At 62.6% G+C, this 57,671-nt stretch carries 44 protein-coding genes, 3 tRNA genes and 1 pseudogene (1 of these 48 running past the window's edge); 21 read left to right on the top strand and 27 right to left on the bottom strand.

Annotated features, from left to right (window positions below):
• Nucleotides 1–2,192 carry the 3' portion of an alpha-glucan family phosphorylase gene (glgP, locus tag JMA46_RS10555; protein WP_207345290.1) on the top strand. Its footprint begins 433 nt before the window's first position, so only the last 2,192 of its 2,625 coding nucleotides appear in the window; the start codon falls outside the window, past its left edge; its stop codon occupies nucleotides 2,190–2,192.
• A gap of 142 nt (nucleotides 2,193–2,334) precedes the next feature.
• Here the strand turns inward: glgP and glgX are convergent, their stop codons facing one another.
• The 6 genes from glgX to JMA46_RS10525 form a co-directional block, all read right to left on the bottom strand.
• On the bottom strand, nucleotides 2,335–4,740 hold the full coding sequence (gene glgX / locus JMA46_RS10550) for a glycogen debranching protein GlgX (protein WP_207345289.1): 2,406 nt from the start codon (nucleotides 4,738–4,740) through the stop codon (nucleotides 2,335–2,337).
• Nucleotides 4,741–4,742: 2 nt separating this feature from the next.
• Complete coding sequence (gene rlmB, locus JMA46_RS10545; protein ID WP_207345288.1) at nucleotides 4,743–5,741, bottom strand: 23S rRNA (guanosine(2251)-2'-O)-methyltransferase RlmB; 999 nt, start codon at nucleotides 5,739–5,741, stop codon at nucleotides 4,743–4,745.
• A gap of 295 nt (nucleotides 5,742–6,036) precedes the next feature.
• Nucleotides 6,037–7,461 carry a cysteine--tRNA ligase gene (cysS, locus tag JMA46_RS10540; RefSeq protein WP_207345287.1) on the bottom strand — a complete coding sequence of 475 codons (1,425 nt, stop codon included), beginning with the start codon at nucleotides 7,459–7,461 and terminating at the stop codon, nucleotides 6,037–6,039.
• On the bottom strand, nucleotides 7,458–7,994 hold the full coding sequence (gene ispF / locus JMA46_RS10535; protein ID WP_207345286.1) for a 2-C-methyl-D-erythritol 2,4-cyclodiphosphate synthase: 537 nt from the start codon (nucleotides 7,992–7,994) through the stop codon (nucleotides 7,458–7,460). Before ispF ends, cysS begins: the two co-directional genes overlap by 4 nt.
• A gap of 5 nt (nucleotides 7,995–7,999) precedes the next feature.
• Nucleotides 8,000–8,779, bottom strand: a complete 780-nt coding sequence (gene ispD / locus JMA46_RS10530) for a 2-C-methyl-D-erythritol 4-phosphate cytidylyltransferase (protein WP_207345285.1) — start codon at nucleotides 8,777–8,779, stop codon at nucleotides 8,000–8,002.
• A 110-nt stretch (nucleotides 8,780–8,889) separates the two neighbouring features.
• Nucleotides 8,890–9,372 (bottom strand): CarD family transcriptional regulator, encoded by a 483-nt coding sequence (locus JMA46_RS10525; RefSeq protein ID WP_207345284.1) that lies wholly within the window; start codon nucleotides 9,370–9,372, stop codon nucleotides 8,890–8,892.
• 285 nt (nucleotides 9,373–9,657) lie between these two features.
• Between JMA46_RS10525 and JMA46_RS10520 the strand changes: the two genes are divergently transcribed.
• Nucleotides 9,658–10,176 (top strand): hypothetical protein, encoded by a 519-nt coding sequence (locus tag JMA46_RS10520; RefSeq protein WP_207345283.1) that lies wholly within the window; start codon nucleotides 9,658–9,660, stop codon nucleotides 10,174–10,176.
• 215 nt (nucleotides 10,177–10,391) lie between these two features.
• On the opposite strand, the gene JMA46_RS10515 is transcribed toward JMA46_RS10520, so the two are convergent.
• The 3 genes from JMA46_RS10515 to JMA46_RS10505 all read right to left on the bottom strand — a co-directional run bounded on the left by JMA46_RS10515 (nucleotide 10,392) and on the right by JMA46_RS10505 (nucleotide 17,449).
• Nucleotides 10,392–15,356 carry a beta-galactosidase gene (locus JMA46_RS10515; RefSeq protein WP_207345282.1) on the bottom strand — a complete coding sequence of 1,655 codons (4,965 nt, stop codon included), beginning with the start codon at nucleotides 15,354–15,356 and terminating at the stop codon, nucleotides 10,392–10,394.
• Between the two features lie 158 nt (nucleotides 15,357–15,514).
• Nucleotides 15,515–16,195 carry a response regulator transcription factor gene (locus tag JMA46_RS10510; protein ID WP_207345281.1) on the bottom strand — a complete coding sequence of 227 codons (681 nt, stop codon included), beginning with the start codon at nucleotides 16,193–16,195 and terminating at the stop codon, nucleotides 15,515–15,517.
• Nucleotides 16,196–16,210: 15 nt separating this feature from the next.
• The gene (locus JMA46_RS10505; RefSeq protein WP_207345299.1) at nucleotides 16,211–17,449 is read right to left on the bottom strand and encodes an ATP-binding protein; all 1,239 of its coding nucleotides are present in this window, start codon (nucleotides 17,447–17,449) and stop codon (nucleotides 16,211–16,213) included.
• A gap of 169 nt (nucleotides 17,450–17,618) precedes the next feature.
• Between JMA46_RS10505 and phoU the strand changes: the two genes are divergently transcribed.
• The gene (gene phoU, locus JMA46_RS10500; RefSeq protein ID WP_207345280.1) at nucleotides 17,619–18,281 is read left to right on the top strand and encodes a phosphate signaling complex protein PhoU; all 663 of its coding nucleotides are present in this window, start codon (nucleotides 17,619–17,621) and stop codon (nucleotides 18,279–18,281) included.
• Between the two features lie 94 nt (nucleotides 18,282–18,375).
• On the opposite strand, the gene JMA46_RS10495 is transcribed toward phoU, so the two are convergent.
• Complete coding sequence (locus JMA46_RS10495; protein WP_207345279.1) at nucleotides 18,376–19,122, bottom strand: phosphoglyceromutase; 747 nt, start codon at nucleotides 19,120–19,122, stop codon at nucleotides 18,376–18,378.
• A gap of 217 nt (nucleotides 19,123–19,339) precedes the next feature.
• On the opposite strand from JMA46_RS10495, the gene JMA46_RS10490 reads away from it, so the two are divergent.
• Entirely contained in the window at nucleotides 19,340–20,191 is an 852-nt protein-coding gene (locus tag JMA46_RS10490) for a class I SAM-dependent methyltransferase (protein WP_207345298.1), read from the top strand.
• A gap of 28 nt (nucleotides 20,192–20,219) precedes the next feature.
• Here the strand turns inward: JMA46_RS10490 and JMA46_RS10485 are convergent, their stop codons facing one another.
• On the bottom strand, nucleotides 20,220–20,585 hold the full coding sequence (locus JMA46_RS10485; protein WP_348770122.1) for a DUF2516 family protein: 366 nt from the start codon (nucleotides 20,583–20,585) through the stop codon (nucleotides 20,220–20,222).
• A 92-nt stretch (nucleotides 20,586–20,677) separates the two neighbouring features.
• The gene (locus JMA46_RS10480; protein WP_207345278.1) at nucleotides 20,678–21,856 is read right to left on the bottom strand and encodes a PLP-dependent aspartate aminotransferase family protein; all 1,179 of its coding nucleotides are present in this window, start codon (nucleotides 21,854–21,856) and stop codon (nucleotides 20,678–20,680) included.
• A gap of 156 nt (nucleotides 21,857–22,012) precedes the next feature.
• Between JMA46_RS10480 and tmk the strand changes: the two genes are divergently transcribed.
• From tmk to JMA46_RS10445, 7 genes are all read left to right on the top strand, one after another.
• On the top strand, nucleotides 22,013–22,666 hold the full coding sequence (gene tmk / locus JMA46_RS10475; protein WP_207345277.1) for a dTMP kinase: 654 nt from the start codon (nucleotides 22,013–22,015) through the stop codon (nucleotides 22,664–22,666).
• Nucleotides 22,663–23,832, top strand: coding sequence for a DNA polymerase III subunit delta' (locus tag JMA46_RS10470; RefSeq protein WP_207345276.1), 1,170 nt, complete (start codon nucleotides 22,663–22,665; stop codon nucleotides 23,830–23,832). The genes tmk and JMA46_RS10470 overlap by 4 nt, the downstream gene beginning before the upstream one ends.
• Before the next feature lie 16 nt (nucleotides 23,833–23,848).
• Complete coding sequence (locus JMA46_RS10465; RefSeq protein ID WP_247647232.1) at nucleotides 23,849–25,396, top strand: alpha/beta hydrolase; 1,548 nt, start codon at nucleotides 23,849–23,851, stop codon at nucleotides 25,394–25,396.
• Nucleotides 25,397–25,517: 121 nt separating this feature from the next.
• Nucleotides 25,518–25,593: transfer RNA gene (locus tag JMA46_RS10460), tRNA-Thr, on the top strand.
• Between the two features lie 98 nt (nucleotides 25,594–25,691).
• Nucleotides 25,692–26,258, top strand: a complete 567-nt coding sequence (locus JMA46_RS10455) for a hypothetical protein (RefSeq protein WP_207345275.1) — start codon at nucleotides 25,692–25,694, stop codon at nucleotides 26,256–26,258.
• Nucleotides 26,259–26,268: 10 nt separating this feature from the next.
• A complete protein-coding gene (locus JMA46_RS10450; RefSeq protein ID WP_207345274.1) occupies nucleotides 26,269–27,012 on the top strand; it encodes a zinc-binding dehydrogenase in 744 nt (247 codons plus the stop codon).
• A gap of 55 nt (nucleotides 27,013–27,067) precedes the next feature.
• Entirely contained in the window at nucleotides 27,068–28,231 is a 1,164-nt protein-coding gene (locus tag JMA46_RS10445; protein WP_207345273.1) for a low temperature requirement protein A, read from the top strand.
• Here JMA46_RS10445 and JMA46_RS10440 read toward each other — a convergent pair.
• The 8 genes from JMA46_RS10440 to JMA46_RS10405 form a co-directional block, all read right to left on the bottom strand.
• Entirely contained in the window at nucleotides 28,228–29,412 is a 1,185-nt protein-coding gene (locus JMA46_RS10440; RefSeq protein ID WP_207345272.1) for an ABC transporter ATP-binding protein, read from the bottom strand. The two genes, JMA46_RS10445 and JMA46_RS10440, sit on opposite strands and share 4 nt — an antisense overlap.
• Nucleotides 29,409–31,007, bottom strand: a complete 1,599-nt coding sequence (locus JMA46_RS10435; RefSeq protein ID WP_207345271.1) for an iron ABC transporter permease — start codon at nucleotides 31,005–31,007, stop codon at nucleotides 29,409–29,411. The genes JMA46_RS10440 and JMA46_RS10435 overlap by 4 nt, the downstream gene beginning before the upstream one ends.
• Nucleotides 31,008–31,012: 5 nt before the next feature.
• Nucleotides 31,013–32,083 carry an iron ABC transporter substrate-binding protein gene (locus JMA46_RS10430; RefSeq protein ID WP_207345295.1) on the bottom strand — a complete coding sequence of 357 codons (1,071 nt, stop codon included), beginning with the start codon at nucleotides 32,081–32,083 and terminating at the stop codon, nucleotides 31,013–31,015.
• A 137-nt stretch (nucleotides 32,084–32,220) separates the two neighbouring features.
• Complete coding sequence (locus tag JMA46_RS10425) at nucleotides 32,221–32,721, bottom strand: hypothetical protein (protein WP_207345270.1); 501 nt, start codon at nucleotides 32,719–32,721, stop codon at nucleotides 32,221–32,223.
• Nucleotides 32,722–32,726: 5 nt separating this feature from the next.
• Nucleotides 32,727–33,365 (bottom strand): bacterial proteasome activator family protein, encoded by a 639-nt coding sequence (locus JMA46_RS10420; RefSeq protein WP_207345269.1) that lies wholly within the window; start codon nucleotides 33,363–33,365, stop codon nucleotides 32,727–32,729.
• A gap of 134 nt (nucleotides 33,366–33,499) precedes the next feature.
• On the bottom strand, nucleotides 33,500–33,700 hold the full coding sequence (locus tag JMA46_RS10415; protein ID WP_207345268.1) for a YbdD/YjiX family protein: 201 nt from the start codon (nucleotides 33,698–33,700) through the stop codon (nucleotides 33,500–33,502).
• 2 nt (nucleotides 33,701–33,702) lie between these two features.
• On the bottom strand, nucleotides 33,703–35,970 hold the full coding sequence (locus JMA46_RS10410) for a carbon starvation CstA family protein (RefSeq protein WP_207345267.1): 2,268 nt from the start codon (nucleotides 35,968–35,970) through the stop codon (nucleotides 33,703–33,705).
• A gap of 183 nt (nucleotides 35,971–36,153) precedes the next feature.
• Nucleotides 36,154–37,137: an NAD(P)H-quinone oxidoreductase gene (locus tag JMA46_RS10405; RefSeq protein ID WP_207345266.1), complete on the bottom strand. Its 984-nt coding sequence runs from the start codon at nucleotides 37,135–37,137 to the stop codon at nucleotides 36,154–36,156.
• Nucleotides 37,138–37,232: 95 nt separating this feature from the next.
• Here JMA46_RS10405 and JMA46_RS10400 point away from each other — a divergent pair.
• Nucleotides 37,233–37,320 (top strand) — tRNA-Ser (locus JMA46_RS10400).
• 537 nt (nucleotides 37,321–37,857) lie between these two features.
• On the opposite strand, the gene JMA46_RS10395 is transcribed toward JMA46_RS10400, so the two are convergent.
• Both JMA46_RS10395 and JMA46_RS10390 read right to left on the bottom strand, forming a co-directional pair.
• A complete protein-coding gene (locus JMA46_RS10395) occupies nucleotides 37,858–38,052 on the bottom strand; it encodes a hypothetical protein (RefSeq protein WP_207345265.1) in 195 nt (64 codons plus the stop codon).
• Between the two features lie 138 nt (nucleotides 38,053–38,190).
• Nucleotides 38,191–40,134, bottom strand: coding sequence for an FAD/NAD(P)-binding protein (locus tag JMA46_RS10390; protein ID WP_348770121.1), 1,944 nt, complete (start codon nucleotides 40,132–40,134; stop codon nucleotides 38,191–38,193).
• Nucleotides 40,135–40,238: 104 nt separating this feature from the next.
• On the opposite strand from JMA46_RS10390, the gene JMA46_RS10385 reads away from it, so the two are divergent.
• A complete protein-coding gene (locus JMA46_RS10385; protein WP_207345264.1) occupies nucleotides 40,239–42,443 on the top strand; it encodes a prolyl oligopeptidase family serine peptidase in 2,205 nt (734 codons plus the stop codon).
• Between the two features lie 92 nt (nucleotides 42,444–42,535).
• Nucleotides 42,536–42,626: transfer RNA gene (locus JMA46_RS10380), tRNA-Ser, on the top strand.
• Nucleotides 42,627–42,640: 14 nt separating this feature from the next.
• On the opposite strand, the gene JMA46_RS10375 is transcribed toward JMA46_RS10380, so the two are convergent.
• The gene (locus tag JMA46_RS10375) at nucleotides 42,641–43,618 is read right to left on the bottom strand and encodes an SDR family oxidoreductase (RefSeq protein ID WP_207345263.1); all 978 of its coding nucleotides are present in this window, start codon (nucleotides 43,616–43,618) and stop codon (nucleotides 42,641–42,643) included.
• A 288-nt stretch (nucleotides 43,619–43,906) separates the two neighbouring features.
• Here JMA46_RS10375 and JMA46_RS10370 point away from each other — a divergent pair, with 288 nt between their 5' ends.
• A complete protein-coding gene (locus JMA46_RS10370; RefSeq protein ID WP_207345262.1) occupies nucleotides 43,907–44,785 on the top strand; it encodes a fumarylacetoacetate hydrolase family protein in 879 nt (292 codons plus the stop codon).
• 40 nt (nucleotides 44,786–44,825) lie between these two features.
• On the opposite strand, the gene JMA46_RS10365 is transcribed toward JMA46_RS10370, so the two are convergent.
• Together JMA46_RS10365 and JMA46_RS10360 are read right to left on the bottom strand one after the other, a co-directional pair.
• Nucleotides 44,826–46,031 (bottom strand): beta-phosphoglucomutase family hydrolase, encoded by a 1,206-nt coding sequence (locus tag JMA46_RS10365; RefSeq protein WP_207345261.1) that lies wholly within the window; start codon nucleotides 46,029–46,031, stop codon nucleotides 44,826–44,828.
• Complete coding sequence (locus JMA46_RS10360) at nucleotides 46,028–48,418, bottom strand: glycosyl hydrolase family 65 protein (protein ID WP_348770120.1); 2,391 nt, start codon at nucleotides 48,416–48,418, stop codon at nucleotides 46,028–46,030. Before JMA46_RS10360 ends, JMA46_RS10365 begins: the two co-directional genes overlap by 4 nt.
• Before the next feature lie 155 nt (nucleotides 48,419–48,573).
• Here JMA46_RS10360 and JMA46_RS10355 point away from each other — a divergent pair, with 155 nt between their 5' ends.
• The 5 genes from JMA46_RS10355 to JMA46_RS10335 all read left to right on the top strand — a co-directional run bounded on the left by JMA46_RS10355 (nucleotide 48,574) and on the right by JMA46_RS10335 (nucleotide 53,684).
• Complete coding sequence (locus JMA46_RS10355) at nucleotides 48,574–48,972, top strand: VOC family protein (RefSeq protein WP_207345260.1); 399 nt, start codon at nucleotides 48,574–48,576, stop codon at nucleotides 48,970–48,972.
• A 360-nt stretch (nucleotides 48,973–49,332) separates the two neighbouring features.
• Nucleotides 49,333–51,690, top strand: a complete 2,358-nt coding sequence (locus tag JMA46_RS10350) for a cbb3-type cytochrome c oxidase subunit I (protein WP_247647231.1) — start codon at nucleotides 49,333–49,335, stop codon at nucleotides 51,688–51,690.
• On the top strand, nucleotides 51,687–52,481 hold the full coding sequence (locus JMA46_RS10345) for a hypothetical protein (RefSeq protein WP_207345258.1): 795 nt from the start codon (nucleotides 51,687–51,689) through the stop codon (nucleotides 52,479–52,481). Before JMA46_RS10350 ends, JMA46_RS10345 begins: the two co-directional genes overlap by 4 nt.
• A complete protein-coding gene (locus JMA46_RS10340; RefSeq protein ID WP_207345257.1) occupies nucleotides 52,478–53,398 on the top strand; it encodes a slipin family protein in 921 nt (306 codons plus the stop codon). Before JMA46_RS10345 ends, JMA46_RS10340 begins: the two co-directional genes overlap by 4 nt.
• Nucleotides 53,391–53,684 (top strand): hypothetical protein, encoded by a 294-nt coding sequence (locus tag JMA46_RS10335; protein ID WP_207345256.1) that lies wholly within the window; start codon nucleotides 53,391–53,393, stop codon nucleotides 53,682–53,684. The genes JMA46_RS10340 and JMA46_RS10335 overlap by 8 nt, the downstream gene beginning before the upstream one ends.
• Nucleotides 53,685–53,724: 40 nt before the next feature.
• On the opposite strand, the gene JMA46_RS10330 is transcribed toward JMA46_RS10335, so the two are convergent.
• Both JMA46_RS10330 and JMA46_RS10325 read right to left on the bottom strand, forming a co-directional pair.
• Nucleotides 53,725–54,705, bottom strand: coding sequence for an MFS transporter (locus JMA46_RS10330; protein ID WP_207345255.1), 981 nt, complete (start codon nucleotides 54,703–54,705; stop codon nucleotides 53,725–53,727).
• A 226-nt stretch (nucleotides 54,706–54,931) separates the two neighbouring features.
• On the bottom strand, nucleotides 54,932–57,151 hold the full coding sequence (locus JMA46_RS10325) for a RecQ family ATP-dependent DNA helicase (protein WP_207345254.1): 2,220 nt from the start codon (nucleotides 57,149–57,151) through the stop codon (nucleotides 54,932–54,934).
• A 106-nt stretch (nucleotides 57,152–57,257) separates the two neighbouring features.
• On the opposite strand from JMA46_RS10325, the pseudogene manB reads away from it, so the two are divergent.
• Nucleotides 57,258–57,671 (top strand): annotated as a pseudogene (gene manB / locus JMA46_RS10320) (phosphomannomutase/phosphoglucomutase); the annotation flags it as partial.

The following is a 57,671-nucleotide window of genomic DNA, read 5'->3' as shown; positions in this document are numbered from 1 at the left end:
TGATCGGCGTCGGACTTCTGTACCAGGCTGGCTACTTCAAGCAGTCGCTGTCCCGGGACGCCTGGCAGCAGGAAACCTACCCGCTGCTTGACCCGGACGCCCTCCCCCTGACCCTGCTGCGCGAAGACGACGGCACCCCCATCCAGATTCAGCTCCCGCTGCCCGACAACCGCGTGTTGCGCGCCCATATCTGGCGTGCTGATGTTGGCCGTGTGCCCCTGCTGCTGCTTGATTCCAACGTTGCCGAAAACGACGATGCCGCCCGCGGCGTGACGGACAGGCTGTACGGCGGCGGCGGCGACCACCGGCTGACCCAGGAACTGCTCTTGGGCATGGGCGGGGTCAAGGCGCTGCGCGTCCACGCCCGCCTCACCGGATCCCCGGCCCCGGAAGTGTTCCACACCAATGAAGGCCATGCCGGTTTCCTGGGTATTGAGCGCATCCGCGAGCTCATGGACCCGGCAGTGACCGAGGAGCCGTTGACCTGGAACGAGGCGCTGGCTGCTGGCCGTGCCTCCACCGTGTTCACCACGCACACGCCCGTCCCTGCCGGAATCGACCGGTTCCCGCGCGGCATGATCGAGCACTTCTTTGCCGGCTCGCTGGCACCGGGAGTGCCCGTTGACCAGATCCTTTCCCTGGGCGCCGAAACGTACGACGACGGCGACCCGGACGTCTTCAACATGGCGCTCATGGGTCTGCGTCTGGCCCAGCGCGCCAACGGTGTGGCCAAACTGCACGGAGTGGTCTCACGGGGCATGTTCTCCGGCTTGTGGCCAGGATTCGATGTCCAGGACGTTCCGATCACGTCGGTGACCAATGGCGTGCACGTGCCGACCTGGATTGACCCCGCCTGGGTGGCCTTGGTGCGGGAGCGTTTTGACAGCGATGTCCTTGACGCCACCGACTGGTCCAAGGTCTGGGATATCAGCGATGAGGACGTTTGGGCGTTGCGCCGCAGCGTTCGCACCGAGCTGGTCAAGGATGCCCGGCGCCGCCTCCGCTCCTCGTGGCGCAAGCGCGGGGCTGCCGACGCCCAGTTGGCATGGACCGATTCGGCCCTTGACCCGGATGTACTCACGATCGGCTTTGCCCGCCGCGTGCCCACCTACAAGCGCCTCACCCTGATGCTGCGCGACCCTGCCCGGCTGAAGGCCTTGCTGCTGCACCCCACCCACCCCATCCAGATCATCATCGCGGGCAAGTCCCACCCTGCCGACGACTCCGGCAAGAAAATGATCCAGGACCTGGTGCAGTTCACCGACGACCCCGACGTGCGCCACCGGATCGTGTTCCTGCCCAACTACGACATCGCCATGGCGCGCACGCTGTTCCCCGGCTGTGACGTATGGCTGAACAACCCGCTGCGCCCGTTGGAAGCGTGTGGCACCTCCGGCATGAAGGCGGCCATCAACGGCTCACTGAACCTCTCCGTCATGGATGGCTGGTGGGATGAGATGTACGACGGCGAAAACGGCTGGGCGATCCCCACGGCCAATACCGGCACCAGTGAGGACGAACGCGACGACATCGAATCAGCAGCGTTGTATGAGTTGCTGGAAACTCAGGTGGCGCCGCGGTTCTACGGTGAAACCGCGGGTTCTGATGGCGAGGCAGCTGGAGCGGCTGGCCCGTCAAAGCCGCAAACCGGCAATCTTCCCGCGCATTGGATCTCCATGATCAAGCACACTGTCGCGCACTTGGGCCCGCAGGTTTCAGCGAACCGCATGGTCGCAGAGTACGTGGAGCGCCTGTACCAGCCGGCCGCACAGGCCGGACGCCTGGCACGTGCGGACGGTTACGCGGCCACGAAGGAGCTTGCGTCCTGGGTTGAGCGGGTGCGCCCGGCCTGGTCGGCAATTGGCATAGAGCACGTGGAATCCCACGGGCTCGCGGATGAACCCCAGATCGGTGAATCGCTGCAGGTGCGGGCTCACGTGAACTTGGGTGAGCTGCGGCCCGAAGACGTCACTGTCACGGTGGTTTACGGAACTGCTGGGGACTCGGATGAGCTCACCAATACATCTACCGTTGCCCTGGAGCACGTGGAGGAAAACGGCCCCGGCCGCTACTTGTTCTCCACCGACCTGCTCATTGACCGTTCAGGGAGCTTTGGCTACGGCATCCAGGTGCTGCCCTCCCACAAGGCGCTGGCGAACCCGGCCGAGATGGGCTTGATCACCACCGCGTAATCCGCCCACCCCTCGATGAGGTTGGGGTTTGGGATGCCTGGCAGAAATGACTAGGCGTCCCAAACCCCAGCCTCATCTTTTGATTTAAGGGCTGACGCGGACTGGCTAAGCGCTGGCGCTTAGGGGCTGGCGCGGGTAAGTTCTAGCGCGGACCCAGGTCGTTGCGGTACAGGTGGACGGTGTTCGCTTTCACCAGCACCGAAGCGCCAGGCTCCACCGCCGAAACTGAACGGGGCAGCCTGAAGGTGGGCTCGCCGTCGTCCGTCATGGTGGGAGACTCCGTGGTCATCCGCAACAGGTAAGGGCGAGGAACAACGGCCTCCTCCACGGTGTCAGCCGCCGCGGCGTCGTCATCCGCAGCGATCTCGGTCGCCGCTTCCGCGGTGGCCTCCGGCACGGCCTCAGACGGCTCTGCGCCCACGGCGGCAAGCGCATCTGTGTCCTCGGCCGCAACCGCATCTATGTCGGGGGCCTCTGTGACGGAAGCAGCGTCAGTTTCGGGTGCAGCGTCAGTTTCGACGTCATCTGCATCCGGCGCCTCACCAGTCATTTCAACCGGATCCTCAACCGTGGCTGCAACAGGGAAGCGCGGGTTGGCAGGAAGGACCACTTCTTCGTCGGTGATTCCGGTGTTGAGCACCACGAGGCCGTCCATCGTGCCGTCGGGGGAACCCATGAGCATGGTGATGACGCGCTCGTGGGGGTTCTTCCAAGCCTCGGGCGTCATGGGCTGGCCGTCGGCACCAAACCAGTAGATGAAGGAGTGTCCACCGCGGGTGGGGTAGCTGCTTGGCTGGGCGCGCAGGAAGTCCCGGCGAATGCGCAGGAGCCGTGTGGTGGCGGCCAGCATGGTCTTGGCCTCCAGATCCATGCTCCAGTCAAGCCAGGCGATCTCATTGTCCTGGCAGTACACATTGTTGTTGCCGCCCTGGCTGCGCCCAAGCTCGTCCCCGGCTGTGATCATGGGGATGCCTTGCGCCAAGAGCATGGTGGTCATCAGGTTTCGGGCAGTGCGGGCACGCTCCGCCAACGTGTTGGGGTTGTTCGTGATGCCCTCAACGCCGTGGTTCCAGCTGCGGTTATTGCCCGTGCCGTCGCGGTTTTCTTCCTGGTTGTCAATGTTGTGCTTGTGGTTGTAAGCGGTCAAATCCGCCAGCGTGAAGCCGTCGTGGGCCGTCACCAGGTTGATCGAAGCCAGCAGGCTGCGCCCCGATTCGGCGAAGAGTGACACGGAGCCGCCCAGCGCATCGCCGAAGGATGCCAAGCCGTTGTGGTGGTAGCCGGCAAGCATGGCCGCCCTGTCCGTTAACCACACTTCGCGCACAGTGTCGCGGAACGTGTCATTCCAGTCCGCCCAACCGGTGGGGAACTGGCCCGTCTGCCACCCGCCGTAGCCCACGTCCCACGGCTCCGAAATGAGCTTGGTGGAGGCCAGCACGCCGTCAGTGGCGGCCGCCAAAAGGAAGGGATGCTGGTTGGTGAATTCGTGCACGCCGTTGCGTGCCAAGGAGACGGCCAGGTCAAAGCGGAAGCCGTCAATGTGGAAGTCCTCCACCCAGTAGCGCAGCGAATCCATGGCCATCTTGATCACGTGCGGGTTGCCGAAGTTCAGCGTATTCCCACACCCGGTGGTGTCATAGTAGTGACCGTCGCGCATACGGTAGTACTGCTCTTCGGCCAGTCCGCGCCAACTGTAGGTGGGTCCGCCGGGGCCGCCTTCAGCCGTGTGGTTGTACACCACATCAAGGATGACTTCGATCCCTGCGGCATGCAGCAGCTTGATCATGCCTTTCAGCTCTGCTTGCACCGCTGCCGGGCCGGCTGCCTGGGCGCTGGCACTGGCGTACTTCGCATGCGGGGCGAAAAAGCCCAGCGTGTTGTACCCCCAGTAGTTGCTCATCCCCGTTCCGTCCAGGTGGGGCTCGGAAATATGGAAGTGGATGGGCAAAAGTTCGACGGCGGTCACGCCCAGGTCCTGCAGGTGCTTGATCATGGCTGGGTCGGCCATGCCCGCATAGGTTCCTTGGAACTTCACCGGTACGTCGGGGTGAAGTTGCGTTTGGCCGCGCACGTGCGCTTCGTAGATTACTGTTTCGCGCCAAGGTGTGTTGGGGCGTTCGACGCTGCCCCAATCAAAGTCAGAAGCCATCCGCACGGATAAATACTTGGTTTCCCCGTCAGCATCGACTTGCTCGTCAATATACCGACCATACGGGTCCAGCAGAAGCTGCTCCACGGAAGGGTCCACCAGGAGCATCTCCTCCTGGGTGGCCTCGATGTTCGTGTAGAAACCGTAGCGTGCCCCCATGGGCATGCCTTCCACCAGGCCGTGGTGGATACCGTCGGTCTTGTCCGGCAGCAGCACTGCCTTCCAAACCCCGTCCGGTGGCTGGAAGCACACCACAACATTGCGGTGATCCGGTGCATACACGGCAATGTTCGCCGCATCCGGACCGTGTTTCCGGGGGATGGGACTAACGCCTAGTGGAAAGTGCCGCGACAGTGCGGCCCCTAGGCTGGTGTTTGACTCCACGACGGTTACAGGCATGCTTATGCCTGAACAACGCGTTGCCGGGAGATTTCGTACAGGCTGATGCCCACTGCCATGGAAGCGTTCAGCGATTCCATGGCCGAGTCGATGGGGATGGAAACAATCTGGTCGCAGTTTTCGCGTACAAGGCGGGAGAGACCCTTGCCTTCAGAGCCCACCACTACACACACTGGTTCGGTGGCCAGGGTGAGATCGGGCAGCGAAACGTCGCCATCGCCGTCGAGCCCCAACACGAAGAATCCCATCTTCTGGAACGCTGCAATGGCACGGTTCAGGTTCGGGGCCTTGGCGACGGGTACGCGAACGGCGGCACCGGCGCTTGTCTTCCAGGCCGCAGCCGTCACACCGGCGCTGCGGCGCTCAGGCACAATGACGGCGTGGCCGGAGAAAGCCGACACGCTGCGGATGATGGCGCCCAAGTTGCGGGTGTCGGTGATCCCGTCCAACGCGACGATGAGCGGGGCGTTGGCGATATGGCCCTTTTTCCACTTGGCGATGATCTCGCTGGCCGTGTCTACGGCGTCCTCATACTCGTACGGGGGGATCTGCAGGACCAGGCCCTGGTGGACGGCGTCTTCCGTCAGCCGGTCAAGCTCAGGCTTGTGGGCTTCCAGCAGCGGGATGCCGCGTTCGGTGGCAAGCTTGATGGATTCACGGACACGCTCATCCATGTCAACACGCACGGCGACATAGAGCGCCTTGGCGGGGATGCCTGCACGCAGTGCTTCAACGACGGAGTTGCGGCCCGTGACGAGTTCCTCCATGGCACGGCCCTTGGGTCCGCTGTTGCGCCGGCCAGTTGGTTTGCTGCCACCGGAATGCTTGGCGGCGGAGCGCTCTGCCAGTTCCTGATTCTTGAACGCCTTGTGGTAGGTCCGTTCGCTGGCCTTGGGCGTGGGGCCCTTGCCTTCCAGGGCTTTCCTGCCGTGGCCGCCTGTGCCGACGCTGGGGCCCTTCTTGGTCTTGCGTACTGCCCCTGAGCGTGAACTACTGGCCATGGTGAAACCCTTACGATTAGTGCGGCTGCCTAAAGTCGGCGCCTAAGCTCGTCAAAAAATCCGCCAGTGCACACGTTTGAGGTGCACTGCGTTACGGAAAACAAAATACCCGTACCTAACAGCTTACGGCCTGAAGGCAAATTTAGTGGTATGGAGTCTTAATAGTGTGCTGCCTCACGCCCCGCCCACTCCCCCACGACGCTCCTGCACCTTCGGGGCTTAATCCGCGAACGCTCATGCATCCTGTGCGGGAGCGTTGGGTAAAACAGCCCGGAAACTGCAGGAGCGTCGGTAGTCATTTTTTTAGGGACCAGGTGGAGCCTTCTGCCGAATCGGCAATCTCCACACCTGCCGCGGCCAGGGTGTCGCGGATCTTGTCCGACTCCGCCCAATTCTTCTCCGCACGGGCTTGCGCACGAGCCTCCAGCTGGGCGTTGGCCAGCACATCAAGGGCCGTCTGCTGCGCCGCAGAACCGCTCCCCTGCTGCCACTGCTTATCCAGCGGGTTGATGCCCAAAGCCGACATCATGCCCAGCGCAGACTGCAGCGCAAGCGCTGCCCCGTCGTCGTCTTTCGCTGCCAATGCCGTGTTGCCTGCACGAACCGTCTCATGCAGGACGGCCAGGGCAGCGGGCACGTTCAGGTCATCATCCATGGCCTCGCGGAAGGCGTCGGGGAGCGTGGCTACCACACCCCCGTCTCCGATGCCGCCCGGGAACACGCGGGCGACGGCGGCGTGGATGAATGTTTCAATGCGTTCGACGGCGGCGGCGGCTTCGGCGAGCGAGGTGGGCCGGTAGTCCAGGACGGAGCGGTAGTGGGCCTGTCCTAGGTAGTAGCGGACCACCAGCGGGCGGGCCAGCTCGAGCATTTCGCGCGGGTTGATGGTGTTGCCGATGGACTTGGACATCTTTTCGCCGGCATAGGTGACCATGCCGTTGTGCATCCAGAAGTTCGCAAAGCCGTGACCGGCGGCTTGGGACTGGGCCATCTCGTTTTCGTGGTGGGGGAAGCGCAGGTCAAGCCCGCCGCCGTGGATGTCGAACTCGGTGCCAAGGTATTTCGTGACCATGGCCGAGCACTCAAGGTGCCAGCCGGGGCGGCCAGCACCCCATGGTGAATCCCATTTGGCCGTCTCAGGCTCGCCTTCCTTGTGGCCCTTCCACAGCGCAAAGTCGCGGGGGTCGCGCTTGCCCCGGGGGTCGGCGTCGGGCGCGGCCTGCATGTCGTCAATGTTCTGGTGGGTCAGCGAGCCGTACTGCGGCCAGGAGCGTACATCGAAGTACACGTCGCCGGAGTTATCCAATGCCGGGTAGGCGTGGCCGCGTTCAATGAGCGAAGCGATGAGGGCATGCATTTCCGGGATGTGGCCGGTGGCACGCGGCTCATAGGTGGGCTTGAGGATGCCCAGGGCGTCGTAAGCGTCCTCGAAGGCCTGTTCAAAACGGTAGGCCAGCGCCCACCAGGGCTCGTTGTTCTCGGCCGCCTTGACCAGGATCTTGTCATCGATGTCCGTCACGTTGCGGATGACGGTGACGGCGTAACCGGAGGTCTGCAGCCAGCGCGTGAGCTGGTCAAAGGCCAGTGCGGAGCGAACGTGGCCAATGTGTGGTTCGCCCTGGACGGTGGCGCCGCAATAGTACAGCGACACCTGCCCCTCTTTGAGCGGGACAAAGTCGCGGATGGAAGCAGTGGCGGAGTCATGGAAGCGCAGGGTCACGGCTCTAGGTTACCTCTCCCTGCGGCCTGCTGGTTCACGGTGTCCTGCCCGTCGCGAGCGACCACCAGTGCGGTAGCGATCGCCGTGATGCCTTCGCTGCGGCCGGGAAACCCGAGTCCGTCCGACGTGGTGGCACTAACCGAAACAGGGGCTCCTGCCGCAGCACTGAGGGCTGCTTCCGCTTCCTGGCGGCGCGGTGAAAATTTTGGCCGGTTGCCAACAAATTGCACGGCGATGTTGCCGATTTCAAAGCCTGCCGCACGGACGATGCGCGCAGCCTCAGCCAGCAGACTCACGCCCGAGGCCCCTTGATACTCCGGGCGGTCCGTGCCGAAGTGCGCGCCCAGATCCCCCACTCCAGCAGCGGAGAACAAGGCGTCGGCCGCGGCGTGTGCCACGGCGTCGCCGTCGGAATGGCCGCTGAGGCCGCGTTCGCCTTCCCAATGCAGCCCGGCCAGCCACAGTGGTGCCGGGCTGTCCAGCGGGGCGAAGGCGTGGATGTCGATCCCAATGCCTGTCCGGGGCAGCATCATGTGCTCTACCCTTCCACCCAGCGGGGGCGCAGCGGACCCTCGAGCATGGCCTCGGCCAGCAGAAGGTCCAGTGGCGTGGTGACCTTGAAGCTGTGGGTGGACCCTTGGACCACGTACACCTCTTCACCCATGGATTCCACCAGCATGGCGTCGTCCGTGATGCGTGCGAGGGCCCCGGCGTCGAGCGTCAAGGCATAGGCGTGGGCCCGGCGTAGGGTCTCCAGCTCAAAACCCTGCGGGGTCTGCACGGCGCGCAGCTGGTTTCGAGGCGGCGTGGCCACGACTCTTTCAACGCCGGCGCCCGTGGCGGGCAGGCTGGCCGGCTCAACGCTCTTGATGGTGTCGGTGACGGCCAGTGCCGGAATAACGGCTTTTGCGCCGTCATGGAGGGCGGCGGCCACCCGATTGAACACACCGGAGGGTGTCAGTGGCCTGGCGGCGTCGTGGATCATGACGGTGGTGACGCCGTCGGCAATTTCAGCCAACGCCGCATGCACCGACTCGGATCGCTGCGAGCCGCCCTCAACAATGCTGAACAGCAGCCCGGCGGTGGCTGCTTCGGCACCCAACTTGCTGCAGATGGCTGCCATCTCGGAGTCGTCGGCAGGTATTGCAACACAGATTTGAGCCGCGATTCCCGACTTGAAGACGCCGCGAACGGCGTGGACCAGCACGGCTTCCCCACCAAGCGGCACTCGCGCCTTGGGCACCCCATGGCCCAGCCGCTGTCCGGATCCTGCTGCAACTATCACGACGGCGCACGAGCCGGCCTTCACCTCAGTCATAACCCCTACCCTAGTCGGCCACATGAAGATTGTGCCGGACATGAAAAAACCCCACACGATCAGGTGCGGGGTTTTCCCATTGTCTGGTTACGAGTTGCCTGTTTGTGAGGCTATGAAGCCAAAACCTCGTCAAGGACTTCTGCTGCCTTGTCCTCGTCAGTCTTTTCCGCCAGGGCCAGCTCGGAAATCAGGATCTGCCGCGCCTTGGCCAGCATGCGCTTTTCGCCTGCCGACAAGCCCCGGTCGTTGTCCCTGCGCCACAGGTCGCGAACGACTTCTGCAACCTTGATGACATCGCCGGATGCGAGCTTCTCCAGATTTGCCTTGTAACGGCGGGACCAGTTGGTGGGCTCCTCCGTAAACTCGGCGCGGAGCACCTGAAAAACGTGCTCCAGCCCTTCCTTGCCTACAACGTCACGTACCCCAACAAGGTCTACGTTCTCAGCGGGAACTTCAATTGTCAGATCCCCCTGCGCAACCTTGAGCTTGAGATACATCTTCTCTTCACCCCGAACAGTGCGCATCTTGATCTCTTCGATCTTTGCCGCACCGTGGTGTGGGTAAACTACTGTCTCGCCGACCTCAAAAAGCATGTGGATTCTCCCTTTCCAATACTCAAGTTTACCACGGTTAAACTTCTACTTCCCTGAGTTTCCGCAGGTCAGGGGCTGCCAGCGCTACGCTGACCGCGCAATTCATCCAACAATTGGAGAATTGTTGACCCCTTGACTAAACGCCTTTGAAGTGCCTCAATGAACACCTGCTCCTACGCAACTCCTACACAATTGTCTGGACGCACACGAAGGAAGCGCACTTTTACCACAATTGCGGATAAGCTGGGCAAAGATATTTTGTCTTTTCCCTGAGGAGTTACTGACGTGAGAATCGCTTCCGGCATCCCTGGTACCAAACGAGCGCAACGTTTGAGCCTGATTGCAGCCATCGGCATTGGCGCCATGACCTTCACAGGTTGCAGTGCAACCAATCCACAAAGCACCACCATGGAGGTCGCCGTTTCTGACGGCGTGAACTTGAACCTGGGCAGCCTTGAACTCCGCAACGTCCTGGTCATCTCCAAAGCTGAAGGCAGTCCCGGCCGCGTCCTTGGCACGTTCTACAACAAGGCCGATTCAGACATCACTCTGACCATCAGTGGCGCGCAGGGCTCGCAGACCGAGATCACGGTGAAGCCGAGCATGCCGCTGGTACTCAACGGCGAGTCCGATAAAGCCATTTTGAGCACCATGGGCGCAGCCCCCGGTGCCGTGGAGACGCTTGAATTGCGCTCCTCGGGTGCCGCATCTGAGACGGCCACGTTGGAGGTTCCCGTCCTTGATGGCACCTTGAGCGAGTACAAGAACATGGTGCCCACAGCGGAACCCACGTCCACCCCGTAATTAGCAAGTTGTAGCATTACGCTCCAGCGATTATCCGCACGAGCCGCTGCGCCATATATGCAGACACGAATGGGGCCGGTTGTCTTCTCGACAACCGGCCCCATTTTTGTCCCCTGCGGTTAGGTACCTCAGGTCAAACACCTCGGGCAGGCACCGGAAGAAGTTACCGTGCCCGCCCGAAGGTCAACTCAGCGGTTGGTGTTGCGCGCCTGGTGTTAGTGTGTTGCCGACCTGCGGCGGGTTGCAGCAAACGCTGTAGCCCCGGCCAGGACCAGCAAGACTGCCAGCCCGCCAAGCCAGGTGTTGTTCGCACCGGTGTTGGCCAGATCGTCATTGGCCGAATCATCATTCGCCGATGCGCTGTTGCCAGCTGTGCCATGATCCGTCGCCGGAACCTTCGCAGCTGCGGCGGTGATGGTCAGGGGTGCACTTACCTGATGCGCCTTCCCGTCCAATCCCACACCGTCAATCATGATGCGGTGCTGGCCCGCCGGAATGTCCGACGGCAGAACCACGCTCAAGCTCACAACGCCGTTGGCATCAGCGGTAGCCGTGCCCAACTGCACCGGCTCCGAGTGCAGCGTGAAGGTTGCGCTGCTCCCCGCTTTGAAGTTCTCCCCCATGATGGTGAGCTTGCCGCCCTGCGCCACGGTGTCCACGCTCAGTTTGATGCCGGGAGTCGCTGGCTCCTGAGACGGTGCCTCGGATGTGGCAGGGGCCGACGGCGTCGCAGTCGCCGTCGCCGAAGCACTTGGTGTTGCCGAAGCTGACGGTGTAGCAATCGCCGACGGTGTAGCAGTCGCCGACGCGCTTGGCGTTGCAGAGGCCGTTGCAGAGGCCGTTGCACTGGCGGTCGGCGTGGCCGTAGCTGACGGTGTGACCGTCTGCGTCGGAGTGGTGCCGTTACCATCAATAGCGATTTCAAGGGTCTGGATGCCCAAGGTCGCTCCGGAAACGGCGTCCTTAATGCTCACTGTTGCCGCATAGTTGCCCTTCTTGGCGAAGCTGTGCTCCGCCGAGTACGCACCGTTGACCACAGGCACGGTCACTGCCGCGCTGCCGTCACCAAAGTCGATGACAGCGTTGGTCAACGCCCCGTCTCCGATGGCTGCCAGCACCGAGGTGCCGCTGACGACGGCCTTCTCACCGACGTCGTACTTGGCCTGCTCCGCCACTGCCGTGACAACCGGCAATGCGTAGTCTGGGGCCGTGTTCAGCTTCGTCGGCACGCCGCCGAGACTGGTGCCGCGGTCCACCAGGGTGAAGGAATCCGGCCCTTGGGCGTCGCGCTCAGTGCTGAGCACGATGGCAAGAGTGTTATCCCCCGATTTATTCAGGAATCCGCTCGGGATGGTGAACGTGCTCTGCGGGCCAACGTTGCCAACCCAGGTTCCCGTGTTCCAGCCGTTCACATAGATCACGGCACGAGCATAGGACTTGCGGCCGTCTTCAAACTTGGCGTCGTTGATCTTCAAGCCAAGGGCCGTGTCGGTGCCTGCCGGAACATTCAGCGCAAAGTTGGTGCGGTACCAGGTGACTCCTGCCTTGGCCGGCTTGAACGAGGTGGCATCTGCCCATTCGCTGTCCGGGTACTGCGGCAGGTACCAACCGGCGCGCTCACCATAAAGACCGCCGGTGTTGTACATGGTCCGATCTGTATCAACCGGCGCGGCCTTGTCCTTGGCGCCTTGCAGCTTCCAGGTGACAGCGCCGCTGCTGGGCAGCACTGCGTCGTACAGGCCGCGGTTTTGGCGTGACAGGCCGTCATCGGACCAATCGAGGTTTTGGCCCTGGTTGCGGACCACTGCCGAAACGACTGTCTTCTCACCATTTTTGATGACCCCGGCCGGGACCTGGATCGTCTGCATGCTGCCATTGGCTGCTGCGGCTCCGGCGAAGGTGCCGTTGACCCAGACGAGCATATTCGCTGCACTGCCACCTTGGCCGCGCAGCTGAATGCTGGTGGCTGCGGATGATGCGGTGAAGTGCGCCCGGTACCAGGTGTCGCCTTCGTAGAAGCCGTAGAACGCCGTGTCCAGGACCTTGCCCTGGTTGGCGCCGGGGCCCTGACGGGTGTTCGCAGCTGCGGTGGCGGTTGCCTCGAGCCATTTACTGTCGTCAAACGCGGTGGCGGACTCCGGGTTTTGCCCGGAAACCTTCCAGTTGGTCAGCTCAGGAAGAACAGCGGCGGCCGGTCCGGCCAGGTTTGCCACAAGCTGGCCGTTGACGCCAACTGTGGTGACAAGTGCCTGCCCGTTCCAGCTGGCCTTCGTGATGCCGCCCGGAACGTAGATGCCGATACTGCGGGCTTCCTTGGTGTCGCCCACCAAGTGCACGGTGTCGCCGTCGAACTCGGCTGAACGGAGCAGGTCGGCGCCGGTGACCATGACGGTCTTGTTGGTGGTGCCACCCTTGACGATTCCGTCAAGGGTCCACTGCAGGCCGGTGGCTGAGCGGTCGGTGGTGACGATGGTCAATTCGGGCGCGTCACCGCCAGTGATCTTCACCGACGTTGCGTTGCCGTGCACATAGTTCAGGCGCAGCATCTTCGTGGCAGCGTCCCAGACATGCTCGACGGCGGTGCCACCCAAAGTGGTCACCGTAGGTTCCGAGGCGTACTTCAGGACCGTTTCGCCGTCGTCGCCCTTGGCCCCGTTCAACACCACCAGGGTGCCGTTGGCAACGGGCATCTTCGTGAAGAGCTCAGAGGTGCTGTACATCAGCTTCTGCCCGTCAAAGGCGTAGTCGGCGATGACCATGTTGGCGTCGCGGCCGTGCAGCTTCAAGAACGTGCCGGCTTTTTGCGGGACGCGGTTGAAGGTGATGGAATCCGCCGGCGCCTCGGGTGTGGTTGCCGCAGGAGTTGAGGTTTCAATGGCATCGAGGGAAATGAACGTCCCCACAGCGGCCGGAGCACCCTTCACGCCCGTGTTGACCACCTTGATGGTGTGCTCAATGGTGGGATCCAGACCCGTTTTTTCGAAAGCCGTCTGACCAGCCGTGCTCTTGACCGCGGCCTGGTAGGTGTTGGTCTGGCCCACCTTGACACCGTCGATGAGGACGTCGCCAATGGCGTGGTTATAGGCGGTTGCCGAGATCAGCTTCACCTCTGCGGCCTTGAACTTGTACTCGTAGTAGGCGCCGGTCTTGCTGCTGTTGCTCTCGGTGCCCATGTAGTCGTCAGCAGTCCAGGTCTTGCCGGTGTCCCGGCTCCAATCCAGGACACCGTCGGTGGAGGAGAACGTGATGGAGGGGTCGACGTCGTCGACCTTCTTCGTGACGGGCGCTGCCGGAACATCAGGGGCAGCTGCTGCCGGAATCACGTCAAAGGCATCGATGGTGACGTTGGTGCCTTGGCTGGCGGCATCCTTTTGGCCGGTGATCACGATCTTGATGGTGTGCGGAACGTTCGGGTCCAGTCCGTCCTTCTGGAAGGCCACGTACTGAAAGTTGGCGTTCTGGCCGCGGTAGGTGTTCGTCTGGCCCATCTTGACACCGTCAATGAACACATCGCCGTAGCCGTGGTTGATGGACTGGGCGGAAATGACGCGGATGCCTGCTCCGGTGAACGTGTAGGAGACGGAGTCATCCTTCTTGTCGCTGAAAGTTTCGGTGCCCTTGTAGTTGCCGGCGGCCCAACCTTCGCCGTTCGACTTGCCCCACGTGCCTGTGTACGTGATGGACGGGTCCCTGTCGTCGGCAGTGTAGCTGGCCGCAACGGTTTCCTCACGGGGTGACAGCGTCAACGGGATGGAGTAGCTCAATTCCGTGGTGCTGTTGCTGTCGCCCTGGCGGAAGCCCAGGTAGCGGGCACCGTTGCCGGAGACTGAACTGGCCTCCATGTCCTCAGTGGCAATGCGCTGGTAGGACTTGATGTTGCCCGCACCGCCGTCGATCGTGACGGGGGCACCGGGTTGGGGAACCATGTTGGAGATCGGAGTGAAATCCTGCTGGAAGTAGCCAAGTTCCTTCTGTACGGATGCCTTGGGCGTCAGCTGGCGGTCCTCGTTGATGGCGGCGCCATAGTCATAAGAGGTGAAGCCTGAGGAGGGGGAACCGGTCCAGCCCCAGTTGGTTCCGCCGTACTGCATGTAGTAGTTGAACATGTTGATGCCGTTGTTCAGGTTGTTGACCCCGTACTGGCGGGTAAACGCTGAATCAACGAATTCGGCACAACGGTCGGTGTTGAAGTTGGCGCCCCAGGGCGTGAAGGCGCCGCCTTGGCCCTCGGCAATGAACATGGGGCTGGTTTGGGTCCGTGCCCGGAAACGGTCTTCCATGTCGGGGACCTGGCCGCGGGCGTTTGAACACGTGAAGCCCAACGGGTACTGGTCAAACGCGTAGTAGTCCAAGCCCACATTTCCGCCGGCGCTTGAGCTGCCGGGGACGTAGGCGCCGTTGAAGCCCCAGTCATTGTGGAAGACCGGGACGGTGATGCCGTCGGCCTTGATCTGCTTGACCAGGGCCTTCATGAACGCAGGGCGGTCTCCGCCTTCGTTCAACAGTTCATTTTCAGCCTGGTAGGTCACGATGGACCCGCCGCCGTCTGTGACCTGGTGCTTGACGGCGATTTCATTGAAGGCGTGGATCCAGCTCAACGACTCCCGCAGTGCTTCAGGGTCCGTGCTGCGAAGGGATCCTGCCCCGCTCTTCGTCAGGTAGGCAGGCAGGCCACCCATCGAAATCTCCGCATTGACGTAGGGGCCCGGACGCGCAATGACGTACAGGCCTTCCTCCTCGGCCATGGTGAGGAGCAGTTCAATGTCCTTGATGCCGGTAAAGTCAAACTTTCCGGACTCGGTGGAGTGCAAACCCCAGAAAAAGTACAGCGACACGGCGTTGAAGCCGCTAGCGCGCATTTTTTGGAACATGTCACGCCAGTCATCGGTGCCGGGCAGGCGCCAGTGGTGGAATTCGCCGGACCAGACATTGAGCCGCTCACCGTCAACCATGTACGACTTCGAGTCAAAAGTTACGGTGTGGGTTTGACCGTCATTGCCGGGGAAGATCACCTTGTCGCCAGCCATGGCCGACTGGGCAACGGTTTCCACCGTGGCAGTGGAATCGACGGCCAGTGCCGGGCTCGAAATGGCCATCAAGCCCAAGGCTGCCGTGGCCAGGATGGCCGTCGCCTTGAGCCCGCGGGATCTCCGAGAACCCCTAAATGAATGCGCTGTCATGGATCAAGTCCCTCAAATCTCAATGCAGCCGCACCGGCTACCCGTTATGTTATCCGTCACAGCATATGACGAGCGCCACACAGGGGCAACCAAAAACTAACTTATTTGATCATGTGACGCCTTTTATCCATGATCGTGTCCATAATTGTCCAAAAGGCTTAGGGTTCGAACTTGTAGCCAAGGCCTCGCACGGTGAGCAGGTACTTGGGCGCTGCGGGATCAGGCTCAATCTTGCTGCGCAGCCGCTTCATGTGCACGTCCAGGGTTTTTGTGTCCCCCACATAGTCCGAACCCCAGACCCGGTCAATCAACTGACCGCGGGTCAACACCTTTCCGGCATTGCGCAGCAGCATTTCCAGAAGTTCAAATTCCTTCAGCGGAAAGCCCACTGCTTCCCCGTGGACACTGACAACATGGCGCTCAACGTCCATGCGCACGGGTCCGGCCTGCACGGTGGAATGCAACAGCTCCTCCGGTTCCGCTTGGCGCCGCAGTACAGCCCTGATCCGTGCGATCAATTCGCGTGAGGAGTACGGCTTGGTCACATAGTCATCAGCACCGAGCTCCAGCCCCACCACCTTGTCGATTTCAGAATCCTTGGCGGTGAGCATGATGACAGGCACATTGGAGCGTTGGCGCAGGTGCCGGCACACTTCCGTGCCGCTCATGCCCGGCAGTTGCAGGTCCAGAAGCACCAAATCGGCACCGCTGCGCTCAAATTCCAACAGCGCGTCCAGCCCGTTGTCAGCAACACGAACCTCATACCCTTCCTTGCCCAGCAGGAATGACAACGGGTCACTGATGGACTCTTCGTCTTCAACTATCAAAATTCTGCTCACGCTCGTTGCGCTCCTTTAGATCAAGCCGGGGTGCCGATCGGCGCTGTGGTGCGTGCCGCCGTCGGACGTTGGAAGTGAAAGCTGGGGAAGGCGTACCGTGAAGGTCGACCCCATTTTCGGGGCAGACCAAAGGGTCACTTCCCCGCCGTGGTTGCTCACGATGTGCTTGACGATGCTCAGGCCCAGCCCGGTGCCGCCGGTGTGCCGGGAGCGGGCGGCATCCACACGGTAGAAACGTTCGAAGACCCTGTCCTGCTCCTGCGGGGTGAGCCCGTCGCCCTGGTCGGAGATGCTGACGGAGACGACGCCGGCCCCCACCGCCAGCCCGATGCCCACCTGTGTATTCTCGGGGGAATACCGCACGGCGTTGTCGATCAGGTTGCGCAAGGCGGTCACCAGCTGGGCGTGGTCGCCATGGACGGCGGCAGGCTGGGACGGACCGACGACCAGCGTGATGTTTTTGCCCTGTGCCGGGAGCCGGGTCCTGTCCACCGCCTCCGCAATCACGGAGTCCATATCCACGGCAGTGCCGGCAAGGGCCACATCCTTGCCCTGCAGACGGGATAGTTCAATGATGTCCTGCACCAGAGCCGCCAGACGTGCCGATTCCGTCATCATGCGCGAGGCAAAGCGGCGGACGGTGGCCTGGTCCTCCGGCGCGGACTCAATAGCTTCGGCCAGCAGTGAAAGGGCGCCGACGGGAGTTTTGAGCTCGTGCGACACATTCGCCACAAAGTCGTTGCGCACGGCTTCGGTGCGGGCAATCTCGGTGCGGTCATCGGCCAGCAGGAGAATGTACTCCTCCCCCAATGGCGCCACCCGGACCTGGATCACGAGCGTGCCCTGCCCCGGCGCACCCTGGATCCTTGGCAGTTCCGCAGCGATGGGCTCCCCCGAGACCGGGTCCACGGCCGCTGGCGGCAGCACCCGCGGCAGGGTCAGGTCGCGTTCTTCAATGACCCCGTCACGGCGCACCCGGTGGGCCAGTTCCAGCAGTTCCTGATGGACCACCGTGTGCCCTCGCACCAGGCCAAAGGCGTAGGCACCGGCACTGGCGCGCACCACGCCGTCGACCGTGTCAATGACGATGTAGGCCTTGCCCACCACGGAGAGGACTTCGGCGGAACCATCGGGAAGGGCGGGTTCGCCGATGTCCAGAGAGAGCTGGCGGGTGCGTTCGCTGAGACTGAAAGCGAACATGCCAAACACGCCCAAGGCCAGGCCAATGAGCCCTGCCACCAGTCCAACCACCAAGGGATCCACGGCACAAGCCTATGCGGTGGCGGCGGCAATTGTGCCAAAACCGCCTGCCGTCCCCACTCGTTCAGCAAACGTTCACCTTGCCGTGCCGCCGCGTTCACGTTCAACTGGCAGGCTGAGGGCAACGAGGGCCCCACCGCCCTGCCCATGAAAGGACACACGCGTGCGTAAAGTTTTCCAGGCCGAGCTCCACCAAATCGGTGAGGGACTCATTGAGATCTCCGCACTGGTGTGCGAGGCCATCACGAAGGCCACAACTGCATTTGCCGCAGCAGACCTGCAAGCTGCCCAGGAGGTCATTGCTGCCGACGCCCGCATCGACTTCCTGCAAAATGACTTGGACGAACGGGCCATCGACGTCTTGGCGTTGCAGGGGCCGGTGGCCAGCGACCTGCGCATGATCGTTGGTTCGCTGCGGATGAGCGCCTCGCTCGAACGGATGGGCGACCTGGCCCGGCACATCGGCCAACTGACCCGGCTGCGTTTCCCCAATACGGTGATCCCGGCGCCGCTGACAGCGACATTTGCCGAGCTGGCCAGCCTGGATATTCTGATCGCGGAGAAAGTCACTGAGTTGCTGGACACCCGCGACCTTGAACTCGTGGCGGACATCGCCGCCGCCAAGGCCCGCATCAGCAAGCTCCACAAGACCGTGTTCTCCACCATCGCCTCCCCTGACTGGCAGGAAACACCGGCTACCACTGTGGACGTCACGCTGGCCAGCCGCTACTTTGAGCGCTTTGGCGACCATGGCGTGTCAGTGGCACGCAAGGTCTCCTACCTCGTCACGGGAGAGTGGCAGCCCGAGGACTTCCTGGCTAGCTAGATCCGCCGGGAAACGACGGGTCCGCTAATGTAAAAGCGGGACGGAACCTTTACCAGTGAAAGGTTCCGTCCCGCTTTCGTGCTATAACGTCGTGTTACTTCTTGCCCTGGTTTGCCACAGCGAGGATGGCGGTCTCTGCTGCATCCGGGTCCAGGTACCGGCCACCGGGGTTGATGGGGGCGAAGTTCTCATCCAGTTCGTACAGCAGCGGGATGCCGGTGGGGATGTTCAGCGCCGAGATGGCGTCGTCGGAGATGCCGTCCAAGTGCTTGACCATGGCGCGCAGCGAGTTGCCGTGGGCCGTGACAAGAACAGTCTTTCCAGCCTTGAGGTCTTCCTTGATTTCTGCTTCCCAGTACGGCAGCAGACGTTCCAGCACGTCCTTGAGACATTCCGAACGCGGCATGTCATCGCCAAGGTCCGCGTAGCGGGGGTCGTTGATCTGCGAGAATTCGCTGTCATCTGACAGGGGCGGCGGGGCGGTGTCGTAGCTGCGACGCCACTCCATGAACTGCGCCTCACCGAATTCGGCGAGCGTCTGGACCTTGTCCTTGCCCTGCAAAGCACCGTAGTGGCGCTCGTTCAGGCGCCAGCTGCGCTTGACGTCGATCCAGCCACGGTCGGCTTTCTCCAGCGTCATGTTGGCCGTGTTGATGGCACGCTTCAGGCGCGAAGTGTAGACCACGTCCGGTAGGAGGTTGTTCTCCACCAGCAGCTCACCGCCGCGGACAGCCTCGGTGCGGCCCTGGTCGTTGAGGTCAACGTCCACCCAGCCAGTGAAAAGGTTCTTGGCATTCCACTCACTGTGGCCATGCCGGAGCAAAATCAGCGTATATGTCATGAGGCCATCCTACCGGCCGGAACCAGCTGGCTGGAATTGCTACGCTCCGCAGAAATCAGCCGTGGATGCGGTGTATGTGAGCACGTGGGTGGATGCTGCACCCGCAAAATGTGTCGCGTTCCATACCCGCTGCGCACCAAAAACGGCGGTTTCACCCATGTGCGGCAAATATAGTTTTCAGGTGGTTCAACGCGCACAGAGGGTCAAGGACGCCTCCATCGACCCCTCAAAGCGTGTGGCACGGCGCCGTGGCAAGCCCTTTGGCAACGCCACCCGCGGCACCACGAACCCGAACCGGCTGCGTCGGGTGGACCGCTGGCTGGCCGGGCCGCAGGCATGGCGGCTGCGCGGTGAGAGCCATCCGCTGGTCATTGACTTAGGCTATGGCGGTGCGCCCACAACGGCCGTTGAACTGTATTCGAGAATCCACGCCGTCTGCCCCAGCGCCCATGTCACGGGCATTGAAATGGAGCCCGAACGCGTGCGCATCGCCAAGCCGCTGGAGCACGAAGGACTCGATTTTTGCGTGGGCGGCTTTGAAATCCCGGTTCCCGGCAGGCCCAGCATGGTGCGTGCCTTCAACGTGCTGCGTCAGTACGATGAAGCCGATGTCCAGCTAATCTGGCTCACCGTCTGCTCCCGCCTGGCACCACAAGGCATCTTTGTTGACGGCACGTGTGACGAGATCGGCCGCCGTAGCACGTGGGTGGCGCTGGATGGCACGGGCCCCCTGTCACTGACTATTTCGCTCCGCTTTGGTGGTTTCACCCTGCCGTCGGACATTGCCGAGCGGCTGCCCAAGGCGCTCATCCACCACAACGTGCCGGGGGAGAAAATCCATGACTTCCTGCAGGCACTGGACACGTATTGGTTGGCGGGAGCTCCGTTGGCTCCGTTCGGCAACCGTCAGCGGTGGCTGAACATGTGCCAAAAGATGTACGACGCCGGTTGGCCGGTGGTGCGTTCACCGTCACGGTGGCGCTTGGGTGAGCTGACGGTCGATTGGGCGGCCGTGGCCCCGGTTCAGGCAACTGCCCTCATGCCCGAAGCTGTACTGACCTCCAGCTAAAGAAGCTGGGCAGTCATATCTGGCAGTCCTACCAGGAGGAGCCGCGGTTTTGCTGGCCGCGACCGCGGCCACGGCCGCGAACTTCAGCCAGCACAGGCCGGACATCGGCCAGGTAAACCCCTGCTGCGGTCACGCCAGCAAGACAGAAGATCATGCCCATCCCCAGCGGTGGAACCGTAAGCGTGGTCACCGGCACAATGACGTAGAGGAAGCCGAAGAACACTGACCCGGCCAGCACGGCCGTCCAGAACGTTTTGGTCCGTTTGCCGACCCGTTCAAAATCTGCCGCAGTGGTGCGCACGCAATCGCTCAAAGCCCAGCCTTGAATGCCCAAGGCCATTAGGCCCAAGGCCACCAGAATGAGAAATTCCACGAAGTTTACGAATCCAATCACCCTTCAAGCTTACAGGCAGCCACTGCGAAACACAGATCAGGTTTGCTGAGAAAGTGCTTGGGCTGGCTCTACTTGCCGATCTACCCGCGGTTCTACCCGCGTGCGGCCGCCTGTGCAAAGGCCCTCACCAGGTCGTTCCAAAGATCCTCGACGTTTTCGATGCCCACACTCAGGCGCAGCAGATTGGCGGGGACGCTCTCGGGTTCGTTCGCGTGGCGGCGCCGACGCTCAATAAGCGATTCCACCCCGCCAAGGGACGTGGCGGGGGTCCACACACGCAGCGCCTCCACCACCGCATTGGCCGTCTCTTCGCCGCCTGCAATCTCTATACACAGGATGGAACCGAAACCGTTCATCTGTGCCTTGGCCCTGACATGACCGGGATCCGAAGGCAGGCCGGGGAACAAAACCCGTTCCACGCCGTCGTGCAGGTCAAGACGCTGGGCCAACACCAAAGCACTGGCCTGCGAGCGCTCAACCCGCAATGCCAAGGTGCGCAGGCCCCGCAAAGCCAGCCACGCCTCGAACGGTCCGGCGATGGCGCCATGGATGGAGCGGTGGTGCAGCAGGGCTTCGCGCAGTGTGGGATTGGACGTTGCCAGGGCGCCCAGGATGACGTCGGAGTGCCCGGCCAAGTATTTGGTGACGGAGTGCAGCACAATGTCCGCGCCCAGTTCCAGCGGCTTTTGCACCAGTGGCGTGGAGAACGTGTTGTCGGTGACGATGAGGGCGCCCACGGCCTGGGCCGAGCGGCAGAGCGCGTGGATGTCGGCCACCTCAAGCATGGGGTTGGTGGGGCTCTCCAGCCACAACATGTCCGCAGCCTTGCCGCCGGCACCGGTGAGCGCCGTGATGACCTCGTCATTGTTGGCAATGTCCACAGTGCGCAGCGTGAACAGCCCCTTGGCAGCTTGTTCCTGCGCCATGACCAGTGCGCCCTGGTAGGAGTGCGTAGGCATGACGAGCACACCGCCGGCGGGAATCAGGGACAGCGCGGCGGAGGCGGCAGCCAATCCCGAACTGAAGATGAGGGCCGGCAGCGCAGCGCCTTCAAGCTGGCCCAGGGCATCTTCCAGCGGATCCCACGTGGGGTTCGAGTAACGGCCGTACGCCCTGTCCCCATCCACCACGGTGCCTGAGCCCACATACGTTGAAGAGAGCACAATGGGCGGGTTCACGGGGGAATCGTGGCCGCGCGGGGGCCGCCCTGCTGCCACCACCACGGTGTCGGCACTGAGTTCTTCCGGGTGGCTGGCAGGCTGATACGTCATACTTCCCACAGTAGACCGCACACCGCGGGCGAGCGCTGCAATATGACTTTTAGCCTCAATATTGTGGATAACCTGGCCGTTGTGGAGAACTTGTCCAAATGGTCAGTTGTCCACAGCGCCAATGCTCCTGCCAGCTTGGGCCGGTAGGCTGGTCGGGTGACTCCTACCTCTGCCCCGTCGCCGGGCTTGTTCATCGCTTTTGAAGGTGGCGACGGTGCTGGAAAATCCACCCAGGCCGCGCTGCTTGCCCAAGCCCTGTCCGACGCCGGACGAACAGTCGTGCGCACCCGTGAACCGGGCGGCACTCCCGTCGGTGAAAAACTGCGTTCCCTGGTCCTTGACCATGGGCAGGGTGAGATTGACGCCAAGACGGAGGCACTGATCTTTGCCGCCGCCCGTGCCGCTCATGCCACCCAGGTGATTGTCCCGGCCATGGCCCGTGGAGAGATTGTGCTCAGCGACCGCTACGCCGATTCCTCCATCGCCTACCAGGGCGCCGGCCGCGGCCTCGGCAATGACGCCATCTTCCAGCTCAACGATTGGGCTACGAGCGGCCTATGGCCGGACTTGACTGTTTTGCTTGACGTTTCCCCGGTATCCGGCCGCCAGCGCCGCACGGCCGGCGATAACGCCGAGGATCGGATGGAATCGGAGCCCGACGCCTTCCACTCCACCATTCGTGCAGCGTTCCTCGAACTGGCCGCAGCCCACCCCGACCGCTACCTGGTGCTTCCGGCTGGCGACTCCGTTGCGGAATTGGCCCGCGTCATCAAACACCAGGTCATGGTCCTTGTCGCGGGGCGCGCATGAGCGTCTGGGTTGACCTGCAGGGCCAGGACTCCGTGGTGGCCCAGCTACGCCGCGCCGCACAGTCCACCTCGCCCACTCATGCTTGGCTACTGACAGGGCCCCCGGGCTCCGGCCGTTCCAACGCAGCGCTGGCTTTCGCCGCTGCCCTGGTGTGTGAGCGCCCAGAACTGGCGGCCCGCGGATGCGGCGTCTGCAAAGCCTGCCACACCACGCTGGCGGGAACCAACGCGGACGTCACCTACATCGCCACGGAAAAAACCACCATCACGATCGATGAATCCCGCGCTCTGGTGCGCAAGGCCCACGACAGCCCGTCGTCGTCCCGTTGGCGGGTCATGATCGTCGGCGACGCGGATCGCATGGCCGAGCGCACAACCAATGTGCTGCTTAAGGCCATTGAGGAGCCGCCGCCGCGCACCATTTGGATCCTGTGTGCGCCCAGCCCGGCGGATGTCCTGGTCACCATCCGTTCGCGCTGCCGGACTCTGACGCTACGGCTGCCTCCCGTGGCGGATGTCGCGGCGCTGCTGGTCCGCCGCGACGGCATCGAACCGGAACTGGCGTTGACTGCCGCACGCGCCGCGCAAAGCCACATTGGCATTGCCCGCCGTCTGGCCACCGACCCCGGCGCACGCGAGCGGCGCGATGCAACCGTGAACTTGCCGCTGAAGCTGCGCGACATCTCCACAGCTGTCCAATCTGCTGCCTCCCTGCTGGAGTTGGCCCAGGCGGAGGCCTCCTCCTCCAATGAAGAGCGCGACGCCGTTGAAAAGGTGTCGCTGCTGCGCTCCCTCGGTGCACCCGAGACAGGGACGCTCCCACCGCCCATGCGTGCCCAGGTCCGCGCGCTGGAGGAGGACCAGAAGCGTCGTGCCAAGCGTTCGGTGACGGACCAGCTGGACAGGGCCCTGACCGATTTACTTTCCTTCTACCGCGATGTGCTGGTCCTGCAGCTGGATGCCCGGGGAGGGAACAGTGCCCAACATGCCGCGCTGGAGCTTGTCAACGACCCTCTGCGGGCGCAATTACAGGACTTTGCCGCCCGTTCCCGCCCCGAAACCACACTGATTCGCATGGACGCCATCAACTCCGTGCGCCGCCGCCTCACCACCACCAATGTTGCCCCCCTGCTGGCCCTTGAGGCCATGGCAGTCAGCCTGCTCTAATCACCAAAGGACTTTTATGCCTGCCGGAAAACTACGACGGCGCACCCTCCGCCGCATGCTCCTCGCTACAGCTGCGGGTATTGCTGCGCTGGCTTTGGGCTCGTGCTCCGTGCTGGCGCCGGACACGCCGGTCATGACCTCTGCCGAAGCAGACACCGTCGGAGACGTGCCCGCGAATTTGATGGACTTTTACACCCAAGCTGTGACGTGGAGTTCGTGTAACGGCGGCTTCCAATGCGCCGAGGTGAACGTGCCGCTGACGTACGAGAAGCCACAACAAGCCACCATCAAGCTCTCTGCCATTCGTCTACCGGCCACCGGCAAGCGCCTGGGTGCCATGCTGGTCAACCCCGGAGGACCCGGCGCTTCCGGCGTGAACATGGTCAAGGACGGGGGGAAGAGCTACTTCTCCAAGAAGCTGCGCGGCGCCTACGACGTGGTGGGTTTCGACCCGCGCGGCGTGCAGCGCTCGGAAGGCGTCCAGTGCCTCGACGCTGCGCAAATGGATGCGGCACGCCAGGTGGACTTTGACATGTCCACCGATGCCGGAATGGCCGCCGCCGAAGCTGAAGCGAAGAGCCAAACGAAACTTTGTGAGAAGAACTCTGGCCCCGTCCTGGGCCATATGGACACCGTCAGCTCTGCCCGGGACATGGACGTTTTGCGTGCCGTACTGGGCGACAAACAGCTCAACTACATGGGCTTCTCCTACGGCACCAAGCTGGGCGCCACCTATGCCGGCCTGTTCCCACAACGGGTGGGCAAATTCTCCCTTGACGGCGCCCTGGACCCTTCTCTCGATATTGACCAGGTCTCCTTGGGCCAGGCCGTGGGCTTTGAAAACGCGCTCAGAGCGTGGGTGAAGAACTGCCTGGGCACCAGCGAGTGCCCTGTTTCCGGAACGGTTGACGATGCTGTAGCGCAGATCCGCGCGTTGCAGTCTATCTACGTCCAAACCCCACAGCGAACCTCGGAAGGCAGGGTGGTGACGGGAACTGAGTTCACCGGAGCCATTGCCTTCACCTTGTACTCCACCGATTTGTGGGCTCCGCTCGCCGGTGCGTTGAAGCAGGCCTTTGCCGGGGATGCCTCCGGGATGTTGACGTTGGCGGACTTCTCTGCAGACCGTGACTCCGACGGAAAATACAACACCGACACACCGGCTGCTTTTACTGCCGTCAACTGCCTTGACTACCCCATGAATTCCGATCTCACCCACATGCGCGAAGAAGCAGCCAAGTTGGATCAGGCCTCCCCCACCTTCGGAAAGATACTGGGATACTCCGGCTTGTCCTGCAAGTTTTGGCCATTCCCTGCAACCGGCAAGCCCGCCCCCATCTCCGCTGCCGGTGCCGGACCCATCTTGGTGGTGGGCACCACCGGGGACCCGGCCACGCCTTACGAATGGGCGCAGGCCATGGCCAAACAGCTGGATTCCGCAGTCCTCGTCACGTGGAACGGCGAAGGCCACACAGCGTACGGCCGGGCCAATGAATGCTTGACCCAAACCGTGGACGACTACTTTGTGGACGGAAAGGTTCCGGCAGCAGGCACCACCTGTTAGGCGTTGCGGCAGGGCCTGGCTGATTGGCTTGGCGGGGTGGATTTTGTACATCAGCCCCGCGCATATTAGAGTGGTTTCTTGTGTTCAGCTGCTCACTCCAATCGGAGTTCGGCTAGCGCAGGCCTCCATAGCTCAGTTGGTAGAGCGTCTCACTCGTAATGAGAAGGTCAACAGTTCGATTCTGTTTGGAGGCCCCAACAAGAACCCTTCCATTTTTATCTAGTGGAAGGGTTTTTTGGTGCCCGGCGCCGGATTGTTACAACCGCTTTCAGCCACATCCGACGTAGCATGAAGCATGGTCGACTTAACTGCACTGGTTGCTGCACCGTCCACCGGCTTCCTTGGTGGCATCCAAGATGCTGCCCCTGCCCTGACGCTCTTGATCGCAGCCATCGCGATCATTCCCGCCTGGATCACCATCGTAAAATCGGCGAGGTCCAGCAAGCAGGGCCGCTGGTGGAGCGAAGTCCAGTGGGCGCTCGATGCGGTGTTCAGCGACAACACCGTCAAGCAAAAGGCCGGAATCAGGACGATTCTCATCCTGTCGCGCGAAAAGTGGCTGGGACAGCACGAGCTGGAAGTTTTGGATGCGGCGTGGGAGCAGTCCCTCGTCCAGTCCGCAACTGGCGGTCTTCGCGGAGAGGCACCCAGCCTCGGCCAGGAACGAGAACCCTTCCCGGAAGGAATTCGAGGCCCCGAGGCCGCCGCGAACGGTGAGCCCGACGCGCCAGAAGCCGACAGTGCAGCCAGCCGTGAAGCCAAGGGCAAGGTTCAAATCGAGGCCGCGAAGCTCAAAGTTGCCCTCGACGCCCGCCTGGCCCGCGAAACCCCCACGTGGGTTCAGACAAAGTCCAAGGAATAGCCGGGCACACATGAGAGCGTTCGTCTTGTCAGCAGCAGGTGCCAGCACGGGCTTCCCACCAGGTGAGCGTATTGCGTTCGTCAGCTCCATGCAGCCCAAGGGCGGCACATGGGCCGAATACGCGGCCGTCAAGGGAAGCTCACTGATCATCCCCATCCCGGATAACGTCGACTTTGTGCACGCAGCAGCGATCCCCGTCGCCGGCAACACCGTACTGCGCGCTTTGCACGCCCTCACCGGCATGCCGTCGGGCGGTTCGCTCTTCATCGCCGGCGGGTCGGGCGCCATCGGTACTTTGGGCATCCAGCTTGCCCGCCAGCACAAATGGCGGGTTGGCGCCTCGGCGTCGGCTGCGAACCATGGCTACCTGCGCTCGCTCGGGGCAGAATTCGTGGTCGACTACCACTGTCCCGATTGGGTTGAGCAGGTACGTCAGTGGATGCCCGACGGCGTGGACGGGGCTCTCGCCGTCCAGCCGGGCACCGCCGCGGAAACGTTGGGTGTAGTAAAAAACGGTGGCCAGCTGGTACCGATTTCCGGTGACACCGCCGCCCCTGAACGTGACATTGAGGTGGCGGGGATTCCCTATCAAGTAGAAGTGCACGCCGAGGTTCTGCAACTCATGAACGATGTTGCGGCAGCCGAGATCCACGTCGAGCTGGAACACGTCCACCCATTCGAAGACGCCCTGGCTGCACTGGCAAGAGTGCAGACGAGGCGCGCCCGCGGAAAGACCGTCCTGCAGCTTCCGTGACACCCGGTCCCGACCCACCCACCCTTTGTGGGCCGTCGAGGCATACGATGGGCGCATGCAAAAAGCTGCCCAGCATCGCACCCCGGCCCGTGAACCGGGCAGGGTGCACTGGATGGAGCTTTTCTTCGATCTCGTGTTTGTGGCATTCATCGGACAGTTGGCGCACGGCATCCACGGCAATCCAGGCTGGCCCGAATTCGGCACCTACATCCTGCTCTTCTTCCCTGCCTGGTGGGCATGGGTCAACATAGTCTCCGTTATCAACCTGCTACCGGCGCTGACGTCACGGGTATTGGGGCTGGCCATGGTCGCAGCGATGGCCGCAGCCGGACTCATGGCAGCAGCCGCCCCTGAGGCCTTTGGCGAACGGGCGTGGGCGTTCTCCCTGGCCAACACGGCCATGCGCATCCTGCTGCTTGTCCTGTGGCTTCACGAGCACCGCCACTACTCGTCGGAACAGCCGTGGCGCATCTGGATCTACAACGGTGGTACGGCCGTGCTGTGGCTTCTGGCCACGTTCCTGCCACTGTCCGTGGCCGTCATTTTGTGGGCCGTCGCCATTGCCGTGGAGGTGGGCATGATTGCGGCCAGCCGGTTGATCGGTGCGCAGCAAAATCTGGGCGGGATCAATCTGGAGCATGCTGCGGAGCGCTTGGGCCTGTTTGTCATCATCGTGCTGGGCGAATCCATCTTCACGATCGTCTCGGAGCTTGCCCAGGACTGGCACCCCGGCCCCGCCTTGGCTGCGGCACTGGGGTTTGTGATCGTGGCATTGCTTGGCTGGGCTTTCTTTCAATACGGCACCGGCACACTTGCCATGGGCCTTGAGCAACTGCGCAACCGTGAGGACTTCACCGGCATCCTGCAAACCACGCTGTTCATGCCATTCGCTCTGGTTCTCGGGGTTACCTCGATCGCCTCCGCCATCGCCACGGCGATTCCTGCTCCGTTCGCGCGGCTGCCACTGGGCGCAGCCATTGCACTGGGCTGCGGGCTTGCCCTGTTTTACGGCACGAACGCGCTCGTCTCCCTGCGCTTCGGCCTGCCGTTGCGGGCAATCCTGCCCTGGGGCATCCCCGCCGTGGTGGCCGCGCTGGTACTTGTCCCGCTAGGCGCAAGGCTGCCAGCCGCCGTCGTGCTCGGGATAGCCGTGGCCATGCTCCTGCTGCTCACCTTCCAGGCCGAAGTCAATGCCCGCCGTCGGCCAGCCGCGGCTTAGCCCTGCCAGGGGAAAACGACGCCCTCGCCCACCACTTTCAGGAAAAGTTCGGTGCCGGGGCGGGCCAGCATGGCGTTCCAGTGCCGGATGTTGATGACCTCACCACCGACCGGCTGGTGCGGATCGCGAGGGTGCTCCGCGTCGACAAGGATGGGTTCAAGCTGGATCCGCACGGTGGTTTCAGGGCCGAAGTAGTCGGTGTCCACAACGCGTCCACGGATGGAGCTGCCGCTGGAAATCCGGATCTGTTCAGGACGCAGCATCAAGTTCACCTTGCCTTGGACCTTGGGCATGCGCACGGGAATGCCACCCAGCGAGCACAATGCCAGTGAGCCTTCCAGCCAGGCCTCGAGGATGACGGCGTCGCCCAGGAATTCCGCGGTGGCCCTGTCCGCGGGGCGCGTGTAGACAACGAAGGGGCTGCCGATCTGGGCCAGTTTTCCGTCTCGCATGACGGCGACCTGGTCGGCGAAGCTCAGAGCCTCCGCCTGGTCGTGGGTAACAAGGATGGTTGTGACCCCGGCTTGTTCAAGGGTTTTCGAGACTGCCCGGCGGGTGGCGACGCGCAGCCCGGCGTCCAGCGCGCTGAACGGCTCATCCAGCAGCATCAGCTCGGGTTGGCGTGCCAGCGCACGGGCCAGGGCCACCCGCTGCTGCTGACCACCGGAAAGCTGGTGGGGCCGGCGTTTGGCGTAGGAGGCGTCCATGGAGACCATCTCCAACAGCTCACCCACCCGCCGTGCAGCGGCCTTTCCACGCAGCGGCAGCCCAAAGGCAATGTTCGCACCAACACTCAAGTGCGGGAACAAGGCCCCGTCCTGGGCCACGTAGCCAACGCTTCGCTTGTGCGCAGGAACCCACTTCTCCGGGCCTGCAACCTCGGCACCGCCCAGGGCTATCCGCCCCGCGTCCGGCGCTGAAAAGCCTGCGATGAGGCGCAGCAGCGTAGTTTTGCCTGAGCCCGAGGGACCCACAATGGCAGTGGTGCGTCCCTGCGCAACGCTCAGGTCCACGCCCTTGAGGACTTCCGTGCCGCCATACCGCTTGCGAACGTCTGTGATCTCAAGGTGGTCGGGCGCATCGCTGGAGTCATGTACGAACGTCCTGCTGCTTGGCCCCGCCGGGCGTAGGACTGCGCTATGGCGGGAACCCTGGCGGATGTCATGGGGTTGGGTAGTCATTGTCCAGCGGCTTTCTTGGATTGCACAAACAGAAGGTAGGTCATGGGCGCTGAGAGCAAAATCATCAACAATGCGTAGGGCGCTGCCCCCATGTAGTCAATTTCGCTGCTCAACAGCCAAAATTGGGTGGCCAGCGTGCGTGTGCCGTTGGGGGCTAGCAGCAGCGTCGCCGTCAGCTCATTCACAATACCCAGGAACACCAATGCCGCCCCTCCGGCCGCTGCAGGTGCTGCCAGACGCAAAGTCACGCGCAGGAACGCCACCAACGGAGGTTTGCCCAGCGCACGGGCGGCCTCGTCCAATTCACGCGGCACTTGGGCAAGGCCCGCCCTCAAGTTCACCAAGGCCCGTGGCATGAACAGCAGGGCATAAGCGGCCACCAGCACCAACGAGCTTTGGTAGATGGCAGGCACGTTGTGGACCGTGATGGTGACAAGCGCCAACGCCACCACGATGCCCGGCATGGAGCTTGAAATGTAGTTGACGGCTTCAAGGAACGTACTGACGGGCCCCGGGTGGCGGATCACCAAGTATGCCAGGGGGAACGCCAGCACAGTTGTCACCGCGGCCCCAATCAGGCCGTAGTCAAGTGTTCGCAGCAAAGAGGTGAGCAGGTCGTTTCGCATCCAGACTTCTGCGCCGCCGGCAATGAGCCAGCGGCCCACATGCCACAGCGGCACACCCAGTGCCAGCACCGCCACCGCAATCAAGGCAAGCTGGCCGGGCAGTTGGTACGCCCCCAGCCTCAATCGGGTGGGGCCCGACTGCACCCCGGCACCCACGCGGGCATAACGGGCACTGCCGCGCGTCTTGGACTCGGCCAGCAGCAGCAGCAAGCAAAACAACACCAGGACGCTGGCGAGCATATTCGCTGCGGCGCCGTTGAAGGTGGAACGGAATTGGTCGTAGATGGCCGTGGTGAACGTGTCGAACGCAATCATGGCAAAGGCGCCGTATTCGGCCAGCAGGTGAAGCGACACAAGCAGCGCACCACCGGCTGTCGCCAGCCGCAATTGTGGCAGCACCACCCTGAAGAAAACCCTCCATGGCCCCAGACCGAGAGCTGCCGCGGACTGTTCAAGCGCCGGATCCAGCCTGCTCAGCACGGCCGCCACAGGGATATACACGAGCGGGAAGTAGGAAAGCACCGAGATCAGCACACCGCCAAAGATCCCGCCGAGGGATGGGATGGCACTGACCCAGGCGTAGCTGTTCACGAAGGCCGGGATGGCCAGCGGGGCCGCCAGCAGCACCGCCCACGCCTTGTTCCCAGCCAGGGAAGTCCGTTCCACCAGCCAGGCCCCGCCAACCCCGATGAGCACGCACAACGGCACCGTGATCAGCACCAGTGAAAGCGTGTTGAACAGCAATTCGCCAACGCGCGGGCGGAACACCAAAGTAGCAATGGTGTCCCATCCGGCGTTGGCGGTGGCGACCACCACAAACCCGAGCGGCAGCAGGGAGAATGCGGCGATTAAAAGACAAAGTACAACGACGGGCCAAGGGCCGAAGCGTGAGCCCCGGCCCCCAGCAGCGTTACGTAAGTTCTTGGCACCCGACTTGCGGACCGCCGTCGTACTTTGTTGTGAAGTCATTAAAACTACAGTAGTCCAGCCTGGGTCATGAGATCGATGACCTTGGCGGAGTTCAGCTTCGCCGGGTCAATTTTGGGGGCTTGCAGGTCAGCGAGCGGAACCAGCTTGTCATTGGCCGCAACTCCCGAGGCGACCGGGTACTCGAAGCTGCCACCTGTCTGCAGGATGGTCTGGCCAGCCTTGCCCGTGACGAACTCGAGGAACTTCTGCGCGTTTTCCTGGTGCTTGCTGGAGGCCAGAACACCACCGCCTGAGATGGAGACAAACGCGCCCGGATCTTCATTCTTGAAGTAGTGCAGGGATACGTTGTTGGAGTTTTCGCCCGTCTTGGCCTGATCTCCGAACCAGTAGTAGTGGTAGATGATGGCGCCTTCAACTTCGCCGGCGTTGACGGCCTTCATCGCGGTGCTGTTGCCCTTGTAGGCCTTGGAGTTTTCCTTCATGGCCGTGAGCCACTTCGACGTGGCATCTTCACCTTCGAGCTCCAGCATGGCCGAAACAATCGCCTGGAAGTCGGCGCCGGACGGGGAGGCGGCCCAGCGGCCCTTCCACGCGGGATCGGACAGGTCCATGATGGACTTCGGCAGCTGGTCCGCGTTCAGCTTGGTCTTGTCATAGGCGAAGACGGTGCTGCGGGCGGCAATGCCTGTCCACTTGTTCGTGGAGGGGCGGTACTGGGCCGGGACCTGCTCCTGGATCTTGGCGCTCGTGTCAGCGAAGAGGCCGGCGTTCTCAACCTGCGTCATGCCCGGGGAGTTCTCCGTCAGGAACACATCGGCCGGGGACTTGGCGCCTTCTGCGACGAGCTGGTTGCTCAGTTCCAGGTCGCTTCCCGGACGAATCGTGACCTTGATGCCGGTTTCCTTGGTGAATTCATCCACCCAGGCCTGCGTCAGGGAGTCGTGCTGGGCGTTGTAGACGGTGATGGCGTCATCCGCACCGCCGGCAGCTCCACTGCTTTGCGCCGGGGAGGTGGAGCCGCCACAAGCGGCAAGGGCCAAAACGGAGGCGCCAGCCAAGGCGGCCAAGGCGCTCTTGTTGAACTGCTTCCTGGTCAAGGAGGTCAATGAGGTCATCGAGGTCATCTGGGAGCCTTTCGGCAATAGGAATAATTAGCGAACGTAAATCGATCGTAATGCATGAAAGGACAGCCTACCCTCACAAACTGTGTAATGTGACGCAGTTCTCTCAGCGTTTTATTCCGTGGGTGGGATTATTCGTTGCCTGACGACGTTTTATGCAACAATTCGCCGGCCCGATTCACGTGCTGAACCACAATGGCGGCCTTGCGTTCGACGCCGACGCTCTCCCCCGCGCCAAGCCTCACCAGCGCGATGGCTTCCGCTGTTGCAGCCAGGGCGTTGCCTGCTCGTGAGAGTTCGCGGTGCACGTCATTGAGGTATCCCCCTGTGCCCGGGGGGATTTCCATGCCTTCGCTGGGGCCTGCAGTTTGGCCCGCTGTGGCGATGTCGCGGACCACGGGCAGCAGGTCTGCAAGATTGTTCGCCACAACCACCATCGCCTGGTACGTTTCGGCCGCCTGTGCCTCGGATTGGTGGGGTGCTGGCCCGGCAGCTTCCAAACCTTCAAGCATTTGGTGGAAGCGGTCAAGGCCACGCCGGAACCTGTCGTGGGCGCGGCGCCACACACCCTTGCCCAGTTCGGCGTCGTCGAGTTTGGTCTGACGCGAGGCACCAAATAGTCCCTTGAGCATGTGCGTCAGAGGTACTGGCCGGGGCCGCCGGAATCCGGACCGCCCAGTGTTGGGCTGCCGGGGGTGTGGCCGTGGCCTGCCGGTGCCCGCTGTGGCTCACCGTTTTCGCCAACAATCACTCCGGGGGCGATCATGGTGCCGGGGGGAAGCTGACGCATGGCCAGGCGTGCGGCAGTTTGCTGGCTGGCCATGGCCTGGGCAGCCAACGCGGTTTGAATTCCGTGGAACAATCCCTCCAACCACCCGACCAGCTGTGCCTGGGCAATGCGCAATTCCGCGTCGGACGGCGAGCTGTTGTCCGCGAAGGGCAGGCTCAAACGGTTCAATTCATCAACCAGCTCGGGGGCCAGGCCTGCTTCGAGCTCCGTGATGGAGGCCTGGTGGATCTCCGCCAGCCTTGTCCGCGCTGCATCATCCAGGGGAGCACTCTTGACCTCGTCCAGCAGTTGCTTGACCATGGTGCCAATCCGCATCACCTTTGCGGGCTGGTCCACCATGTCCGAGAGACTCTGCGGCTGTTTTACGGCGTCCGTTTTCGGCTCATCTTTGGCCGCCGCAGCTTCCTGCCCGTCGCTGGCTGAGCTGTCCACCACTTCGCCCACGGCTACTGCTTCCAGATCCGAATTCTGCGCGTTTTCACTCATACTGCCAGTCTCTCACAGGGCTCCTGGATGGACTCCAACGACTCCGGGGGCTGTTGTGGTGATCGGAGGCCGCTATAGCAGCGTCCGATCACCACAACAGCCCCCGAGTGTTCGGTTCGGCTCAGAGTGGCTGCCTAGCAGCAGCGCCCTTCCGGATTTTTGTCCTGCCGGTCGGTTTTGTCGCGCCAGAACTCCTTCACCGTCATGGGTGCCACTGCGCAGCCGGTGCCCACATGGTGTTGGAGGTACTTCTCGTAGCTGTCTTCACCCAGAACACCCTTGAGGTATCTATTGACGGCTCCCAGGGTGCGTCCGGCGCTGTGCAACACATTCATCCCTAGTGGCCGGAGCTTGCTGCTTGCTTGCCGGAGTCGGCCCATTCTTTCAACAACTGCTTTTCAGTCGCGCTGGGAAGAGGGCCTGCGGGGGCAAAGATCCGCGACGCCACGGCCGGGTCCTCCATGCTGGGTCCTCCGCCTGCGCGGATGGATCGGAACGAGACGAGCACGGCCGTGGCAATGACGACGATCGAAAGGACCACGAAGATGATGGAGAGCGTGCCCTGAACCGTGGTGTTACGCACCACCGCTTCCATGGCTTCGGCGGTCTTGGCCGTGCCGAAGCTTGTCTTGCCATCAGCCAACGCCTGCTTGAACGCGTTGTGCTGCGCCCAGTAGCCGACGGCGGGCACGGTGGAGAAGATCTTCTGGAATGAGGCCACCACGGTGACGATGGTGACGAACACCAGCGGCAGGGCTACGATCCAAAGGTATTTGATGTGGGTGTTTTTGGAGACGATGGTCAGGCAGACGGCGAGCGCAATGGCCGCTAGCAGCTGATTGGCTATGCCGAACAGCGGGAACAGCGTATTGATGCCGCCCAACGGGTCGGTGACGCCCATGATCAAGATGGCGCCCCAGCCGGCCACCATGATGGCCGTGGTGACCCAGGAGCCCAGGCGCCATGACGTGTCCTTGAACTTCGGCACGAAGTTGCCAATCGAATCCTGCAACATGAAGCGGGCCACGCGGGTGCCGGCGTCGACGGCGGTGAGGATGAACAGTGCCTCGAACATGATGGCGAAGTGGTACCAGAAGCTCATCATGGCTTGTCCGCCGGCAACCTGCTGCATGATGTGGGCCAGGCCCACGGCAAGGGTTGGTGCGCCACCGGTGCGGGAGACGATGGACTGCTCGCCGACGTCGGACGCTGTTTGTGCCAGCGTTGCCGGGTCAACATGGACTCCGGTCAGCCCCAGCGAATTCACGAACGCCGCGCCACCCTCAATAGTGCCGCCGGTGGCCGCCCCCGAGGAGTTCATGGCGAAGTAGATCCCGCGGTCGATGGACAACGCGGCCACCAGAGCCATGATCGCCACAAACGACTCCATGAGCATGCCGCCGTACCCGATGTAACGGGCCTGGCGTTCCTTTTCGATCAGCTTGGGCGTGGTGCCGGAGGCAATCAGGGCGTGGAAGCCGGAGAGTGCGCCACAGGCGATGGTGACGAACAGGAAGGGGAACAGCGAACCGGAGAACACCGGGCCGTCGGAGCGGGAGGCGAATTCGCTGAACGCCGGAACGTTGATGGTGGGGCGGACCAGCACAATGGAACCGGCCAGCATGACAATGGTGCCGATCTTCATGAACGTAGAGAGGTAGTCGCGCGGGGCGAGCAACAGCCACACGGGCAGGATGGCGGCGATGAAACCATACACAATGATGGCCCAGGCCAGCGTGGTGCGGTCCAGATGGAAGAATGCCGCGCCCCATTCGGTGTGGGCGACCACGCCGCCTCCAATGATGGCCGCCAGGAGTAGCACGACGCCGATCAAGGACACTTCCATGACCTTGCCCGGGCGCAGGTAGCGTAGGTAGACGCCCATGAACAAGGCGATCGGGATGGTCATTGACACGGAGAACACGCCCCACGGGGATTCACCCAAGGCGTTGACCACCACAAGCGCCAGGATGGCGACAATGATGATCATGATCAACAAGGTAGCGATCAGTGCGGCGGTGCCGCCAATGACGCCAAGTTCTTCACGGGCCATCTGGCCCAGGGAGCGTCCGCCGCGGCGCATGGAGAAAAACAGGACAAGGTAGTCCTGCACGGCACCGGCAAGAACGACGCCGACAATGATCCAGATGGTGCCCGGCAGGTAACCCATCTGGGCGGCGAGGATGGGGCCCACCAAAGGACCTGCACCGGCGATGGCGGCAAAGTGGTGGCCAAACAGGACGTTGCGGTCCGTGGGGACGAAGTCCTTGCCGTCGGCCTTGTATTCGGCCGGAGTAGCCCGCTTGTCATTGGGCTTGAGCAGAAACTTCTCAATGACCTTGGAATAGAAGCGGTATCCGATCAGGTAGGTGCACACAGCGGCAAAAACAAACCAGATCGCGTTCACGCTCTCACCGCGCACCACGGCCAGCATCACCCAGGCGACGCCGCCCAGCAGTGCAATGGCCGCCCAAATGGCGATCTTTAGCGGCGTCCACTTGTGCGTTTCCGCTTCTGCTTCAAGATCGAGTGCCACAGGAGGCAGCTCCGGATCTTGAACGAGGACGTCGCCGGGTGCGGCAGTCCTATTCGACGGCATTGTCATATTTATCCCTACGTTGAGCCACAGTTACGGCCAGATGACAATACCAGCATGAGAAAGACCCGCATTCTCGACGTAGTCCAGGTCACGACACAAAACTGCTCAACGGTGTGTTCTTGCGCCGAAACGCGTTTCTAACGAGTCCGGAGTGTTCGGTTCGGCTTAGAGTGGCCGAGCCCGGAAGCCCTAAAGCGTCAGCAGGACCTTGCCCACGTGCTGTCCGGATTCAAGGTACTCGTGTGCCGCCACAACCTGGTCGAGCGGGAAGGTCCTGTCCACCATGGGCTTGACGGCTCCGCTGGCCACCAGCGGCCAAACGTGCTCGCGCACGCCTTCCATGATGACGGTCTTTTCCTCCACCGAACGCGCCCGCAGGGTGGTTCCGATGATGGCCGCACGCTTGGTGAGCAGGTTGCCCAAGTTGACTTCCGCCGTCGCGCCTCCCTGCAGGCCGATGACCATCAGGCGCCCGTAGGTGGCCAATGATTCAACGTTGCGCGCCAGGTATTTGGCGCCAACGACGTCGAGAATCACGTTGGCGCCGAGGCCCTCGGTGAAGTCCTTGACTGCGGCAACGAAGTCGTGTGTGCGGTAGTTGACTGCCAGGTCCGCGCCGAGGTAGCTGGTCAGCATGGCCACTTTCTCGTCGCTGCCTGCGGTGGTGATGACGCGTGCACCGGCAGCCTTGGCAAGCTGGATGGCCATGGCGCCGATCCCGCCGGCCCCGCCATGGACGAGCACTGTTTCGCCAGCCTGCAGCTGGGCCGTCATGAACAGATTGGAGTACACCGTGGCGGCAACCTCCGGCAGGCCTGCGGCCGAAATCACGTCGATGCCTGCCGGAAGTGTCAGCACTTGGCCGGCGGGAACGGCCACTTGAGCCGCATATCCGCCACCTGTGAGCAACGCCACAACCTTCTCGCCCAGGCTGAACGGACGGGTCACATTGGGGCCAAACGCCGCAATCCGACCGGACACCTCCAGCCCCAAAAGCTCTGATGTGCCCGGCGGCGGCGGGTAGAAGCCACGGCGCTGCTGCACGTCTGCGCGGTTGATTCCCGCGGCAACCACATCAATGAGCACCTCACCTGGACCTGCCACTGGAGCCTGCGTCTCACCCAGCGCCAACACCTCAGGCCCGCCTGCGCCCGTTGTAATAATTGCCTTCATAACCTTCTCCATAGCCTGCAAGTACCCGTGAATCGTAGCTGCGCGTGCACTCATTTTGGTAGCACCGCCCTGCTTATGAAACACTACTAGGGTCAGGAAGGTTGTCCGAGCGGCCGATGGAGCTGGTCTTGAAAACCAGTGTGCGGTAACCCCGTACCAAGAGTTCGAATCTCTTACCTTCCGCGCACATACGGCGAAGCGGCCCCGTTACCGGGGCCGCTTTACTTTTTGGTTGCGGGCGCTGCACGCGATCGCCCAGCGGAATGGGGACCTTTCGGGCCGCTTCAATGGGGAAGGCCTTCGCGAGGGCCGCCTTGTCCTTGCGAAAGGGACTTGCAGGGCGTTGCAGTTCTCCCAGCCGTCGCCCACCGACCAGCTCAGCGACGCGTATTCGAGCCCGGCGCCGATGAGCAGCCACAGCACGTGCGTGCTCAGGTGTAACCACAGTCCCAAGCTGATTTTCGCCGGTTTGGCCTTGACTTCAGCAGCCCCGTGTTATTCCGTGTCCACTACAACTTGGGCCGGGCCGTAGCCCATAACTGCCTGCCCAAACGGATGATGATCACGAGGAAGAAGGCGTTGAGGAAGTACTGCCAGCCGAGCCATGCGGAAATCCCCACGGTGCGTTCGCGGGCAGTTCGCTGTGGCCGGGGTACTGGAGCAGGAAGCCGTGGATGGCTTCCAGTTCGCGGGTCCACCGGACCACAAACACCGCGGCAGTCAACACCACCACTGCGGCGGTGCCCGCGGGCAGGCAGCTGCGTGCTGTGATGGCCTCCGGCAGCTGGGGCAGGACGGTGAGTCCCCGAGGATACCAACGTCGGCAACGTCGAAGATCGGGGCGTCCTCGTCCTCGTTGGTGGCCAGAATCCGCTTGGCCAGCTGAACCTTCTCCAACGGCACCGCAGTTAACATGGCCATCCGTCGCGAAACCCGCAGCGGATGGCCATGTTGTGTCAGCCCTATTGCAGGAGCGTTCTGGAAATGGACGCTAAAGCTGCAGGAGGGTCGTGGAAAAGAACCCCAAAGCTGCAGGAGGGTCGGTGGGGGTGGTCAGTTGAGAATCGCTGCTGCAATCGCGTCGGCGTCACACACCGTGCGGTAGCCACTGCGGTACTTCGCCGCAGCCTCCGCCGCGATGGCCGTTCCCCACTGCACCGAGGAAAGCTGGAGGCCCAGAACATAGAGTCCGGCCACCGGCACGCCGGCACCATCCAGGGTCCGGTACGGAGGCGCAGAAACGTCCAGGCCGCTTGTCACCACGGTCTGGCCGTCGGATGCGAGCATGACGGACGGGCGGGCGAGACCGTCGGCAAACAAGTTCTGCAGTAACAGCGATTCGCTCCGCTGCACGTCATTGGCCGGGGCCAGCGCCTCCACCAGGTAGCGGGCAGCCCAAGGCTCGTCCGCCACCCAGGGCGAGCTCACCGTGAAGACGCCCTGCTCAATTCGAAAACGCGGATCAGGTCCGGCAAAGTGCACCACCCCTGCCCGCACCATTGCAGCCAATTGCTCCACCCTCAGGGCCGGTGGCCCGCTGGCCAGCCCCTCCACAAAGCCTTCAAACCAGCCGCGCAGCTCCCCCATCCACGAATCCGGCGTGATGCCCTTGTCGGCAACGAGCGACTTGATGATGGCCCTCCCGGCGTTGAGCGCACCGATGGCCATCTTGGTGGGGTCGTCCTCGCCACGGGCAGATCCGGCCGCGTCTTGGGACAAATACGCCAATACCGCCGAGTCCAGTTCCTCACGCGTCGCAAAGCGGTGCGTTTCACCCGGCCGCGGAACGTGCTTGGACAAGGGCCGGGCCAGACCCTGCAACTCCAGCAGATGCGCTGGCGGCACGTGCGCCGCCAGCAGCTCCTTCAGCCGTTGTTCCCAGAGCGCCCCGTCACCGTTGAACCCGGAATGCAGCACCGCATCCAGCTCCGGCAGGAACTGTTCCGACACCACCTCAGGCCGGGTGCGGACCAGCGTTGTGTAGTACGCCCACAACGTGTCTCGGTGCAGCAGCGGCCAGATGTCGTGCCGAAATCCGGCAGTGGCGCCCATGGCGCGGATCGCAGCGACTGCGTCCTCACCAAGAAAACGCAGCACCACGCTTTCCGGGTAGTAGCGCTCCACTTCCGCTTTGGCCCGGTATGGCGTGCCTCGACGCGAAGCCCCCACAATGACCGGCTCCCGGCCCGAGGGAACATAGCGCAAGGCCTCGCCTGCCTCGTGGCCGGTCGGCTCAAAAGCTCCGCCACGCCCCTCGGTGAGCTGACCCAGGACATCAAAAAAGTTCAGTCCCATGCCGCGCACCAGAACTGGTTCACCGGCGGGGATCTGCTCCCAATCCACGTCGTTGGGCACTGCTGGCGGCAGGTACGTGAGCCCGGCGGCGCGCGCTTGCACCCGCAGCTCGCGCTGTACGGGGCTCAGTTTGGACTCCACATGCCCCAGCGCCAGCACCACCTGGTCCGCATGCAACTTCGGCCCGTCCAAAAGTTCGACGACGAAGCCACCTTTTTCGTGCTCCCTCGCCACCCGCTTGGCCTCGGTGGCATGGATGGTGAGGCTCACGCCGTCGGGCATGACGTGTTGGAACTGTTCAAAGCACCAGCTCAGATACCTTCCGTAGAGGGGTCGGCTGGGGAAGTTGGTGGTCTGCAGAGTGGCCAGTTCGCTGCGGTCGTCGTCGCTGAGCTGCTCCCACGGATCGGTTTGCTGGGCCATACGCCATTCGTTGAAGCTGCAGCCTGCCAGTGGAGGCACTGCTACACCTTGGTCCGGGACAAGCGTGGGGAAAAAGCTCTGCGTGTTCATCAAGTACAACCGCGACTGCTCGGTGCGCCATACGTGGCCTGCGCCCGGCGGAAAAGGGTCGATCAAGTGGATGTGCAATGGCTGTGCTGCCGAATCCTGTGCGTGCTGCGCCAGCAGTCGTTCCATGACGGATGTCCCTCGGGGACCCGCTCCCACAATGACCACTGTCTGCATGCCCTTGACTTCCACCCCTTGAGCTTAACTGATGGCGCCCCCATACAGTGCTGTACAGTATGGGCGCTGCTGGCGGTTGAGGTGGCGGCCGAGGCGGCACACGCGCCTAGGATGGTGCCATGACTGATGCTGCACTGCCCACATTCCCCTTCGTGTCCGGTGAAACCGCCGGAGCTGTCGTTGCTGGAGAAGCAACAACCGGCGAAGCAACAGCTGACGAACCCACCGATGAGTTCCGCTGGCTGGAAGACATCCACGGCGAGGCACCCATGGCTTGGGTCCGCGAGCACAATGACCGCACCGATGCGGCCCTGCTCAATCCCGCCTACAAGGCCCTTGAAGCCTCGGTGTTGGAGGTGTTGGATTCCAAGGACCGCATCCCCATGGTGTCCAAACGCGGGCGGTGGTATTACAACTTTTGGCGCGACGAGGCCAACCCGCGCGGGCTGTGGCGGCGCACCACGTGGGAAAGCTACCTTGGAGACGCCACCGATTGGCAGATCCTGCTGGACGTTGACGCGCTTTGCACTGCGGAGGACACCCAATGGTTCTGGGCTGGGGCTTCACTACTGCGCCCGGCCCCCGGCCAGGAATACCGCCACGCCATGGTGGCTCTTTCCCCCGACGGCGGGGACGCTGTGGCCTACCGCGAATTTGACCTTGACACGCTTGCCTTCGTTCCCGGCGGCTTTGAGCTGCCAGCGGCAAAGACACAACTGAGCTGGTTCGATGCCGACACACTCTATGTGGGGACCGACACGGGAGACGGCTCCATGACGGCATCCTCCTACCCCGCCGCCTCCAGGGTGCTGCGCCGCGGGGAATCACTGGCACAGATGGCTGCGAAGGAGCCACTGCTTTCCGTACCGCTAAACCACCTGAGCTGCGGCGTTTCGCACAGCACCACACCCGGCTTTGAACGGGACGTGGCCTACGACGTGCTGGATTTCTACAACAGCCGCAGCTACTTACGCGTGGACGGGAGCTGGGTCCACATCCAGGTACCGGATGATATGAACGTCTCACTCCACCGGCAATGGCTCCTCTTGCGTCCGCGCACGCCGTGGCACGTCGATGGCACCGAATACGCCTCCGGGACTCTGTTGGTGATCGAACTTGAGGCGTTCCTGGCTGGCAGCCGGGACCTGCACACCATCTTCGCCCCCACACCCGCGCAGTCGCTGCAGTCCTGGAGTTGGACGCGCGACTTCCTGCTGCTGAACCTGCTCTCCGACGTTTCGGCAAAAATCCTGGTCCTGGACCCGGCAGCTGGCTGGGCTGCCGGGGAACTGGACGCCTGCCCGCCGCTGCATTCAGTGGACACCTACGCCGTGGACGAGGACGACCCCGACGCCGGCAACGACTACTGGCTCATCGCTTCCGGCTACCTCACCCCGTCCACCGTGAACCGGGGCACGCTGGCTGCCGAGTCTGCCGCCGAACACGCCGCCCCCTCAACAGACTCCCGCGGCACCCCGGGTGCAGCGGCAACGCTGGCGCGGGCGGCGCCGTCGTTCTTCAACGCGGAGAGCTACAGCGTGGAGCAGCACTTTGCTACCTCCGCCGACGGCACCCGCATCCCGTACTTCCAGGTGGGCCCCAAGAACCTCAAGCTCGACGGCGGCAACCCCACCTTGCTCAGCGGCTACGGCGGCTTCGAAGTTTCACGCACTCCGTCGTACAGCGGGGCGGTGGGGCGCAGCTGGCTGGAGCGGGGCGGCGTATACGTGGTGGCGAACATCCGCGGTGGAGGCGAGTACGGCCCAAGCTGGCACACCGCGGCATTGCGGGAAAATCGGCACCGTGCGTACGAGGACTTCGCCGCCGTGGCGCGGGATCTTTCCGCCCGCGACGTCGCCAAAGCTGCGCGCCTGGGCTGCGCCGGCGGAAGCAATGGCGGGCTGCTGGTGGGCAACATGCTCACCACGTACCCGGACTTGTTCGGTGCCATTTCCTGTGGCGTGCCGCTGTTGGACATGCGCCGGTACACGAAACTCTCAGCCGGGGCGTCGTGGATGGCAGAATACGGTGACCCCGATGTGCCGGAGCAGTGGGAGTTCATCAAGACGTTCTCCCCGTACCACCTGCTGCGCAGCGGGCGCACGTATCCGGCAACGTTCATCTGGACGGCGACCTCCGACGACAGGGTGGGGCCGGTGCAGGCCCGGAAGATGGCTGCACGCATGGAGTCGATGGGGATTCCTGTGTGGTTCCATGAGGCGCTGGAAGGTGGGCACGCAGGGGCTGGGAACAACGAACAAGCCGCACGGCTGCACACCGCGTCGCATGAGTTCCTGTGGCGGGCGCTCAACGGAGACCTATAATTTTGGCGCCCCGGGCCCTCGTTTTGCTTTGAGGGGCTTCTACTGGGTAAAGTTTGGGATGCTGGTTAGGGGCTTCTACCCTTTCCAGTGCTGGAGACGTGCCAGAGCGGCCGAATGGGCTTCACTGCTAATGAAGTGTGGGGCACAACTCCACCGGGGGTTCAAATCCCCCCGTCTCCGCCAAGGAAAATGCGTCCTCAACCACGGTTGGGGGCGCATTTTTTGTTGTCTGGGTTGGTCGGCAAGGGGTGCAACCGGGATCGCTGCCACGGGATTTCAGTCGTAGGGCACAGCTCAGCACGGACCGCCTCTGGAGTGCTCGCGTTGAAATGCGGAGCTGACAGGAACGCCCCGGATACACCAACGGAGTCGTCACTTGCCAGCCACACCGCTGCGGGCACCACCACTTCCGGCTCGGCGACCGGCAGGCGCGCCTTCATCGCGGCAGGCAGCCCGTTTGGGCCAAACAAGTGTGTGTCCACCATCCCTCCCGGGGAGAGCATGTTCACGCGGATGCCGTTCTGGGCCTGTTCAGCCGAGGCGATCCCGACCAGCGCATTCACGCCGGCTTTGCTGACGGCAAGAATCCCGCCACCGGCCCGAGGCCGCGAGCCAATCTCGGAGCTGATGGCAATGAAACTGCCGCCGCGATGCATCCGGGGGAACGCGGCTTTCATCGTCAACCACACCCCGAGGGTGTTCACCTCCAGAATTCGCATCGCCACGTCGGCGCTGTACAACTCGAGTCGCGTCATCCGGCCCGAGCCACCGAGACTGGACGCGGCAACGCCGGCATTGGCAAACACCACGTCGAGCCCGCCCAGCTCGTCAACCACGCGTTCCAACGCCGCCTGCACTTCCTCTTCGACCGTCACATCCGTCACCACGGCGAGGACGTTGCCGGCCCCTGCCTCCCTGCAGCGTGCGGCGACCCGCTCAAGGTCCACCCCGGTTCGGGCCAATAGCGCCACACTCGCTCCGGCCCCGGACAGGCCCACCGCCATCGCCTCGCCGATTCCCCGGCTGGACCCCGTGACGGCTACCACCTTCCCACTCAGATCCTGCATCATTTCAGAGACCTCGATGCTGCCGCACACCGCGACACTTCGATTCTCCACCTTGGCCGGATCACCAGCAACGGGCCCTTGTCCCCCGCTAAAAGCATCGGCCCTCATGCCGCACCTCATGGCCGCTTAGGCCTAACTGATATTCGGCCCTTAGCCAGAAACCATTCTGTTACGTCCTTGGAATACTGCCGGATTTTCCGGTTGAGAAGAGACATGGAATCATTACAGAGTTGAATCAAACTAAACACCCTGTAGTTTTACTGGTGTGTATGGAAGGTCAAGCTGAGACTGCCGCAAGGTGTGGGTAAAGACGCCCAAAGCTCAGCTGACAAGGCCCCGCGAGGGTTGCCAACAACGAGGACCGTGCTGTTTACGGTTGAAAAGGACTATAAATCAATGAAGATTGCACGCCTTGGTGAGCTTGGCCGGGAAATTCCCGTGGTCATTGCCGCCGACTCATCCGGAACAGAGCAAAGCTACGACGCACGTCCGCTCACTGACACCATCGACGGCGCATTCCTGGCCAACGGAGGCGTGGCCGCCCTGCGCACAGCACTGGAAAACGGCACCCTGCCGATCCTTGAAAACTCCGCCGAACTGCGCATCGGCACCCCGCTGGCCCGCCCCAACAGCGTGGTCTGCATCGGCATGAACTACGCCGCCCACGCAGCAGAATCAGGGGCACAGCCCCCCGCAATCCCCGTCGTGTTCCTCAAGCCCAACAACACCGTTGCCGGCCACTTTGACGACTCCCCCATCCCCCCGGCAGCAGCCAAGTACGACTGGGAAGTGGAACTGGGCATCGTGATCGGCCAAGAAGTCAGCTACCTCTCCAGCACCGAGGAAGCAGCCAGCGCCGTGGCCGGCTACGTCGTGGCCAACGATCTTTCCGAACGCGAATACCAGCTCCCCGGCGAGGCCGGGCAGTGGACCAAGGGCAAGTCACTGCCCAAGTCCACACCCCTGGGCCCGTGGTTTGTGCCAGCCGATGAGGTCGACCCCAAGAACATGTCGTTGAAGAGCTGGGTCAACGGCGAGCTCCGTCAGGATTCAAACACTTCAGACCTGATCTTTGACGTCCCCACGATCATCCACCACCTGAGCCAGTACATGGTGCTGGAACCGGGCGACGTGGTGTTGACAGGCACGCCCGCAGGCGTGGCCCTCTCCGGTCGTTTCCCGTTCATTCAGGATGGCGACGTCGTCGAAGCTGAAATCGAAGGATTGGGCCGCCAACGCCAAACCTTCTTCCGCGCAGGCACTGGCGCAAAGTAGCTGTGAACGGGCCGGGGATTTTTCCACCCCGGCCCGCAGGTCAGTTGTAGAGGCGCCCGTCGAGCACCGAGCGGGGCTGTTGCTCCGGGCTGGGGTGCGCGATGACCACACGGATGCCGTCCGGATCCCGGCCTTCAACGAACACCACCTCGCCGTCCGTATGCGTGTAGGTGTAGCCGCCAAGGTCCTTGAGGACTCGCTCGAAGTGGGCCAGAGCCGCAGGACTGTCCGTGGACCACATGAGGTGGTGTTCACCAATACCGCCTGTGGGGTGCTCCTGGTGGCTGCCTTTCGCCACCAGGTAAAGTTGGAACCCGTCCGGCGTCAGAAGCAACGCACCGTTGCCTTGGCGAACGGGCACGGTGCAATTGAAAAGTCTTTGGTAGAAGCTCACCGATCTCTCCAACTCGGCGACGAAGATGACTGAGGATGCAGCCTTGGCCCGGGGCGTATCCGAGCCAGCTACTAAGTCGGCCAAGTCGGAAAACACTGCATCGGCACCGTGTTGGCGCAGCTGATCTGCGTAGTCATGACCGCCGGCGTCGTCGTGGTGATTAACGCCAACCACCAGACCAAATTTTCCGGCCCTGCCGGCTTCCACCCCTGCCAAGGCATCTTCGACGACAACGGTCCGGGCAGGGTCCACGCCCAGCAGCCGGGCCCCTTCGAGATAGCTGTCCGGTGCCGGCTTGCCTGCCAGATCGCGTTCTTTGACCACGTGCCCGTCAACACGGGCGTCAAAAAGGTCCGCTATCCCTGCGGCCTTAAGCGCTTCGGCCGTGTTCTCACTGGCGGAGACAACGGCGGTGGGGGTGCCCTGCGAGCGCAGCGCCTTGACGAGCGCCACGGCACCGCTGTAACTATCCACTCCACTGGTTTTGAGTTCTTGCAGCAGCAGCTCATTCTTGCGGTTGCCCAGCCCTGTGACCGTGCGTGCGTCTGCAGCATCACCGTCGCTCCCTTCAGGCAAGGTGATGTCCCGGGACGCCAGGAAGTTCCGCACCCCGTCCGCGCGTGGCTCCCCGTCGACGTAGCGCTGGTAGTCCTCACCCGGATCGAACGGAGCGAACTCCTTACCGCATCGGGTGCCCTCCTCCTGAAGGAACCCGTCAAAGGCCTTCTTCCATGCTGCGGCATGGACAGTGGCGGTCTTCGTTAGCACCCCATCAAGGTCGAAGAGCCAGGCGTCATAGGCACGAATGTCCACAACCGGTTGTTCGCGGCCGGGGACGCGCTCGTTGTTCATGGTGTTTCCTTTCGTGTGTGGGTCCTGCGGCGCCCACTTCGCAGGAGGGGTTCGCGGCCGGCTGGCTGGGTGGGCCGTTTGGCGTTTTCGGGCAGCAGCCGAAGCGGTGGCGTGGGGCACGAGGTCGGCTCTTTCGTCACAATGACGGGCTCGTCGAAGTGTGATATCTGCAAAGTGTCGCCGTACAGCAGCTGATAGGTTGCAGCATCCTGAGTGGTCTCAACCTGCAGGCAGCATCCCTGAAAGAGAAGGCGGAAGCAGACACGGGTCAGCCCCGCTGGCAGGCGCGGGTCGAAGAACAGCGAGCCGTCCCGTTCGCGCATGCCGCCCAGACCTGCCACGAGGGCAATCCATGTCCCCGCCAGCGATGCGATGTGCACGCCGTCGCGCGTGTTGTGTTCAAGGTTTTCTAGATCCATCAACGCTGCCTCGGCAAGGTAGTCATAGGCCAGTTCCAAATGGCCGACTTCTGCTGCCATGACGGACTGGGTGCACGCGGACAGCGAAGAGTCGCGCACGGTGAGACGTTCGTAGTAGCGGAAGTTAGCAGCCTTTTGTTCTGCAGTGAAAGAGTCACCGCGCAGGTGCATGGCAAGGACCAGGTCCGCCTGCTTCACCACCTGCTTGCGGTACAGGTCGAAATACGGGTAGTGCAGGAGCAACGGGTAGTGTTCCGGGTCAGTGGCGGCGAAATCCCACTCCTGGTGCGAGGTGAAATCCTCCGCTTGCGAATGAACGCCAAGATCCCCGTCGTAGGGGATCATGATGTCCCGGGCGGCATCGCCCCAAGCGGCCAGTTCCTCTTCGTCGATGCCCAGTTCGCGCGCACGGTCCGGGTTTCGCTTTGCCACGGCCACTGCGGAGACCAGATTGTGTTGGGCCATGAGGTTCGTATAGATGTTGTTGTCTGCGACGGCACTGTACTCATCCGGGCCGGTGACCCCATCGATGCAGAACTTGCCTTGGGCATCGTGATGGCCCAAGGCCCGCCAGAATCGTGCCGTCTCCACCAGCAGTTCCAGACCGATCTTCCGCTCGAAGTCCGTGTCCCCTGTGGCATTCAGGTAACGGACGACGGCGTCGGCAATGTCAGCCCCCACGTGGAAGGCAGCCGTTCCTGCCGGCCAGTATCCGGAGCATTCCGCTCCGGTGATGGTGCGCCAGGGAAAGGCCGCCCCCTTCAAGCCCAGCTGTTTCGCCCTGTCCAACGCCAGCTGTAGGGTTGAATGCCGCCATGACAGGGCATAGGCGGCCGCAGTGGGGACAGTGTAGGTCAGAACAGGAAGCACAAAGGTCTCCGTGTCCCAAAAGGCGTGGCCGCCATACCCTGTGCCGGTCAGGCCCTTGGCCGGGATAGCCCGGCGTTCGGCTCGGGCCCCGGCCTGCAGGACGTGAAACAGGGCGAATCTCACGGCCTGTTGGATCTCCGCGTCGCCGTCAACTTCGACGTCGGCCCGGGCCCAGAAGTCGTCCAGATAGTGCCGTTGTTCGGCCAGCAACCCTTCCCAACCGCTATGGCGGGCCCCAGTCAGTGCGGCGTCGACCTGGTCGCCCAATTCTTGGCGGGTTCGTTCCGCAGACCAGCCGTACGTGACAAATTTTACGAAGCGCAACCGCTCCCCCGGCTCCAAGATGGCTGTCATGCTGACCCGGCCCAGGTCGTTGAAACTCTCAGCAAACACCTGCATGGATTCCGGGCCTTCCGCCACATGGTCCATGGCCGCAGCTACCAGTAGTCCGCTCTGCTCGATCCTGTGCACCAACTCGACCCGCAATCCGTCGCTGGCGTGCATCTCTGGCCGCAGGGGAGACTCCAAAACTGCCGCCGCCCGGGGGTCTTCGCTGCCGGGAGGCAGCGGCTCGTTGACGACCAGCTCAGACTGGATCACCAGACGAACAGGGCCGTTAACCGCCTCAACCTGATACTCGATGGCAGCGACAGAGCGTTGGGAAAGCGACACCAAACGGGTGGATGACACACGGACGGTGCGTCCTGCAGGGGAAGACCACAGTGCACTGCGGCGCAGCACGCCGGCAGCGAAGTCAAGAACTCTCTCGTGGCTGTGCAGCTCGCCGTAGCGGATGTCGAAGGGTTCATCGTCGACCAACAACCGAATCAGTTTGCCATTGGCAACGTTTATCACCGTCTGACCAGCCTCGGGATAGCCGTAGCCGGCCTCGGCGTACGGCAGTGGGCGCAGCTCGTGGACTCCGTTGAGGTAGGAACCTGGCAGCACCGAGGGTGCACCCTCATCCAAGTTGCCCCTCCAACCGATATGGCCGTTTGAGAGCGCAAACAAGGATTCGCTCTGGGCCAACACGTCAAGGTCCAAGTTGGTCTCGCGCAGGCACCACGCCTCACAGCTAAAGTCGTCGTGGGAAATCACAAGAACGCCTCCTTGTTCCGGAACATATCAACCATCACCCGGCACCCCTCCCACCGGCCCATTCTCGCAGTTCCAATCAAGGCTGGCTAGGGCAAGCCTGTTTGCAGTCCGAGAAGCTGCGGGGCATATGCTGGAAGGAGAATGAGGAGGAAGCCATGCCCACTTTCGGCACCCTGTCACACGTTGACCTGTCCGTTTCCGATGTCGAGGCCAGCGCACGCTGGTATAGCGAGGTGCTGGGCCTCAAACAGCTGCACCGCGTGGACCTCGACAACCGCATCATGATCGTGCTGGTCCATCAGGACACCGGGTTGATCATCGGGCTCAACCAACATTCTGTAGTTCCTGTGGACACGTTTGACGACCGCAACGTCGGCTTGGACCACATCGGTTTCAGCGTCACCGAACGCAGCGACTTGGATGAGTGGGAAAAGCATCTGACAACCCTGAATGTGGTGCACTCACCCGCAGAGGACACCGCCAACGGCACAGCCTTGGTCTTCCGCGACCCTGACAACATCCAACTGGAATTCTGGTGGACACACCGCTCCTGAAAGTCTCCTGCCTGCCGGGACCCTGAGACACGCATTCATGACTCGTTTATAAAATACGCATGAGTAATGCAACTTTAATATTTTAAAGCCTTCCCCTTGCCCAGAGGCAGGGGTAGTGTGTCGAGGACTCGTACCAAACAACTAAAAAGCCAACATCCCCGATTCTTGTGCCGATGGGATTTTCGGCATTTTATTGGTGAGCCACCAACCCGGTATTTGAGTTTCATTCGTGTGAGTGCCGTTAGTGCTTTCCTAAACGGGGAACCGTAGGGGGGCATGACTGTGGTTGAACTTGCGCGCAAAAATGGGCGCCAACGATCCGAATTGATTGTTTCAAGGGTTTGGATCCAGGCTGTTGCAATGGTGATGATCTTCGGATTTCTCGTGATGGGATTTCTGGCGGTTCGCACGTACACGGACTCGATGCCAATGCCAAAGCTGGTCGTTGATTCGCAGGGAACGGTTGTTTTCACAGGGGCTGATATTACCTCCGGGCAACAGATCTTCCTCCGGCGGGGTCTGCAGGAGTATGGTTCCATCGTCGGCCACGGCGGTTACCTCGGCCCGGACTACACGGCCGACTACCTGCGCCGATCAGCCACCATGGTTCTGGCAGACCTCACGGCCACGGGCATTCAGGACCCGCACGGGGCGCTCGTCACCATGATGCGCACCAACCGCTATGACGCGGACACCGGCAACTTGGTGTTTACGAATGAGCAGATCAAGGCATTCAAAGCTATCCAGGGTCACTATGCGGATTACTTTGGTTCGCCAACCACCCAGTATGGGCTGATCCCCAATGCCATCACCAGCCAGCAGGACATACGTCAGCTGACGTCCTTCTTTGCTTGGACATCGTGGGCTGCGGCAGCGGAACGACCGGGGCACAACTATTCCTACACCAACAATTGGCCGGGTGAGCCGTTGGTGAACAACGGCCCGACCGCAGACATCATCGTCTGGAGCGGTTTGTCGCTGATCGCCCTCCTTGTTGGAACCGGGCTGCTGTTTGCGATGTATGGGCGGTGGAGCCGCAATGTCGGCTGGGACAGTGGAGAAGCACCGGCGTTGTCGTTCCGACAGCCGGGCAAGGTCGCCATTACCCCAGGCCAGCGTGCCACCGCTTGGTACTTTTTCATCGTGGCCATCCTCTTTCTTGGCCAGACACTGCTCGGCGGCGCCATAGAACACTACCGTGCTGACCTATCGAGTTTCTTCGGCTTCGACTTGGCCAAAATGCTGCCCTTCAACTTGGCCAGGACCTGGCATGTCCAGCTGTCCATCTTGTGGACAGCCGCGTCATTCCTGGCAGCGGGGATCTTCTTGGCCCCCTACATTTCCGGACGCGAACCGAAACGCCAAACATGGCTGATCTACGGCTTGTTGGGCGCCTTGGCGCTTGTCATCGCAGGCTCCTTCGTCGGCGAGGCAATGAGTATTTTTGGCGTGGAGGCCGTGGCCGGAAATCCTTTATGGGACATGCAATGGGAGTATTTGGACTTGCCGCGGATCTGGCAGGGCGTCCTCGTCGTCGGTTTGTTCCTGTGGATCATCATCATCTACCGCGGCATCCGCGCCCGGCTGCAAAAAGAGCACCGGTTCAACCTCCCGTGGCTTTTCTTCTACTCCGGACTGGCCATCCCGGGCTTTTATGCCGTGGGTCTGCTGGCCAGCACCGAGACGGCACTGCCCGTGGCCGACTACTGGCGCTTCTGGGTTGTTCACCTGTGGGTTGAGGACTTCCTGGAATTGTTCACGACGGTGATGGTGGCCTACATCTTCGTCATGCTCGGGGTGATCCGCCGCAAGATCGCCATGCAACTGATCCTGCTCGACGTCATTCTGTACTCCGTGGGCGGTGTGATCGGCACCATGCACCACCTATACTTCTCCGGTACCCCGGTGGAGAACATGGCGTTGGGTGCGTTCTTCTCGGCTTTGGAGGTCATCCCACTGACGTTCCTTACGATCGAGGCGTGGAGCTTCCTGCAGCTTGGTTCGCGCCAGGAATCTCGAAGTTCGGCCCCGTTCCCGCACCGTTGGGCTGTCATGTTCCTGGTGGCGGTGGGTTTCTGGAATTTCCTCGGGGCCGGTGTTTTCGGCTTCCTGGTCAATCTGCCCATCGTCTCCTATTACGAGATAGGCACCGCGCTGACAGCCAACCACGCCCATGCCTCCATGATGGGCGTCTACGGGATGCTCGGCGTCGGACTGGCCCTGTTCGCGTTGCGCTACATCATCCCGGCGGAGCGTTGGTCGGACAAAGCGGCCCGGCTCTCCTTCTGGGGCCTGAACCTAGGGCTGGCCTGGATGTCTTTTGCAACGTTGATCCCCTTGGGCGTCATCCAGCTTTGGCACTCCATCAATGACAGCTACTACGAGGCGCGGACGCTGAATTTCATTACGCAACCGGGGAACGCCGTCCTTGAATGGCTGCGCCTGCCAGGGGATTTGATGCTCATCATCGTCGGAGTGCTGCCGTTCCTGTGGATCACCTGGCTCGGAGTCCGCCACGGGATCAAGGCGACCACCTACGACGTCCCGGAAGAAGCGCTCTTCGTGTTGGAGCAGCCGGCAACAGTTGCGGCCGGAACGGGGACGGGAACAGCCGACGGCGTCGAACCTCGCCAACGCTATGGGTCCGACAACCGCGGAGATCGAAACGATCAAGGTGGGTCAGGCGACCGTTCCGATAATGGAGGTCGGGAGCCATGATGAATACCATCGACCCGCTCGTATGGTTTGCCACCGGCTACGGGCTCCTGCTGTTGGCAGTGGCACACATTCTGGATGCGCTTGCCCGGCGAACAGCACAGCGCACAGTGGAGTGGCGCTCAGGCGGTTTCCACTACCATGCCGACCATGACGCGTGGCTGTGCCCGCAGGATCAATGGCTGTGGCCCGATTCCTTTGACCCGGATAACCACGTCATGCGCTATCGGGCCAATCCGGCAGTTTGCAATGCCTGCCCGGTCAAAGATTCCTGCACCAGCTCAAACAGCGGCCGCGCAATGAGCCGCAACGTCGATCCGTGGCCCAGTTCCGAAGCGGAGCGTTTTCACCGCGGCATAGCCTGTGCCGTCGTCATCTTGGCCTTGGCCTGGCCGTTGGCCACCATGCTCGGTGGCAGAAACGGTGCCGAGCTGCTCGTGTTGGGTGCAACGGTTCTGGTCATCGCGGCGGCAAGCTGGCCGTTGTGGTCCCACCTCCACCGGTCACCGGCCCGCTTCCCTGACCATGTCAAGGTGGAGACGCTCGATGACACGGTGGCTCGCCGAGCGGTCGGGTCCGCGCGTGAAGCCCGCCGGCACACGAACTATGGAAGTGACCGCCGTCCCGGCCCCGTTCCGGTTCAGCTGCGACCGCCGCAAGGCCGCTCCAGCGAGGCCGCAGAAACTGGCACAGCAGCTGCTGAACATGACAAGTTTGCGACCCGCTGGGGGTCGTTCGAGAAGCCCGATGGCGAGGCGGCCGCCGAGGGTTGGATCAGGAGGAAGCACACATGACGTGGATCCAGATTGTGATAGTTGCTGTTGTGGTGATCGTTTTGCTGTTCCTGCTCGGCTCGGTGAAGATCATCAGGGAATACGAACGTGGCGTTGCCTTCCGCCTTGGGCGGCTCCGCCCCGTACTCGATCCAGGCGTGCGGCTGATTTTTCCGGGGTTGGAGAAACTGGTGCGCGTTGACCTGCGCATCGTCACACTGACCATCCCGCCTCAAGAAGTCATCACCAAGGACAACGTGCCCGCGCGCGTCAACGCCGTCGTACTCTTCAAAGTCGTCGATCCCACTCGTTCGGTCATGGCGGTGGAGAACCACGCGGTGGCCACGTCGCAGATGGCCCAAACGACGCTGCGATCAGTGGTGGGCCGCGCAGACCTCGACACCCTGTTGGCGCACCGGGCCGACCTCAACGAGGACTTGGCCCGCACCATCGATGCACAGACCGAACCGTGGGGCGTGCACGTGAAGGTGGTTGAGATCAAGGACGTGGAGATCCCTGAAGCAATGCAACGCGCCATGGCCAGGGAAGCCGAAGCGGAGAGGGAACGGCGCGCCAAAATCATCAACGCCCGGGGCGAGCTTCAAGCTTCCAAGGAGTTGCGCCAAGCTGCGGACGTGCTCAGCGGCAACCCCGCGTCCCTCCAGCTTCGCTATCTGCAGACACTGTTGGAACTCGGTGCCGACCAGAACTCAACTGTCGTCTTCCCGCTTCCCATGGACATCATTGGCCCGTTCCTGGACAGGCTGCCCAGGCGGGAAGAAAAAGCTGCCGTCCCAGCACCGGCGGCAACTAACCACAACGGGTCAAAGAATCCGCACACAGCACAGGACCCTGCGCAGCCGGACCATGGAGCCGACCCCGAGCTTGATCTGACCCCGTTCCCTGAAATCCATTTGGAAAGGCCCGACCATGTCTGAGAACGACGCTCCTGCAATGGCCGCTCCCGCTAGGGCCTCGGACGAACATCCTCCAGGGCTGAAGATGATTGTCATAGGGGCCATCATCTTGTTCCTTGCGCCGCTGGCTGGCTTTCTGGGCGGCACGATGATTGGCTCGCCCGCTTCAGAAACCAGCCTCGACCCCATGTTTCTCTGGCTCTTTGTCGGCATGGTGGCCGGCGGCGTTGGCGGGGCCATCGTCCTCCTGGGCGTGCTGCGTTGGCTCCGGTCCAAGCCCAACGACAGCGACGGCAGTGACCTGTGAACAACTGCGCATAGGCCCGTGCTTTTGGCGTTGGCTCAGCTCAGTGCGGGCGTTCGGAGCGGAACAAGGGTAAGGCAAGGGCTGCGGCGAGCAGTGCACCGCCGCCAAATACACCGAGGGCCAAAGGGAAACCGGCACCCAAGATGGTCTGGAATATCAAGCTGCCCGTCCCAAAGCCGAGGAACAAGGCAAAGGCCATCAACCCCACAGCCTGACCGGTGCTGCCGGGGAAATCGGTGACAATGCCGCCAAACAATGGCTGCGTCATGTCGTATCCCAACGAGAGGATGGCAATGGCGGCAACCACAACGGGAAGCGGAGGGTCCACAGCCAGGACGAAGGCACACGCTGCGGCCGTCAACATGCCCAACGGAATGATGCGGGCACGCCCATGTTTGTCAGCCAAACGGCCTATGACAGGCCCAAACAAAAAGCCCGGCACGCCGTAGCCCAAAAGGGCCAGACCAACCCCGATCACTCCCAAATCGAATCGTTGCACAAGGTAAACGCCCAACCAGGTGTAGATTCCCGAGTGCAGCACGGCATTCAGCAAAACATAGCTATAGGTGCGGGCCCCCCGGACGTTAGCCAACAACCGCTGGTAACCCGTGGCGACTTCTGTCCAGGGCACCACAGTTGGTGCGCGGTGCGGGCGGGGAAGCAAAAATGCCGCGAGGGCCCCCACGAGCAGGATGCTGAGGCCGGAGACTAAAAACAAGCCATTCCAACCGAGGACTGGTTCAGCGAGTGCACCAGCCGTGGAGCCAACGGCAATGCCACCTGCCATACCTCCGAACAGCCAACCCAGTGCTCTTCCGCGCTCTGCGAAGGGGAACACGTCACCGATGAGAACCAGCGAGATCGGGACCACGCCGCTGGCGGCAATGCCCGTGGCAATACGCATCACAATGAACACCGTAGCCCCAAGGGCCAGAGCCGTGGCGGCGGTCAGTGCCGCGAAAATGAGCAAGGAACCGAGGATGACAGGGCGCCGGCCCGTGCGGTCTGACAGTGGCCCCAAAACAGTGTCATGAGTCCATAGGGAATCAGGTAGGCCGGAACGGAAAGTCCCACAGTTCCCACGCCAGTGCCAAAAGCGGAGGCGAGCTGTGGCAGTATCGGCGCCACCATGAAGGCCTGTGCGAAGGTCAGAAAGGCCGCAGTGGTCACCACGGCCAGAAGGGCGCTGCGGGCCCGGCCATTCAAGGGGCTTCCCACGGGTCAGGTTGGCGGGGCGCTCACTTGTCCTAGCCGGCCTGTGCCAGCACCAGCGGTAGCACCTGCTGCGCACCGGCAAGCCGCAGAGCGCGTCCGGCCACGGTGAGGCTCCACCGACTGTCCACCAGATCATCCAGCAGCAGGACTGGACCTTCAGGGGAGGCGGCGAGCGCTGCCTGCAATTCATCTCCCACGGTGAAGCGTTCCCAGACCCCGGCCAGCCGGTAGGCACTGTTGCCGCCGCGCTCCCCCGTGGGTCCGCCAAACGCGAGGGACAGCTCGCCCAAGTACGGCAGCCTGCCAATCTCACAGATGGCCTGGGCAAAGGTGGCCAGCAACTGCGGTTTGGTGCGTGACGGCATGGCGACCACGGCAACCGGACGCCCGGCTCCTTCCCATCCGTGCTGCCCCCACTCACGCAACACGGCCACCACAGCTTGAGCCATGGCGGGGTCGACGGGCGCGTCGGGTGCCCCGGCTGCGAACATGGCCCGCAGTGAATTGCCCCAACCCAGGTCGGTGAGCCTGGCCAGGACCCGACCGGTCGACAGCAGTTCGCCGGCCTTCAGCTTTCCCTTCACCGGTACGCCCAGCCTGTCCATGCCCGTGGGCCACATGGCCCGCGGGTCAAGCGGAAGCCCGGCATGGCGCAACGACTCCCCCGCAGCTGCTGCAGCGCCGGAGCCGACCTCAGCACTAAACCACCTTCCCGCACAGTTGTCGCAGCGGCCACAAGGAGCCGCCGTATCATCGTCGAGTGCTGCCGCCAGGTATTCCATGCGGCAGCTGGACATGCGTTCGTACTCAATCATGGACTGCTGCTCATCCACGCGCGCCTGGGCGATGCGCCTGTAGCGTTCCTCGTCATAGGCCCAGGGCTGGGCGGTGGTCTCCCATCCGCCGGAGACACGCTGCACAGCACCGTCCACGGCCAGCACCTTCAACAGGAGTTCCAGCGGCGTGCGCCGCAGATCCACCCGGGATTCAAGGGCCGGTGTCGACATGGGCCTGGCGGAGCCCCCCAAAGCTTCCAAAACGGCCATGGCTTTTTCCCTGTCCGGCATGGATGAAGTGGCAAAGTACCGCCAAATATCCGCATCCTCACTGCCGGGCAGCAGCAGCACGTCGGCGTTCGCACTGCCACGGCCGGCACGGCCCACCTGCTGGTAGTACGCCACGGGTGAGGACGGCGCCCCCAAGTGGACAACAAAGCCCAGATCAGGTTTGTCGAAACCCATGCCCAGCGCGCTGGTGGCAACCAGCGCCTTGACCTGGTTGTTCTTGAGGGCTTCTTCCAGCACTTCCCTGTCCATGGTGTCGGTGCGCCCCGTGTAGGCCTTCACCACATGCCCCGCCTCAGCCAGCAGACGGGCCGTGTCCTCGGCTGCGGAAACCGTCAAGGCATAGATGATGCCGCTGCCCGGCAGTTCGGCCAGGTGCGTGAGCAACCAGCCCAGCCTGTCCCGGGAGTCCGCCAGCCGCAGCACACCCAGCCGCAGCGATTTCCGGGCCAGGGGGCCGCGGATGGTGAACACCCCCGCACCCAGTTGTTCCTCAATGTCGGCAACCACACGGGAGTTTGCCGTGGCAGTTGTCGCCAACACGGGAACCGTCGGTGGCAACTGGGCAATCAGATCGGCAATACGCCTGTAGTCAGGGCGGAAGTCGTGCCCCCAATCGGAAATGCAATGGGCCTCGTCAACCACCAGCAGGCCCGTGCGCCGAATCAGGTCTGGAAGCTGGTTTTCCCTAAATGACGGGTTGGTCAGCCGCTCCGGCGAAACCAACAGCACATCCACGGTGTCCGCTGCCAGCGCTGCAGAAACTTCTGCCCATTCCGTGGCATTCGCGGAGTTGATGGCCATGGCCCGCACGCCTGCACGTTCGGCAGCAGCCACCTGGTCCCGCATCAAGGCAAGCAAAGGCGAGACAATCAGCGTCGGCCCAGCACCCTTGGAGCGCAGCAGCAGCGATGCAACAAAGTACACGGCGGACTTTCCCCAACCGGTGCGCTGGACCACCAGTGCGCGCCGGTTGTGCTCGACCAGCGCTTCAATGGCCTCAAATTGCCCGTCGTGAAAATCCGCATCCGGATGTCCCACCAGGGCACGCAGCACTCCCAGTGCCTGGGTTCTGGTGCCAGCCGACTCCGGAACATGCCCATCCGTCGAGCCACCCGCTGAGTCGGGGCTGCCCGAGACTGTTGACTGGACGGAGGTCAAGGCATCAGGTGCTGGTTGTGTGCTCATGCCACCAGTATTCCAGCGGCATGGGACATCCGGGCGCGCTCGGAGCCAACACGGAGGCAAGCTGTGGACAACTTTGCGGTTTGTACCCCCACGGTAAGATGAAAAGGTGACTACTGAACAGAACCTTCCAGTTGACCTGTCCAGCTCGTTCAAGGCCTACGACGTCCGTGGGATCGTCGGTACGACCATCACCGTGGGCACTGTCCGGGCCGTGGCGGCTGCCTTTGTCGACGTCCTCGGACTGACCGGGCAAACAGTGCTGGTGGGCGGCGACATGCGCCCCTCCTCCCCTGACTTCTGCCAAGCCTTTGCCGAGGGAGCTGCCGGGCGCGGCGCCAATGTCAAGCTGCTCGGGCTGATCTCCACCGACGAACTGTACTTTGCCTCAGGCAACCTGAACGCTGCAGGGGTGGTATTCACCGCCAGCCACAACCCTTCCGAGTACAACGGCATGAAGATGACCCGTGCCGGCGCTGTTCCGCTGTCCTCCGAAACCGGTTTGATTCAGATCCGCGACCTG

This window comes from Arthrobacter sp. E3, from assembly GCF_017353415.1.
Classification (GTDB): Bacteria; Actinomycetota; Actinomycetes; order Actinomycetales; family Micrococcaceae; genus Specibacter.
The sequence above is the reverse complement of the archived record's forward strand: the minus strand, read 5'-3'. Positions and strand labels throughout refer to the sequence as shown.

Excerpts from the sequence above, each read along its gene's own strand:
- glgX (WP_207345289.1), bottom strand. The coding sequence starts at position 4,740 with ATGCCTGTAACCGTCGTGGAGTCAAACACCAGCCTAGGGGCCGCACTG.
- rlmB (WP_207345288.1), bottom strand. The coding sequence starts at position 5,741 with ATGGCCAGTAGTTCACGCTCAGGGGCAGTACGCAAGACCAAGAAGGGC.
- ispF (WP_207345286.1), bottom strand. The coding sequence starts at position 7,994 with ATGATGCTGCCCCGGACAGGCATTGGGATCGACATCCACGCCTTCGCC.
- ispD (WP_207345285.1), bottom strand. The coding sequence starts at position 8,779 with ATGACTGAGGTGAAGGCCGGCTCGTGCGCCGTCGTGATAGTTGCAGCA.
- JMA46_RS10525 (WP_207345284.1), bottom strand. The coding sequence starts at position 9,372 with ATGCTTTTTGAGGTCGGCGAGACAGTAGTTTACCCACACCACGGTGCG.
- JMA46_RS10515 (WP_207345282.1), bottom strand. The coding sequence starts at position 15,356 with ATGACAGCGCATTCATTTAGGGGTTCTCGGAGATCCCGCGGGCTCAAG.
- JMA46_RS10495 (WP_207345279.1), bottom strand. The coding sequence starts at position 19,122 with ATGACATATACGCTGATTTTGCTCCGGCATGGCCACAGTGAGTGGAAT.
- JMA46_RS10480 (WP_207345278.1), bottom strand. The coding sequence starts at position 21,856 with ATGACGTATCAGCCTGCCAGCCACCCGGAAGAACTCAGTGCCGACACC.
- JMA46_RS10470 (WP_207345276.1), top strand. The coding sequence starts at position 22,663 with ATGAGCGTCTGGGTTGACCTGCAGGGCCAGGACTCCGTGGTGGCCCAG.
- JMA46_RS10465 (WP_247647232.1), top strand. The coding sequence starts at position 23,849 with ATGCCTGCCGGAAAACTACGACGGCGCACCCTCCGCCGCATGCTCCTC.
- JMA46_RS10455 (WP_207345275.1), top strand. The coding sequence starts at position 25,692 with ATGGTCGACTTAACTGCACTGGTTGCTGCACCGTCCACCGGCTTCCTT.
- JMA46_RS10450 (WP_207345274.1), top strand. The coding sequence starts at position 26,269 with ATGAGAGCGTTCGTCTTGTCAGCAGCAGGTGCCAGCACGGGCTTCCCA.
- JMA46_RS10445 (WP_207345273.1), top strand. The coding sequence starts at position 27,068 with ATGCAAAAAGCTGCCCAGCATCGCACCCCGGCCCGTGAACCGGGCAGG.
- JMA46_RS10440 (WP_207345272.1), bottom strand. The coding sequence starts at position 29,412 with ATGACTACCCAACCCCATGACATCCGCCAGGGTTCCCGCCATAGCGCA.
- JMA46_RS10435 (WP_207345271.1), bottom strand. The coding sequence starts at position 31,007 with ATGACTTCACAACAAAGTACGACGGCGGTCCGCAAGTCGGGTGCCAAG.
- JMA46_RS10430 (WP_207345295.1), bottom strand. The coding sequence starts at position 32,083 with ATGACCTCATTGACCTCCTTGACCAGGAAGCAGTTCAACAAGAGCGCC.
- JMA46_RS10425 (WP_207345270.1), bottom strand. The coding sequence starts at position 32,721 with ATGCTCAAGGGACTATTTGGTGCCTCGCGTCAGACCAAACTCGACGAC.
- JMA46_RS10420 (WP_207345269.1), bottom strand. The coding sequence starts at position 33,365 with ATGAGTGAAAACGCGCAGAATTCGGATCTGGAAGCAGTAGCCGTGGGC.
- JMA46_RS10415 (WP_207345268.1), bottom strand. The coding sequence starts at position 33,700 with ATGAATGTGTTGCACAGCGCCGGACGCACCCTGGGAGCCGTCAATAGA.
- JMA46_RS10410 (WP_207345267.1), bottom strand. The coding sequence starts at position 35,970 with ATGACAATGCCGTCGAATAGGACTGCCGCACCCGGCGACGTCCTCGTT.
- JMA46_RS10405 (WP_207345266.1), bottom strand. The coding sequence starts at position 37,137 with ATGAAGGCAATTATTACAACGGGCGCAGGCGGGCCTGAGGTGTTGGCG.
- JMA46_RS10395 (WP_207345265.1), bottom strand. The coding sequence starts at position 38,052 with ATGTTAACTGCGGTGCCGTTGGAGAAGGTTCAGCTGGCCAAGCGGATT.
- JMA46_RS10385 (WP_207345264.1), top strand. The coding sequence starts at position 40,239 with ATGACTGATGCTGCACTGCCCACATTCCCCTTCGTGTCCGGTGAAACC.
- JMA46_RS10375 (WP_207345263.1), bottom strand. The coding sequence starts at position 43,618 with ATGAGGGCCGATGCTTTTAGCGGGGGACAAGGGCCCGTTGCTGGTGAT.
- JMA46_RS10370 (WP_207345262.1), top strand. The coding sequence starts at position 43,907 with ATGAAGATTGCACGCCTTGGTGAGCTTGGCCGGGAAATTCCCGTGGTC.
- JMA46_RS10365 (WP_207345261.1), bottom strand. The coding sequence starts at position 46,031 with ATGAACAACGAGCGCGTCCCCGGCCGCGAACAACCGGTTGTGGACATT.
- JMA46_RS10355 (WP_207345260.1), top strand. The coding sequence starts at position 48,574 with ATGCCCACTTTCGGCACCCTGTCACACGTTGACCTGTCCGTTTCCGAT.
- JMA46_RS10350 (WP_247647231.1), top strand. The coding sequence starts at position 49,333 with ATGGTGATGATCTTCGGATTTCTCGTGATGGGATTTCTGGCGGTTCGC.
- JMA46_RS10345 (WP_207345258.1), top strand. The coding sequence starts at position 51,687 with ATGATGAATACCATCGACCCGCTCGTATGGTTTGCCACCGGCTACGGG.
- JMA46_RS10340 (WP_207345257.1), top strand. The coding sequence starts at position 52,478 with ATGACGTGGATCCAGATTGTGATAGTTGCTGTTGTGGTGATCGTTTTG.
- JMA46_RS10335 (WP_207345256.1), top strand. The coding sequence starts at position 53,391 with ATGTCTGAGAACGACGCTCCTGCAATGGCCGCTCCCGCTAGGGCCTCG.
- JMA46_RS10325 (WP_207345254.1), bottom strand. The coding sequence starts at position 57,151 with ATGAGCACACAACCAGCACCTGATGCCTTGACCTCCGTCCAGTCAACA.